61 protein-coding genes (2 of these 61 running past the window's edge) are annotated in these 53,600 nt (G+C 62.8%); 33 read left to right on the top strand and 28 right to left on the bottom strand.

What is annotated here, in order from left to right:
• The 3 genes in view from BLS75_RS16170 to tldD are tightly spaced (at most 58 nt apart) and all read left to right on the top strand, a layout consistent with a single transcriptional unit that may run on beyond the window.
• Positions 1-1,608 carry the 3' end of a YhdP family protein gene (locus tag BLS75_RS16170; RefSeq protein ID WP_072451274.1) on the top strand. Its footprint begins 2,196 nt before the window's first position, so only the last 1,608 of its 3,804 coding nucleotides appear in the window; the start codon falls outside the window, past its left edge; its stop codon occupies positions 1,606-1,608.
• 58 nt (positions 1,609-1,666) lie between these two features.
• Entirely contained in the window at positions 1,667-2,506 is an 840-nt protein-coding gene (locus BLS75_RS16165) for a carbon-nitrogen hydrolase family protein (RefSeq protein WP_011059256.1), read from the top strand.
• 26 nt (positions 2,507-2,532) lie between these two features.
• Positions 2,533-3,975, top strand: a complete 1,443-nt coding sequence (gene tldD, locus BLS75_RS16160; protein WP_072451273.1) for a metalloprotease TldD — start codon at positions 2,533-2,535, stop codon at positions 3,973-3,975.
• Positions 3,976-4,024: 49 nt separating this feature from the next.
• On the opposite strand, the gene yjgA is transcribed toward tldD, so the two are convergent.
• The gene (gene yjgA / locus BLS75_RS16155; RefSeq protein ID WP_011059258.1) at positions 4,025-4,546 is read right to left on the bottom strand and encodes a ribosome biogenesis factor YjgA; all 522 of its coding nucleotides are present in this window, start codon (positions 4,544-4,546) and stop codon (positions 4,025-4,027) included.
• A 108-nt stretch (positions 4,547-4,654) separates the two neighbouring features.
• Between yjgA and pmbA the strand changes: the two genes are divergently transcribed.
• From pmbA to BLS75_RS16125, 6 genes are all read left to right on the top strand, one after another.
• Positions 4,655-6,001: a metalloprotease PmbA gene (gene pmbA / locus BLS75_RS16150; protein WP_011059259.1), complete on the top strand. Its 1,347-nt coding sequence runs from the start codon at positions 4,655-4,657 to the stop codon at positions 5,999-6,001.
• Positions 6,002-6,239: 238 nt separating this feature from the next.
• Positions 6,240-6,635 (top strand): hypothetical protein, encoded by a 396-nt coding sequence (locus BLS75_RS16145; protein WP_011059260.1) that lies wholly within the window; start codon positions 6,240-6,242, stop codon positions 6,633-6,635.
• A complete protein-coding gene (locus BLS75_RS16140; RefSeq protein WP_072451272.1) occupies positions 6,628-8,004 on the top strand; it encodes a class II fumarate hydratase in 1,377 nt (458 codons plus the stop codon). The genes BLS75_RS16145 and BLS75_RS16140 overlap by 8 nt, the downstream gene beginning before the upstream one ends.
• A 28-nt stretch (positions 8,005-8,032) precedes the next feature.
• A complete protein-coding gene (locus tag BLS75_RS16135) occupies positions 8,033-8,482 on the top strand; it encodes a hypothetical protein (protein WP_011059262.1) in 450 nt (149 codons plus the stop codon).
• 1 nt (position 8,483) lies between these two features.
• Positions 8,484-9,095, top strand: a complete 612-nt coding sequence (locus BLS75_RS16130) for a superoxide dismutase (RefSeq protein WP_011059263.1) — start codon at positions 8,484-8,486, stop codon at positions 9,093-9,095.
• Positions 9,096-9,129: 34 nt separating this feature from the next.
• Complete coding sequence (locus BLS75_RS16125) at positions 9,130-10,023, top strand: ZIP family metal transporter (RefSeq protein WP_011059264.1); 894 nt, start codon at positions 9,130-9,132, stop codon at positions 10,021-10,023.
• Positions 10,024-10,052: 29 nt separating this feature from the next.
• Here the strand turns inward: BLS75_RS16125 and BLS75_RS16120 are convergent, their stop codons facing one another.
• The 10 genes from BLS75_RS16120 to BLS75_RS16075 all read right to left on the bottom strand — a co-directional run bounded on the left by BLS75_RS16120 (position 10,053) and on the right by BLS75_RS16075 (position 17,123).
• Positions 10,053-10,325, bottom strand: a complete 273-nt coding sequence (locus BLS75_RS16120) for an HPr family phosphocarrier protein (RefSeq protein WP_011059265.1) — start codon at positions 10,323-10,325, stop codon at positions 10,053-10,055.
• A 16-nt stretch (positions 10,326-10,341) separates the two neighbouring features.
• Positions 10,342-11,199 carry an RNase adapter RapZ gene (gene rapZ / locus BLS75_RS16115; protein ID WP_011059266.1) on the bottom strand — a complete coding sequence of 286 codons (858 nt, stop codon included), beginning with the start codon at positions 11,197-11,199 and terminating at the stop codon, positions 10,342-10,344.
• A gap of 2 nt (positions 11,200-11,201) precedes the next feature.
• Entirely contained in the window at positions 11,202-11,666 is a 465-nt protein-coding gene (gene ptsN / locus BLS75_RS16110; protein WP_011059267.1) for a PTS IIA-like nitrogen regulatory protein PtsN, read from the bottom strand.
• A 12-nt stretch (positions 11,667-11,678) separates the two neighbouring features.
• Positions 11,679-11,984, bottom strand: a complete 306-nt coding sequence (gene raiA / locus BLS75_RS16105) for a ribosome hibernation-promoting factor, HPF/YfiA family (RefSeq protein WP_011059268.1) — start codon at positions 11,982-11,984, stop codon at positions 11,679-11,681.
• A gap of 125 nt (positions 11,985-12,109) precedes the next feature.
• Entirely contained in the window at positions 12,110-13,603 is a 1,494-nt protein-coding gene (locus tag BLS75_RS16100; protein WP_011059269.1) for an RNA polymerase factor sigma-54, read from the bottom strand.
• Between the two features lie 182 nt (positions 13,604-13,785).
• Positions 13,786-14,511 carry an LPS export ABC transporter ATP-binding protein gene (gene lptB, locus BLS75_RS16095; protein WP_072451271.1) on the bottom strand — a complete coding sequence of 242 codons (726 nt, stop codon included), beginning with the start codon at positions 14,509-14,511 and terminating at the stop codon, positions 13,786-13,788.
• On the bottom strand, positions 14,511-15,056 hold the full coding sequence (gene lptA / locus BLS75_RS16090; RefSeq protein ID WP_011059271.1) for a lipopolysaccharide transport periplasmic protein LptA: 546 nt from the start codon (positions 15,054-15,056) through the stop codon (positions 14,511-14,513). The genes lptB and lptA overlap by 1 nt, the downstream gene beginning before the upstream one ends.
• A complete protein-coding gene (gene lptC / locus BLS75_RS16085) occupies positions 15,043-15,615 on the bottom strand; it encodes an LPS export ABC transporter periplasmic protein LptC (RefSeq protein ID WP_072451270.1) in 573 nt (190 codons plus the stop codon). Before lptC ends, lptA begins: the two co-directional genes overlap by 14 nt.
• 9 nt (positions 15,616-15,624) lie before the next feature.
• On the bottom strand, positions 15,625-16,149 hold the full coding sequence (locus BLS75_RS16080; RefSeq protein ID WP_072451269.1) for a KdsC family phosphatase: 525 nt from the start codon (positions 16,147-16,149) through the stop codon (positions 15,625-15,627).
• Positions 16,149-17,123, bottom strand: a complete 975-nt coding sequence (locus tag BLS75_RS16075; RefSeq protein WP_011059274.1) for a KpsF/GutQ family sugar-phosphate isomerase — start codon at positions 17,121-17,123, stop codon at positions 16,149-16,151. Before BLS75_RS16075 ends, BLS75_RS16080 begins: the two co-directional genes overlap by 1 nt.
• A 264-nt stretch (positions 17,124-17,387) precedes the next feature.
• Here BLS75_RS16075 and BLS75_RS16070 point away from each other — a divergent pair, with 264 nt between their 5' ends.
• The 10 genes from BLS75_RS16070 (at position 17,388) to hisC (ending at position 25,378) form a co-directional block, all read left to right on the top strand.
• Complete coding sequence (locus tag BLS75_RS16070) at positions 17,388-18,197, top strand: ATP-binding cassette domain-containing protein (protein WP_011059275.1); 810 nt, start codon at positions 17,388-17,390, stop codon at positions 18,195-18,197.
• The gene (gene mlaE, locus BLS75_RS16065; protein ID WP_011059276.1) at positions 18,197-18,994 is read left to right on the top strand and encodes a lipid asymmetry maintenance ABC transporter permease subunit MlaE; all 798 of its coding nucleotides are present in this window, start codon (positions 18,197-18,199) and stop codon (positions 18,992-18,994) included. Before BLS75_RS16070 ends, mlaE begins: the two co-directional genes overlap by 1 nt.
• On the top strand, positions 18,994-19,461 hold the full coding sequence (mlaD, locus tag BLS75_RS16060) for an outer membrane lipid asymmetry maintenance protein MlaD (RefSeq protein ID WP_011059277.1): 468 nt from the start codon (positions 18,994-18,996) through the stop codon (positions 19,459-19,461). The genes mlaE and mlaD overlap by 1 nt, the downstream gene beginning before the upstream one ends.
• A gap of 11 nt (positions 19,462-19,472) precedes the next feature.
• The gene (locus BLS75_RS16055; protein WP_019093344.1) at positions 19,473-20,126 is read left to right on the top strand and encodes an MlaC/ttg2D family ABC transporter substrate-binding protein; all 654 of its coding nucleotides are present in this window, start codon (positions 19,473-19,475) and stop codon (positions 20,124-20,126) included.
• A complete protein-coding gene (locus BLS75_RS16050; RefSeq protein WP_011059279.1) occupies positions 20,123-20,431 on the top strand; it encodes an STAS domain-containing protein in 309 nt (102 codons plus the stop codon). Before BLS75_RS16055 ends, BLS75_RS16050 begins: the two co-directional genes overlap by 4 nt.
• Positions 20,432-20,547: 116 nt before the next feature.
• On the top strand, positions 20,548-20,787 hold the full coding sequence (locus BLS75_RS16045) for a BolA family protein (protein WP_011059280.1): 240 nt from the start codon (positions 20,548-20,550) through the stop codon (positions 20,785-20,787).
• Between the two features lie 22 nt (positions 20,788-20,809).
• Positions 20,810-22,075: a UDP-N-acetylglucosamine 1-carboxyvinyltransferase gene (gene murA / locus BLS75_RS16040; protein WP_011059281.1), complete on the top strand. Its 1,266-nt coding sequence runs from the start codon at positions 20,810-20,812 to the stop codon at positions 22,073-22,075.
• 129 nt (positions 22,076-22,204) lie between these two features.
• Entirely contained in the window at positions 22,205-22,840 is a 636-nt protein-coding gene (gene hisG, locus BLS75_RS16035) for an ATP phosphoribosyltransferase (RefSeq protein ID WP_011059282.1), read from the top strand.
• Positions 22,841-22,994: 154 nt separating this feature from the next.
• The gene (gene hisD, locus BLS75_RS16030) at positions 22,995-24,323 is read left to right on the top strand and encodes a histidinol dehydrogenase (protein WP_011059283.1); all 1,329 of its coding nucleotides are present in this window, start codon (positions 22,995-22,997) and stop codon (positions 24,321-24,323) included.
• Positions 24,324-24,325: 2 nt separating this feature from the next.
• Positions 24,326-25,378 (top strand): histidinol-phosphate transaminase, encoded by a 1,053-nt coding sequence (hisC, locus tag BLS75_RS16025; protein WP_011059284.1) that lies wholly within the window; start codon positions 24,326-24,328, stop codon positions 25,376-25,378.
• Positions 25,379-25,411: 33 nt separating this feature from the next.
• On the opposite strand, the gene BLS75_RS16020 is transcribed toward hisC, so the two are convergent.
• From BLS75_RS16020 to algW, 3 genes are all read right to left on the bottom strand, one after another.
• On the bottom strand, positions 25,412-26,140 hold the full coding sequence (locus tag BLS75_RS16020; protein WP_072451268.1) for a DUF4198 domain-containing protein: 729 nt from the start codon (positions 26,138-26,140) through the stop codon (positions 25,412-25,414).
• A gap of 12 nt (positions 26,141-26,152) precedes the next feature.
• A complete protein-coding gene (locus tag BLS75_RS16015) occupies positions 26,153-28,258 on the bottom strand; it encodes a TonB-dependent siderophore receptor (protein WP_072451267.1) in 2,106 nt (701 codons plus the stop codon).
• Between the two features lie 85 nt (positions 28,259-28,343).
• On the bottom strand, positions 28,344-29,498 hold the full coding sequence (gene algW, locus BLS75_RS16010) for a Do family serine endopeptidase AlgW (RefSeq protein ID WP_011059287.1): 1,155 nt from the start codon (positions 29,496-29,498) through the stop codon (positions 28,344-28,346).
• Positions 29,499-29,600: 102 nt separating this feature from the next.
• Here algW and BLS75_RS16005 point away from each other — a divergent pair, with 102 nt between their 5' ends.
• The 3 genes from BLS75_RS16005 to cysN all read left to right on the top strand — a co-directional run bounded on the left by BLS75_RS16005 (position 29,601) and on the right by cysN (position 33,409).
• A complete protein-coding gene (locus BLS75_RS16005; protein ID WP_011059288.1) occupies positions 29,601-30,359 on the top strand; it encodes a Nif3-like dinuclear metal center hexameric protein in 759 nt (252 codons plus the stop codon).
• A gap of 224 nt (positions 30,360-30,583) precedes the next feature.
• Entirely contained in the window at positions 30,584-31,501 is a 918-nt protein-coding gene (gene cysD / locus BLS75_RS16000) for a sulfate adenylyltransferase subunit CysD (RefSeq protein ID WP_011059289.1), read from the top strand.
• Positions 31,502-31,510: 9 nt separating this feature from the next.
• Positions 31,511-33,409 (top strand): sulfate adenylyltransferase subunit CysN, encoded by a 1,899-nt coding sequence (gene cysN, locus BLS75_RS15995; RefSeq protein WP_072451266.1) that lies wholly within the window; start codon positions 31,511-31,513, stop codon positions 33,407-33,409.
• Positions 33,410-33,529: 120 nt separating this feature from the next.
• Here the strand turns inward: cysN and BLS75_RS15990 are convergent, their stop codons facing one another.
• The 3 genes from BLS75_RS15990 to BLS75_RS15980 are packed head-to-tail and all read right to left on the bottom strand — an operon-like array spanning position 33,530 to position 36,930.
• Complete coding sequence (locus BLS75_RS15990; protein WP_011059291.1) at positions 33,530-34,435, bottom strand: acyltransferase; 906 nt, start codon at positions 34,433-34,435, stop codon at positions 33,530-33,532.
• The gene (pta, locus tag BLS75_RS15985) at positions 34,436-36,535 is read right to left on the bottom strand and encodes a phosphate acetyltransferase (RefSeq protein WP_019096051.1); all 2,100 of its coding nucleotides are present in this window, start codon (positions 36,533-36,535) and stop codon (positions 34,436-34,438) included.
• A 56-nt stretch (positions 36,536-36,591) separates the two neighbouring features.
• A complete protein-coding gene (locus BLS75_RS15980; protein WP_011059293.1) occupies positions 36,592-36,930 on the bottom strand; it encodes a DUF3565 domain-containing protein in 339 nt (112 codons plus the stop codon).
• Between BLS75_RS15980 and BLS75_RS15975 the strand changes: the two genes are divergently transcribed.
• The 3 genes from BLS75_RS15975 (at position 36,899) to BLS75_RS15965 (ending at position 39,279) form a co-directional block, all read left to right on the top strand.
• On the top strand, positions 36,899-37,384 hold the full coding sequence (locus tag BLS75_RS15975; RefSeq protein ID WP_011059294.1) for an FKBP-type peptidyl-prolyl cis-trans isomerase: 486 nt from the start codon (positions 36,899-36,901) through the stop codon (positions 37,382-37,384). The genes BLS75_RS15980 and BLS75_RS15975 overlap by 32 nt on opposite strands.
• Before the next feature lie 121 nt (positions 37,385-37,505).
• Entirely contained in the window at positions 37,506-37,988 is a 483-nt protein-coding gene (locus BLS75_RS15970; RefSeq protein ID WP_015634175.1) for a glutathione peroxidase, read from the top strand.
• Between the two features lie 187 nt (positions 37,989-38,175).
• Positions 38,176-39,279 (top strand): NADH:flavin oxidoreductase, encoded by a 1,104-nt coding sequence (locus tag BLS75_RS15965; RefSeq protein ID WP_041115990.1) that lies wholly within the window; start codon positions 38,176-38,178, stop codon positions 39,277-39,279.
• Here BLS75_RS15965 and BLS75_RS15960 read toward each other — a convergent pair.
• A complete protein-coding gene (locus BLS75_RS15960; RefSeq protein ID WP_019093349.1) occupies positions 39,276-40,556 on the bottom strand; it encodes a glycosyltransferase family 4 protein in 1,281 nt (426 codons plus the stop codon). The two genes, BLS75_RS15965 and BLS75_RS15960, sit on opposite strands and share 4 nt — an antisense overlap.
• A gap of 44 nt (positions 40,557-40,600) precedes the next feature.
• Entirely contained in the window at positions 40,601-41,350 is a 750-nt protein-coding gene (cysZ, locus tag BLS75_RS15955) for a sulfate transporter CysZ (protein ID WP_072451265.1), read from the bottom strand.
• 310 nt (positions 41,351-41,660) lie between these two features.
• Here cysZ and trxB point away from each other — a divergent pair, with 310 nt between their 5' ends.
• On the top strand, positions 41,661-42,623 hold the full coding sequence (gene trxB / locus BLS75_RS15945; RefSeq protein WP_011059299.1) for a thioredoxin-disulfide reductase: 963 nt from the start codon (positions 41,661-41,663) through the stop codon (positions 42,621-42,623).
• Positions 42,624-42,768: 145 nt separating this feature from the next.
• On the opposite strand, the gene BLS75_RS15940 is transcribed toward trxB, so the two are convergent.
• The 6 genes from BLS75_RS15940 to BLS75_RS15915 all read right to left on the bottom strand — a co-directional run bounded on the left by BLS75_RS15940 (position 42,769) and on the right by BLS75_RS15915 (position 45,881).
• A complete protein-coding gene (locus BLS75_RS15940; protein ID WP_019093350.1) occupies positions 42,769-43,107 on the bottom strand; it encodes a HopJ type III effector protein in 339 nt (112 codons plus the stop codon).
• The gene (locus tag BLS75_RS15935) at positions 43,104-43,415 is read right to left on the bottom strand and encodes a DUF1244 domain-containing protein (protein ID WP_169892840.1); all 312 of its coding nucleotides are present in this window, start codon (positions 43,413-43,415) and stop codon (positions 43,104-43,106) included. The genes BLS75_RS15940 and BLS75_RS15935 overlap by 4 nt, the downstream gene beginning before the upstream one ends.
• A 42-nt stretch (positions 43,416-43,457) precedes the next feature.
• On the bottom strand, positions 43,458-43,838 hold the full coding sequence (gene folX / locus BLS75_RS15930) for a dihydroneopterin triphosphate 2'-epimerase (protein WP_011059302.1): 381 nt from the start codon (positions 43,836-43,838) through the stop codon (positions 43,458-43,460).
• 2 nt (positions 43,839-43,840) lie between these two features.
• Positions 43,841-44,401, bottom strand: coding sequence for a GTP cyclohydrolase I FolE (folE, locus tag BLS75_RS15925; protein ID WP_011059303.1), 561 nt, complete (start codon positions 44,399-44,401; stop codon positions 43,841-43,843).
• A gap of 23 nt (positions 44,402-44,424) precedes the next feature.
• Positions 44,425-45,135, bottom strand: a complete 711-nt coding sequence (folM, locus tag BLS75_RS15920; RefSeq protein ID WP_072451264.1) for a dihydromonapterin reductase — start codon at positions 45,133-45,135, stop codon at positions 44,425-44,427.
• Between the two features lie 176 nt (positions 45,136-45,311).
• Positions 45,312-45,881, bottom strand: a complete 570-nt coding sequence (locus BLS75_RS15915) for an antibiotic biosynthesis monooxygenase (protein ID WP_011059305.1) — start codon at positions 45,879-45,881, stop codon at positions 45,312-45,314.
• A gap of 211 nt (positions 45,882-46,092) precedes the next feature.
• Between BLS75_RS15915 and BLS75_RS15910 the strand changes: the two genes are divergently transcribed.
• Positions 46,093-47,034 (top strand): MerR family transcriptional regulator, encoded by a 942-nt coding sequence (locus BLS75_RS15910; protein ID WP_072451263.1) that lies wholly within the window; start codon positions 46,093-46,095, stop codon positions 47,032-47,034.
• Between the two features lie 11 nt (positions 47,035-47,045).
• Here BLS75_RS15910 and BLS75_RS15905 read toward each other — a convergent pair whose 3' ends face one another.
• The gene (locus BLS75_RS15905) at positions 47,046-47,651 is read right to left on the bottom strand and encodes a hypothetical protein (protein WP_011059307.1); all 606 of its coding nucleotides are present in this window, start codon (positions 47,649-47,651) and stop codon (positions 47,046-47,048) included.
• A 68-nt stretch (positions 47,652-47,719) separates the two neighbouring features.
• Complete coding sequence (locus BLS75_RS15900) at positions 47,720-48,178, bottom strand: PAS domain-containing protein (protein WP_072451262.1); 459 nt, start codon at positions 48,176-48,178, stop codon at positions 47,720-47,722.
• A 154-nt stretch (positions 48,179-48,332) separates the two neighbouring features.
• Between BLS75_RS15900 and BLS75_RS15895 the strand changes: the two genes are divergently transcribed.
• Positions 48,333-48,788: a flavodoxin gene (locus BLS75_RS15895; RefSeq protein WP_015634186.1), complete on the top strand. Its 456-nt coding sequence runs from the start codon at positions 48,333-48,335 to the stop codon at positions 48,786-48,788.
• Here the strand turns inward: BLS75_RS15895 and BLS75_RS15890 are convergent.
• The gene (locus BLS75_RS15890) at positions 48,769-49,665 is read right to left on the bottom strand and encodes a LysR family transcriptional regulator (protein ID WP_072451261.1); all 897 of its coding nucleotides are present in this window, start codon (positions 49,663-49,665) and stop codon (positions 48,769-48,771) included. The two genes, BLS75_RS15895 and BLS75_RS15890, sit on opposite strands and share 20 nt — an antisense overlap.
• A 98-nt stretch (positions 49,666-49,763) precedes the next feature.
• Between BLS75_RS15890 and BLS75_RS15885 the strand changes: the two genes are divergently transcribed.
• From BLS75_RS15885 to BLS75_RS15865, 5 genes are all read left to right on the top strand, one after another.
• Positions 49,764-50,150 carry a CidA/LrgA family protein gene (locus BLS75_RS15885; protein WP_011059311.1) on the top strand — a complete coding sequence of 129 codons (387 nt, stop codon included), beginning with the start codon at positions 49,764-49,766 and terminating at the stop codon, positions 50,148-50,150.
• Positions 50,140-50,826, top strand: coding sequence for an LrgB family protein (locus BLS75_RS15880; protein ID WP_011059312.1), 687 nt, complete (start codon positions 50,140-50,142; stop codon positions 50,824-50,826). Before BLS75_RS15885 ends, BLS75_RS15880 begins: the two co-directional genes overlap by 11 nt.
• Before the next feature lie 143 nt (positions 50,827-50,969).
• The gene (locus BLS75_RS15875) at positions 50,970-51,752 is read left to right on the top strand and encodes a class II aldolase/adducin family protein (protein ID WP_011059313.1); all 783 of its coding nucleotides are present in this window, start codon (positions 50,970-50,972) and stop codon (positions 51,750-51,752) included.
• Positions 51,752-52,654 carry an alpha/beta fold hydrolase gene (locus BLS75_RS15870; protein ID WP_072451260.1) on the top strand — a complete coding sequence of 301 codons (903 nt, stop codon included), beginning with the start codon at positions 51,752-51,754 and terminating at the stop codon, positions 52,652-52,654. The genes BLS75_RS15875 and BLS75_RS15870 overlap by 1 nt, the downstream gene beginning before the upstream one ends.
• Positions 52,655-52,792: 138 nt before the next feature.
• On the top strand, positions 52,793-53,600 hold the 5' portion of the coding sequence (locus tag BLS75_RS15865) for an SDR family oxidoreductase (RefSeq protein WP_011059315.1). 104 nt of this gene lie beyond the right edge of the window; 808 of the gene's 912 nt are visible here — the first part of the coding sequence; its start codon is at positions 52,793-52,795; its stop codon lies beyond the right edge, outside the window.

The raw sequence follows: 53,600 nt of genomic DNA, 5'->3' as shown, positions 1-53,600 counted from the left end.
GAGCGGCCGGTCACGGCGCAGATCTTCGCCGATGGCAAGCCGGGCAAACCCAACACTCGAGTGGTTGCCAAGGGCCAGGTTGCGGTCAAGAAACTTACCGACTGGTTGCAAGTCGGCCAGCCGTTGCCGGTGTCCGGCGAGGTGCCCTACCAGTTGCAACTGAACCTGGACGGAGCCGACAGCCAGCTGATGGTCAGTTCCAGTCTCAAGGGCGTAGCGGTGGACCTGCCGGCGCCGTTCGGCATGGCGGCCAGCACCGGGCGCAACAGTGTATTTCGCATGACTCTGCAAGGGGCCGAGCGGCGCTACTGGTTCAACTACGGCGAACTGGCCGACTTCACCTTTGCGGCGCCCAGCGGCAAGCTCGCCGAGGGGCGAGGCGAGCTGTTCCTCGGTGATGGCGCGGCCTTGCTGCCGCCGGGTAAAGGGCTGCGGATACGAGGGATTCTCTCCGAGCTGGATGTGGAACCCTGGAAAGCCCTGGTGGATCGCTACGCCGGGCAGGACCCGGGAGGCAGCGCCAAACAGTTGCTCAGCAGTGCGGACTTCAAGGTCGGCAAGCTCAGTGCCTTCGGCACCACCCTGGACCAGGTCAACCTGTTGCTGGCGCGCAAGCCCGCTGCCTGGGAGTTGCAGATCGACAGCCAGCAGGCCAAAGGCAAGGTCGGGATTCCCGATGCCAAGGCGGCGCCGATGGCCATCGACATGGCGTACGTGCGCCTGCCGGCTGCCGATCCGGCAGCGCAGGCCGATGAAAATGCGCCCGACCCCCTGGCCTCGGTAGATCCCAAGAGCGTTCCGCCCCTGGATATTTCCATTGCCCAGCTGTTCCAGGGCCAGGACCTGATCGGCCGCTGGGCGCTCAAGGTGCGGCCGACGTCCAGGGGCATGGTCTTCAATGGCCTGGACCTGGGCCTCAAGGGCATGCAGTTGCAGGGCGAGGGCGGCTGGGAAGGCCAGGCCGGTGCCAGCAACAGTTGGTACCGGGGCCGCATTGGCGGCAAGAACCTGGCGGACGTGCTCAAGGGCTGGGGCTTCGCCCCGACCGTGACCAGTGAAGATTTTCACCTGGACGTCGATGGCCGCTGGCCGGGCTCGCCGGCCTGGGTGGGCTTGAAGCGCTTCTCCGGCAGCCTGGACGCTACCCTGCGCAAGGGCCAGTTCGTCGAAGTCGAGGGCGGGGCCCAGGCCTTGCGGGTGTTCGGCCTGCTCAACTTCAACTCCATCGGTCGCCGCCTGCGCCTGGACTTCTCCGACCTGTTCGGCAAGGGCCTGAGCTATGACCGGGTCCGGGGCGTGCTGGCGGCGAGCAATGGCGTTTACGTCACTCGCGAGCCGATCACCCTGACCGGGCCGTCGAGCAACCTGGAGCTCAATGGCACCCTGGACATGGTGGCCGACCAGGTCGACGCCAAGCTGCTGGTGACCCTGCCGGTGACCAATAACCTGCCGATTGCCGCGCTGATTGTCGGTGCGCCGGCGGTGGGCGGGGCGTTGTTCCTGATCGACAAGCTGATCGGTGACCGCGTGGCGCGCTTCGCCAGCGTCAAATACAACGTCAAAGGCCCATGGAAAGAGCCGAAAATCACCTTCGACAAACCGTTTTGAGAATCCTCGATTCGCGCCTATGGAGTAGCATGGCGGCCTACCCTACAAGGAGTTCGCCATGTCTCTTGCGGTGATTCAAATGGTCAGCCAGAGCGATGTCCTGGCCAATCTGCAGCAGGCTCGGAGCCTGCTCGAACAGGCTGCTGCCGGCGGTGCAAAGCTGGCCGTCCTGCCGGAAAACTTCGCCGCCATGGGGCGCCGCGACATGGCGGCCATCGGTCGCGCCGAAGCGCTGGGCGAAGGTCCGATCCTGCCATGGTTGAAACAGGCCGCCCGCGACCTCAGGTTATGGATAGTGGCCGGCACCTTGCCGTTGCCCCCCGTCGATCAGCCCGAGGCCAAGTCCAATGCCTGTTCGTTGCTGGTGGATGACCAGGGGCAGTTCGTGGCGCGCTACGACAAGCTGCACCTGTTCGACGTCGATGTGGCGGACAATCGCGGGCGCTACCGTGAATCCGATGACTATGCTCATGGAGACCGGGTGGTGGTGGCGGATACGCCGGTCGGGAGGGTCGGCCTTACAGTCTGTTATGACCTGCGCTTTCCCGAGCTGTACAGCGAGTTGCGCGCCGCTGGCGCCGAGTTGATCACCGCGCCTTCGGCGTTTACCGCGGTCACCGGTGCGGCCCATTGGGAGGTGCTGATTCGCGCCCGTGCCATCGAGACCCAGTGCTATGTGCTGGCGGCGGCCCAGGGCGGCGTGCATCCCGGCCCACGGGAAACCTACGGCCATGCCGCGATCGTCGACCCCTGGGGGCGGATAGTGGCGCAACAGGATCAAGGTCAAGGCGTGCTGCTGGCCGAGCGCGACAGCAGTGAACAGGCGTCCATCCGGGCGCGGATGCCGGTGTTCAGTCACCGGCGCATTTTCTCGCAAGGCGTGCAACGGCTTGCATAAGTACGACGAATTTAAGGCCAAAACATATGAGCGGGTTGTTGTCCTCTGTCAGTGAACATCTACTAGCCCCGGGCGGCGTGACCATCGAAAGCTTGCAAGGCGTGCTGGGGGATCTGGCCGGCCCGGGCATCGATGCCGCCGATCTGTATTTCCAGGGGCAGATTTCCGAGTCCTGGTCCCTGGAAGACGGAATCGTCAAGGAAGGCAGTTTCAACCTCGACCAGGGGGTTGGGGTGCGTGCGCAATCCGGTGAGAAGACCGGCTTCGCCTACAGCAATGCCATCACCCTGGAGGCCCTGGGCCTCGCCGCCCGGGCGGCGCGCTCGATTTCCCGGGCGGGGCAAAACGGCACCGTGCAGGCGTTTTCGACCCAGGATGTGGCGCAGCTGTATGCGCCGGACAACCCCCTGGAAGTCATCAGCCGGGCCGAGAAGGTCGAGCTGCTCAAGCGCGTTGACGCCGCAACCCGCGCCCTGGATCCGCGCATCCAGCAGGTCAGCGTGAGCATGGCCGGGGTCTGGGAGCGGATCCTGGTGGCCTCTACCGATGGCGGCCTGGCGGCGGATGTGCGGCCGCTGGTGCGTTTCAACGTCAGCGTCATCGTCGAGCAGAACGGTCGCCGCGAGCGCGGTGGCCATGGCGGCGGCGGGCGTACCGACTACCGCTATTTCCTCAGCGAAGATCGGGCCATGGGCTATGCCCGTGAAGCCCTGCGCCAGGCGCTGGTCAATCTGGAAGCGATTCCGGCGCCGGCCGGAACCCTGCCGGTGGTGCTGGGCTCCGGCTGGTCCGGAGTGCTGCTGCACGAAGCCGTGGGCCACGGCCTGGAGGGCGACTTCAACCGCAAGGGCAGTTCGGCCTACAGCGGTCGCATGGGCGAAATGGTGGCTTCCAAGCTCTGCACCATCGTCGACGACGGCACCCTGGCCGGGCGCCGTGGTTCCCTGAGCGTGGACGACGAAGGCACCCCCACCGAATGCACCACGCTGATCGAGAACGGCGTGCTCAAGGGTTACATGCAGGACAAGCTCAATGCCCGGCTGATGGGCGTGGCCCGCACCGGCAACGGTCGCCGCGAGTCTTATGCGCACCTGCCGATGCCGCGCATGACCAACACCTACATGCTGGGTGGCGAAAGCGATCCGGCGGAAATCATCGCTTCGGTGAAGAGGGGCATCTATTGCGCCAACCTCGGTGGCGGCCAGGTGGATATCACCAGCGGCAAGTTCGTGTTCTCCACCAGTGAGGCCTACCTGATCGAGGACGGCAAGATCACCGCCCCGGTCAAGGGCGCGACCTTGATCGGCAACGGTCCGGAAGCCATGAGCCGGGTATCGATGGTGGGTAATGACCTGTCCCTGGACAGTGGCGTCGGCACCTGCGGCAAGGATGGGCAATCGGTGCCAGTGGGCGTCGGCCAGCCGACCCTGAAGATCGATGCGATCACCGTGGGTGGCACTGGGGCATAAGGAGGGAGGGCGTCGGGTGAGCTGCAGGGCAGCTCACCCGTGGCAAGGCTCAGCGCAGACCGCGTTGAGTCTCGTCCAGCTCGCGGATGTACTTGAAAATTTTACGGCTTGAGGCCGGTGCCTTGTTATGCGCCAGCTCATGCTGGGCCTGACGGATCAGGGAGCGCAGTTGCTGGCGATCGGCGTCCGGGTATTCGCCGACGAACTTTTCCAGCACGTCATCGCCGCCGCCGATCAGGCGGTCGCGCCAACGCTCCAGGTTATGGAAGCGTTCGTTGTACTGCCGGGTGGAGGCATCGAGTTGGTCAAGCAGTTGCAGAATCGCGTCGGTGTCCTGGTCCCGCATCAGCTTGCCGATGAACTGCAGGTGGCGCTTTCGGGCGATATGGGCGACGTGCTTGGGTGCATCCGCCAGGGCCCGGCGCAAGGCGTCGGTCAGGGGCAGTTTGTTCAGCAAGTCGGGCTTGAGGGTGGTAAGGCGCTCGCCGAGATCAACCAGAGCATGCAGCTCGCGTTTGACCTGGGATTTGCTTTTCTCCCCATCGAGGGAGTCGTCGTAAGAATCAACCATGGTGGCAGTCCGCAAAGAAACGCCGCCATGATAACCAGTCGAGGGCCGCTTGTCCGGCCCGGTCGCTCGCCGGCCTTAATCGAAAGCAGAATTTGAGTGGAGAACAGCATGAGTGCAGCACAAAGCGTCGGCCCACAGGCTTTGCCGGCCCTGCAGGAGCAAGTCGAGCAGATCATCGCCGAGGCCAAGCGCCAGGGGGCCAGCGCCTGTGAAGTGGCGGTGTCCCTGGAGCAGGGGCTGTCGACTTCGGTGCGCCAGCGGGAAGTGGAAACCGTCGAGTTCAACCGCGACCAGGGCTTTGGCATCACCCTCTACCTGGGCCAGCGCAAGGGTTCGGCCAGTACGTCTGCCAGCGGCCCCGAAGCCATTCGCGAAACCGTGGCGGCGGCTCTGGCGATTGCCAAGCACACCTCCGAAGACGAAGCCTCGGGCCTTGCCGACGCGGCCTTGATGGCCAAGGACCTGCAGGACTTCGATCTGTTCCACGCCTGGGACATCACCCCCGAACAAGCCATCGAGCAGGCTCTGACCTGTGAGGCTGCGGCCTTTGCTGCCGACAGCCGGATCAAGAATGCCGACGGCACCACCCTCAGCACCCACCAGGGCTGTCGGGTGTATGGCAACAGCCACGGCTTCATTGGTGGTTATGCGTCCACCCGCCACAGCCTGAGCTGCGTGATGATTGCCGAGGCGGATGGCCAGATGCAGCGCGACTACTGGTACGACGTCAATCGCCAGGGCCAGTTGCTGGCCGACCCGGTGAGCATTGGCCAGCGTGCCGCCCAGCGCGCCGCCAGCCGGCTAGGTGCCCGTCCAGTGCCGACCTGTGAGGTGCCGGTGCTGTTTTCCGCAGAACTGGCCGGTGGCCTGTTCGGCAGTTTTCTCGGGGCGATTTCCGGTGGCAACCTGTACCGCAAGTCGTCCTTCCTCGAAGGCGCCCTGGGTCAACAACTGTTTCCGCAGTGGATGACCATCGATGAGCGCCCGCACCTGATGCGCGCCATGGGCAGTTCGGCTTTCGACGGCGATGGCCTGGCCACCTACGCCAAGCCGTTCATCCAGGACGGTGAGCTGGTGTCCTATGTACTGGGCACCTATTCCGGACGCAAGCTGGGCATGCCGAGCACCGCCAACGCCGGTGGCGTGCACAACCTGTTCGTCACCCATGGCGACGAAGACCAGGCCGCGCTGCTGCGGCGCATGGGCCGTGGCCTGCTGGTGACCGAGCTGATGGGCCATGGCCTGAACATGGTCACCGGGGACTACTCCCGCGGTGCGGCGGGTTTCTGGGTCGAGAACGGCGAGATTCAGTTCGCGGTGCAGGAAGTGACCATTGCCGGCAACCTGCGGGACATGTTCAAGCAGATCCTCGCAGTGGGTAACGACCTGGAGCTGCGTAGCAACATCCGCACCGGCTCGGTGCTGATCGAACGCATGACCGTCGCCGGCAGCTGACCGCGCCCAGCTTCAACCCCAACGCGCCACCTCCCCGAGGTGGCGCGTTTTTTATGCCCGCCATTTTTGTAGGAGCTGGCTTGCCAGCGAAAGCGTCCTGACATCCGGCACCAGGCTCAAGGGCTCATTCGCCGGTAAGGCGGGCCCTATAAGAGTTGGACAAAAATCATACAAGCCAGATTGATTTGATTCTCAATATCATTTAATAATGAAAATCATTATTCGATGAGCCCAGGTCATGAGTTCTGCCTTGCACGAGCAGCCTTACCTCGAAAGCTGGCGCTGGATGAGCCGCCAGATCCGTTGCGCACTGGAACCGGACGAGCCCCGTCTGATCGAGCATTACCTCGCCGAAGGCCGCTACCTGGCCTGCTGTACCGCGATGTCGGCCTGGACCGTCGCTGAAACTTCCTTCCGTTTATTGATCGATACCGCAACCGATACAGCGCTGCCCTGGCATTGGCGCAGCCAGTGCCTGGACCAGGCCTGGCGGCCGTTGCGCGACATGGAGCGGTTGTCTTTGTGCAATTGCCGGCTCAAGCGCTGGCAGAGCCACGCCTGGCAGTTGGCGACCTGCTCGCTGCTGCCTTCCATTCCCCTGATAGAACTGGTGCAAGGATTTCCCGATGAGTAATACCCGTATCGAACGCGACAGCATGGGCGAACTGCAGGTACCGGAACTGGCCCTGTACGGCGCCCAGACCCAGCGTGCGGTGGACAACTTTCCCATCAGTGGCCAACGCATGCCGGCAGCCTTCATCCGTGCGCTGATCCTGGCCAAGGCAGCTGCGGCCAAGGCCAACGTCGAACTGGGGCAGATCAGCGAAGCCCAGGGCAAGGCCATTGTCGATGCCGCCCAGGGTCTGCTGGAAGGTGATTTCATGCCGCACTTCCCGGTGGACATTTTCCAGACCGGCTCTGGCACCAGTTCCAACATGAACGCCAATGAAGTACTGGCAACCCTGGCCAGCCGCCTGCTGGGTGAACCGGTCAACCCCAATGACCATGTCAACTGCGGCCAGAGCAGCAACGACATCATCCCTACCACCATTCATGTCAGCGCCGCGCTGACCCTGCATGAGCAACTGCTGCCGGCCCTGGTGCATCTGGTGGAGGTCATCGAGCGCAAGGCGGTACAGGTGCACCCCTTCATCAAGACCGGCCGCACTCACCTGATGGACGCGATGCCGGTGCGCATGAGTCAGGTGCTGGAGGGCTGGGCGCAGCAACTCAAGGCCAATATCAGCCACCTGCAGAATCTGCTGCCGAGCCTGCAATCCCTGGCTCAGGGCGGTACCGCTGTGGGTACCGGAATCAATGCGCATCCCGAGTTCGCTGCGCGTTTCAGCCAGCAGTTGAGCAAGCTGACCCAGGTGCAATTCACCCCGGGCAAGAACCTCTTCGCCCTGATCGGCTCCCAGGACACTGCGGTGACGGTATCCGGCCAGCTCAAGGCTACCGCGGTGTCGTTGATGAAGATCGCCAACGACTTGCGCTGGATGAACTCCGGCCCGCTGGCCGGGCTCGGCGAGATCGAGCTGGAAGGTTTGCAGCCCGGTTCGTCGATCATGCCCGGCAAGGTCAACCCGGTGATTCCTGAAGCCACCGCGATGGTCGCCGCCCAGGTCATCGGCAACGACAGCACCATCACTGTGGCCGGGCAATCGGGCAACTTCGAGCTCAACGTGATGCTGCCGATCATTGCCCAGAACCTGCTGAGCAGCATCGAGTTGCTGGCCAACTCCAGCCGCCTGCTGGCGGACAAGGCCATCGCCAGCTTCAAGGTCAACGAACCCAAGCTCAAGGAAGCGCTGTCGCGCAACCCGATCCTGGTCACGGCGCTGAACCCGATCATCGGCTATCAGAAGGCTGCAGAAATCGCCAAGACCGCCTACAAGCAGGGGCGCCCGGTGATCGACGTGGCCCTTGAACATACCGATCTGTCACGCAGCCAGCTGGAGGTCCTGCTGGACCCGGAAAAGCTCACTGCCGGCGGCGTGTAACCCACCGACACCGCTTTGGAGGCTCACCATGGAGCACTGGAAACGCACGATCGAAAGGGCCAATCGCCTCTTTATGCAGGGCGAGCTGGTGGATGCTCGCGAGTTCTACCTGCAGGCGCTGGCCCTGGCCCAGGTGCTGTTCGAGCGCTGGTCGGATGCCGACGAAGCGGTGGCGGCCTGTGTGATTTCCCATCACAACCTGGCAGACCTGCACCTGCGCCTCAATCAGCCGGAGGAGAGCGCGGAATACCTCTGCGCCATCCATCAGCGGTTGCTGCAGACCATGCAGGACAGCCGCTTGCCCACAGCCCTGCGGGAAGCGGCCTTGCGCCAAAGCAGCAAGACCTACGTCGAACTGCTGAATTTCATCGGTGATCACGGCGAATACCCGCGCACTCACCGTTTGCTGGACAGCAACGTCGCGGGCCTGTCAGCCGACAGCCCGCAACCAGACAGCCCCTCTTACGGAGCCCATTGATATGTCCTTTACCTTGCCTGCACTGCCTTACGCCTACGACGCCCTGGAACCGCACATCGATGCGCAAACCATGGAAATCCACTACACCAAGCATCACCAGACCTACATCAACAACCTCAACGCCGCCGTCGAGGGGACCGAATGGGCAGGGTGGGAGGTGGAAAAGCTGGTAGCCAGCGTTCAGCAACTGCCGGAAAAACTGCGTGCTGCGGTGATCAACCAGGGTGGCGGGCATGCCAACCATTCGCTGTTCTGGGCGGTGATGACACCCGCCGGTGGCGGTCATCCCCAAGGCGCCCTGGGGCAAGCCATCGAGCAGCAACTGGGTGGTTTCGAGAGCTTCAAGGAAGCCTTCACCAAGGCCGCACTCACCCGTTTTGGCAGTGGCTGGGCCTGGCTCAGCGTGACACCGGAGAAGAAACTGGTGGTGGAAAGCAGCGGTAACCAGGACAGCCCGCTGATGAACGGCAATACCCCGATCCTCGGTCTGGATGTGTGGGAGCACGCCTACTACCTGCGCTACCAGAACCGCCGCCCGGAATACATCAACGCCTTCTACAACGTCATCAACTGGCCGGAAGTCGCTCAGCGCTACCAGGCCGCGATGGCTTGATACCTTTCCATCAAAACAAGATCTAAGGCCGACTATGGGCACTGAAACACTGGCAATCAGCAGCGGGCGAATGTTTCGTTATGCCTTCGGTTCGCTGTTGCTGTTGGCGGGCACGGCGTTGCTGGTGGCTCAAGGGTTGAGCTGGCTGAACCTGGAGCCGCGCTTGCTGCGCGCCTTGCAGGGCGGTTCGATCTGCGCGCTGGGCACGGCGCTGGGGGCGGTCCCGGTGCTGGTGATCCGGCGGATGCCGGTGGCGGTGAGCGACACCCTGCTGGGCTTTGGTGCCGGAGTGATGCTGGCGGCCACGGCATTTTCGCTGATCGTCCCCGGCATCGCTGCGGCCCAGGACCTGGGCTTGTCTGCCTGGGGCTCCAGCGGTCTGATCTGCGCCGGCATCATGCTCGGGGCCTTTGGCCTGTTCCTGGTGGATCTCAAGGTCTCGGGGGGCAGCCCGGAGGTGCTGGTGGGCACGCCAGAGCATCCGGTGATTGCCCCGCGTATCTGGCTGTTCGTCTTCGCCATCATTGCCCACAACATTCCTGAAGGGATGGCGGTGGGGGTGTCGGCCGGAGGCGGCATGCCGGATGCGGACAGCCTGGCCATGGGCATTGCCCTGCAGGATGTACCGGAAGGCCTGGTGATTGCCCTGGTATTGGCGGGGGCGGGGATGTCGCGGGTCAAGGCATTCCTGATTGGTGCGGCTTCAGGTCTGGTGGAGCCGGTCTTTGCCTTGCTCTGCGCCTGGTTGGTGAGCCTGGCGCAGGTATTGCTGCCCCTGGGCCTGGCCCTGGCGGCGGGGGCGATGCTGCTGGTGGTCACTCATGAAGTGATTCCGGAGTCGCGTCGCAATGGCCATGACAAGCTTGCCAGCCTTGGCCTGTGCATCGGTTTCTGCCTGATGATGGTCATGGATACGGCACTCGCCTGAGAGTCGTATGGTGAGGGGCCCGCCCGGGCCTACTCGCCTTCGTCGAAGAAGTTGTTGATCAGCGCCACCAGCGCATCCATCGCTTCCTGTTCCTGCTCGCCTTCGGTCTTCAGGTGGATCCTGGTGCCCTTGCCGGCGGCCAGCATCATCATGGCCATGATGCTTTTGCCGTCGACCATGGAGTCCGGGGTCCTGCCGGCGCGGATCTGGCAGGGAAACTGCCCGGCCACGCCGACGAACTTGGCCGAGGCACGGGCATGCAGGCCCAGTTTATTGATGATCTCGATTTCCAGAGCTGGCATCGCGGGGTAGATCCTTTCAGCTAAGGTCGCGGTGGCGAACCTGGACGTTCTTCAGGGATTTTTGCAGGACCTGGCCCAGGCGCTCGGTCAGGTACACGGAGCGGTGGTGCCCGCCGGTGCAGCCGATGGCGATGGTCACATAGGCGCGGTTGCTGGCGGCAAAGCGTGGCAGCCATTTGAGCAGGTAGCTGGAGATGTCCTGGAACATTTCCTCGACATCGGGTTGCGCCGCCAGATACTCGGCCACGGGCGCATCCAGGCCTGATTGGGCGCGCAACTCGGGCTTCCAATACGGGTTGGGCAGGCAGCGCACGTCGAACACCAGGTCTGCATCTACCGGCATGCCGCGCTTGAAGCCGAAGGACTCCACCAGGAACGCGGTACCGGGTTCCGGCTGGTTCAACAGTCGCAGCTTGATGGTGTCGCGCAGTTGGTAAAGGTTCAGGTTGGTGGTGTTGACCTTGAGATCGGCCAGGTCGACGATCGGCCCCAGCAGTTGGGTTTCATCGTGGATGGCTTCGGCCAGGGAGCGGTTGGCGCTGCTCAGCGGGTGGCGCCGACGGGTCTCGGAGAAGCGCTTGAGCAGGGTCTCTTCGTCGGCATCCAGGTACAGCACGTCGCACTGGATATGCCGGCTGCGCACTTCTTCCAGCAATTCGGGGAAGCGCGACAGATGACTGGGCAGGTTGCGGGCATCGATGGACACCGCCACCAGCGGTTGCGCCAGTTCGGTGTGGATCAACGCACGTTCAGCCAGTTCCGGCAGCAAGCCGGCTGGCAGGTTGTCGATGCAGTAGTAGCCGTGGTCCTCGAGAACATCGAGGGCGGTGCTTTTACCTGAGCCGGAGCGGCCGCTGACGATGATCAAACGCATGATTACTGACCGTTTTGCTCGTCCAGAACGACCTGATACAAGGCTTCGTTGCTGGTGGCGCTGCGCAGCCGGTCACGGACTTCCTTGCGATCGAGCATGCTGGCGATCTGCCGGAGCAGTTCCAGGTGTGCATCGGTCGCGGCTTCCGGAACCAGCAGGACGAACAGCAGGTCGACCGGTGCGCCATCGATGGCGTCAAAATCGATCGGAGCGTCCAGGTGCATCAGCGCACTGATGGGCGACTCGCAGCCTTTGAGGCGGCAGTGGGGAATGGCGATGCCGTTGCCAAAACCGGTGGAACCGAGTTTTTCACGGGCAATCAGGCTCTCGAAGACATCCTGCATCTCCAGATCAGGCACTTCACGGCTGATCAGGTTGGCAATTTGTTCGAGGGCGCGTTTTTTACTGCCGCCCGGCACGTTCACCAGGGAACGGCCGGGGGTCAGGATGCTTTCAAGTCGGATCATGGGAGGGGAGTGTTAGCGACCCGTGCCTTGGAGAAGGTGGAGTTGCTTTTCCTTATGCTTTTTCAGTTGGCGGTCAAGCTTGTCCGTGAGCAGGTCGATTGCGGCATACATATCGTCATGTTCTGCGTTGGCAACGACCTCCCCACCGTGGATGTGCAGGGTGGCTTCGATTTTCTGCTTCAGCTTCTCGACAGCCATGGTGACCTGCACATTGGTAATCTTGTCGAAGTGCCTCTCCAGCCGGTCGAGTTTTTCGCCGATGTAGACGCGCAGGGGTTCAGTCACTTCGAGTTGGTGTCCACTGATGTTGACTTGCATACAGCTTCTCCTTCGTTGCCAGTGCATAACGCGGCAGGCTGGGTTGCCTGCCACCTAGACTACGTTTGAAAACGGCACCGGGCCCTTTTCAAACACACTCTGAAACGCTGTGGCCAGCCCTGCGGCTACATCAACCGCTTACGTTCGCTGGAAGGCGCGATCCCAAGGGATTCGCGGTACTTGGCGACGGTACGACGGGCTACCTGAATGCCTTGTGCCTCCAGTAAACCAGCGATCTTGCTGTCACTCAACGGCTTTTTCTGATTTTCCGCGGCCACCAATTTTTTGATGATCGCGCGGATCGCCGTGGACGAGCATTCACCGCCTTCCGAAGTGCTGACGTGGCTGGAGAAAAAGTATTTCAGCTCATATATGCCCCGTGGGGTATGCATGAATTTCTGCGTAGTCACCCGGGAAATCGTCGATTCGTGCATGCCCACCGCCTCGGCGATATCGTGCAGAACCAGCGGCTTCATCGCCTCATCGCCATATTCGAGAAAGCCGCGCTGGTGCTCGACGATCTGGGTGGCGACCTTCATCAGGGTTTCATTGCGGCTTTGCAGGCTCTTGATGAACCAGCGGGCTTCCTGCAACTGGTTGCGCATGAAGGTGTTGTCGGCGCTGGTGTCGGCGCGGCGTACAAAACCGGCGTACTGGGCGTTGACCCGCAGGCGCGGCACGGACTCCTGGTTCAGTTCCACCAGCCAGCGTTCGTTGTCCTTGCGCACTATGACGTCCGGGACCACGTATTCGGCTTCACTGGATTCGATCTGTGAACCGGGGCGGGGGTTGAGGCTCTGCACCAGCTCGATGACCTGGCGCAGCTCATCTTCCTTGAGCTTCATGCGGCGCATCAACTGGCTGTAGTCGCGGCTGCCCAGGAGGTCGATGTAGTCACTGACCAGGCGCTGGGCCTCGCCCAGCCAGGGCGTTTTCGCCGGCAACTGGCGCAGTTGCAGCAACAGGCACTCGCCCAGGTTGCGGGCGCCGATGCCCGCGGGTTCGAATTGCTGGATGCGGTGCAGGACGGCTTCTATCTCGTCCAGTTCGATGTCCAGTTCCGGATCGAAGGCTTCGAGGATCTCTTCGAGGGTTTCGTCCAGGTAGCCCTGATTGTTGATGCAGTCGATCAGGGTCACGGCAATCAGGCGGTCGGTGTCCGACATCGGCGCCAGGTTCAGTTGCCAGAGCAGGTGGCTCTGCAGGCTCTCGCCCGCCGAAGTGCGGGTGGTGAAGTCCCACTCGTCGTCATCGCTGCTGGGCAGGCTGCTGGCGCTGGTCTGGTAGACGTCCTCCCAGGCGGTGTCGACCGGCAGTTCGTTGGGGATGCGCTCGTTCCACTCACCGTCCTCGAGGTTGTCCACCGTGGGGGCGGTTTCCTGGTAGGAGGGCTCCTGGATCTCGGTATTGGGTTTGGACTCGGTGTTGTCGGCCAGGGGGTCGCTGTTGTCGAAGTCGTCGCCTTCTTCCTGGCGCTCGAGCATCGGGTTGGACTCCAGGGCTTCCTGGATTTCCTGTTGCAGGTCCAGGGTCGACAATTGGAGCAGGCGGATGGCCTGTTGCAGCTGCGGTGTCATCGTCAGCTGCTGGCCCATTCTAAGGACTAGCGATGGTTTCATGGCAGGGGCTTAACACCTTATTTGCCGGCGCACATGCGCCATCCACTACAGGGCGCCGGAGCGCCAAACATAAGCAAATTATATGCCTGAAACTGAAGTGTTTGCCTAGAGCGCTGTAACAATAAAGTTTGTAGGGTTTTATTGTTCCCGGCGCCCTGGCGTCCAGCCCAACACATCAGCCCTTACAGGCGGAACTCATGGCCCAGATAGACTTCCTTGACCAGTTCGTTGGCCAGGATGGTCTCGGAGTCGCCTTCGGCGATCAGTTGCCCGTCGTTGACGATGTAGGCGGTCTCACAGATGTCCAGGGTTTCCCGGACGTTGTGGTCGGTGATCAGCACCCCGATGCCCTTGGCCTTGAGGTGGTGGATGATCTGCTTGATATCGCCCACCGAGATCGGGTCGACACCGGCGAAGGGTTCGTCCAGCAGGATGAACTTGGGCGCGGTGGCCAGGGCCCGGGCGATTTCCACGCGGCGCCGCTCACCACCGGACAGGCTCATGCCGAGGTTGTCGCGGATGTGGTTGATGTGGAATTCCTGCAGCAGGCTTTCCAGTTCATGGCGACGGCCGGCCTTGTCGAGCTCCTTGCGGGTCTCGAGGATGGCCATGATGTTGTCGGCCACCGACAGCTTGCGAAAGATCGAGGCTTCCTGGGGCAGGTAGCCGATACCGGCGCGTGCGCGGCCGTGCATCGGTTGGTGGCTGACATCCAGGTCGTCGATCAGGACGCGGCCCTGATCGGCCTGGACCAGGCCGACGATCATGTAGAAGCAGGTGGTCTTGCCGGCGCCGTTGGGGCCGAGCAGGCCGACGATCTGACCGCTGTCGATGGACAGGCTGACATCACGCACGACCTGGCGGCTCTTGTAGCTCTTGGCCAGGTGCTGAGCTTTCAGAGTTGCCATTACTGGGCCTTTTGCTCGTCGGTTTTCTTTTTCGGCTGGATGACCATGTCGATCCGCGGACGCGGCGCGGTCACCGAGCTGCCATTGGCGCGACCGGCGTTGGCAACCTGCTTGACGGTGTCGTAGACGATTTTCTCGCCTTCGGTGGTATTGCCGTCGTTGATGACCTTGGCCTTGTCGATCAGCACGATGCGGTTCTGCTGGGCATGGTACTGGATGGTCACGGCGTAGGCCTGGACCGGTTTCGGGTCGGTCTGCTTCTGCAGTTGCTCGAAGTAGGCGAGGTTGCCCACCGAGGTCACCACGTCGATTTCACCGGTCTTGGACCGGGTGATGGTCACGGTGTTGCCGGTGATCTTCATCGAACCCTGGGTGATGATGACATCGCCCTTGTAGGTGGCCACGCCGTTCTTGTCGTCCAGCTGGGCGTCGTCGGCCTGGATGCGGATCGGCTGTTGGCTATCGTTCGGCAGAGCCCAGGCGCTCACGCTTCCCAGTGCTGCGCCCAGACTGAGCAAAATAGGGAGGGTTTTAACGAGCCTCATACTGTCCTCTTACGTTCGATAGCAGGTTCATCCTGCCGTCTTTCAAATACGCTTTCATTCCCTTGGCCGTAGTCACGCCGCCGGCGCCGTCGATTCTAACGGCTTGCTCGGTCTGCGCATATTGCTTCTGCGGGAATACTGTCATGCGGGTCGTGGTGATCAGCAGGTTGCGGTTGCGCTCGTCGGTGCGGGAAACCCGTACCGAATCGATCAGCTCGACTTCGGTGCCGTCCGGGTTGACCTCGCCGCGTTCGCTCTGAACATGCCAGGGGAACGTGGTGCCACGGTACATCTGCAGGTCCGGCTTGGTCAGCAGAGTCACTTCGCTGGCCTTGACGTGCTCGACCTTGTCCGAGGTCATTTCGTACTGCAGTTTGCCGTCGGGCAGGTACTGCACGCTGCGGGCGTTGATCACGTAGTAGTCAATGGCGCTTTCGTCGACCTGGGCCACCGGCTTGTCGAGGAAGCGTTCCGGGCTGATGTTCCAGTAACCGACCGCTGCGAACAGCAGGGCGATGGTCCCGAAGATCAGGATGTTGCGAATCTTTTTGCTCAGCATGGGAAGGCTCTATAGGTAAGCGGCATTGGCTGCTTCAAGGCGGTCCTGGGCACGCAGGATCAGTTCGCAGAACTCGCGGGCGGCACCTTCGCCGCCGCGGGCCAGGGTGACGCCGTGGGCGTGTTCGCGGACAAACGCTGCGGCATTGGCCACCGCCATGCCCAGCCCCACGCGGCGGATCACCGGCAGATCGGGCAAATCGTCGCCCAGATAGGCGACCTGTTCATAGCTTAGGCCCAGTTGGCCAAGAAGCTCGTCCAATACCACCAGCTTGTCTTCGCGGCCCTGGTACAGGTGGGGAATCCCGAGGTTCTTGGCCCGGCGCTCTACCACCGGGGTCTTGCGCCCGCTGATGATCGCCGTCTGCACGCCGGCCGCCATGAGCATCTTGATGCCCTGGCCGTCCAGGGTGTTGAAGGTCTTGAACTCGCTGCCGTCTTCGAGGAAGTACAGGCGCCCGTCAGTCAGCACGCCATCGACATCGAATACCGCCAGCTTGATGTTTTTACCGCGTTGCAGCAGGTCGGCACTCATCACATCACTCCCGCGCGCAGCAGGTCGTGCATGTTCAAGGCGCCGATCGGCCGGTCTTCCTTGTCCACCACCACCAGGGCGCTGATCTTGTGGTCTTCCATGATTTTCAGGGCTTCGGCGGCCAGCATGTCGGCACGTGCGGTCTTGCCATGAGGGGTCATCACCGAATCGATGGTGGCATGGTGTATATCGATGGCCCGATCCAGGGTGCGACGCAGGTCGCCGTCGGTGAAGATCCCGGCCAGGCGGCCGTCGGCCTCCAGGATCACGGTCATGCCCAGGCCCTTGCGGGTCATTTCCATGAGCGCATCCTTGAGCAGGGTGCCGCGTTGCACCTGGGGCAGATCGCTGCCTTCGTGCATGACGTTCTCCACCTTGAGCAGCAGGCGACGGCCCAGGGCGCCACCCGGGTGGGAGAAGGCAAAGTCCTCGGCAGTGAAGCCGCGGGCTTCCAGCAGCGCCACGGCCAGGGCGTCGCCCATGACCAGGGCGGCGGTGGTCGAGGAGGTCGGTGCCAGGTTCAGCGGGCAGGCTTCGTGCTCGACGTGGACGTTGAGGTTGACGTCAGCCGCCTTGGCCAGCGGCGACTCGGGGTTGCCGGTGAGGCTGATCAACTGGATGCCCAGACGCTTGATCAGGGGCAGCAGGGTGACGATTTCGTTGGTGGAGCCGGAGTTGGAGAGGGCCAGGATCACGTCATCGCGGGTAATCATGCCCATGTCGCCATGGCTGGCTTCGGCAGGATGGACGAAGAAGGCCGTGGTCCCGGTGCTGGCCAGGGTAGCGGCAATCTTGTTGCCGACGTGCCCGGACTTGCCCATGCCGACCACCACTACGCGGCCTTTGCTGGCCAGAATCATCTCGCAAGCGCGTACGAAATCTGCGTCGATATGGGGCAGCAAGCCTTCTACTGCCTGTAGTTCGAGGCGGATGGTGCGTTGTGCTGATTGAATCAGGTCGCTGGATTGGCTCATGTCTGAAATCGTATAGCCCGATGAAAAGGCGGCGATTATAGCGGTAATGAACAAATCCCTCACGCAAGTTCGTCAGGCTTTGTCTACCGGGCGCGAGGAAAGTCTGGTTTTTGCCTGTCGTCGACCTGAACGGGGGTGGCGTCGGCCTTGGGGGCTCCGTATCAGCAGTGATATAGTTCGCCGCCAGTTCGGCCTGCCCAGGGGCATGTACTCCCGGCAGGGAGCCAAGCGTCCGAGTGATAGGCTGCATCGCAAGGAGTTTAGATGAGTGCCGATAACGCCTACGCGGTCGAGCTGAAGGGACTGTCCTTCAAGCGCGGTACGCGCAGCATTTTCAATAACGTGGATATCCGTATTCCGCGGGGCAAGGTCACCGGCATCATGGGGCCTTCCGGCTGTGGGAAGACCACCCTGTTGCGCTTGATGGGCATGCAGTTGCGGCCCAGCAGCGGCGAAGTGTGGGTCAATGGCCAGAATCTGCCGAGCCTATCGCGCAGCGATCTGTTCGACGCGCGCAAGCAGATGGGCGTGCTGTTTCAGAGCGGCGCACTGTTCACCGACCTGGACGTGTTCGAGAACGTGGCCTTTCCGCTGCGGGTGCACACCCAACTGCCGGACGAAATGATTCGTGACATCGTCCTGCTCAAGTTGCAGGCGGTGGGCTTGCGCGGCGCGGTCGACCTGATGCCCGACGAGCTGTCCGGCGGCATGAAGCGCCGGGTCGCCCTGGCCCGGGCGATTGCCCTGGATCCGCAGATCCTCATGTACGACGAGCCTTTCGTGGGCCAGGACCCCATTGCCATGGGCGTTCTGGTGCGCCTGATCCGGCTGCTCAACGATGCCCTGGGCATCACCAGCATCCTGGTTTCCCACGACCTGGCGGAAACCGCGAGCATTGCCGACTACCTCTATGTAGTGGGCGATGGCCAGGTGTTGGGCCAGGGAACTCCCGAAGAGCTGATGGACTCCGATAATCCGCGTATCCGTCAGTTCATGAAGGGCGATCCCGACGGCCCGGTGCCGTTTCACTTTCCAGCGACGGACTACCGCGCAGATCTTCTGGGGAAGCGCTGATGCGCAAAATATCGCTAATCGAGAGGGTTCGCCTCTTCGGTCGCTCAGGCATCGATGTCCTGGCGGTACTGGGGCGTTCCACGCTGTTCCTGTTCCATGCGCTGCTGGGCCGCGGTGGCATCGGCGGCAGCTTTGGCCTGCTGGTCAAGCAACTGCACTCAGTGGGCGTGATGTCCCTGGTGATCATTGTCGTGTCCGGGATCTTCATCGGCATGGTGCTGGCGCTACAGGGCTTCAATATCCTTTCCAGCTACGGTTCGGAGCAGGCGGTGGGGCAGATGGTGGCCCTGACCCTGTTGCGGGAGCTTGGGCCGGTAGTGACTGCGCTGCTGTTCGCCGGGCGTGCCGGTTCGGCGCTGACCGCGGAAATCGGCAACATGAAGTCCACCGAGCAGCTCTCCAGCCTGGAGATGATCGGTGTCGACCCGCTCAAGTACATCATTGCGCCGCGCCTGTGGGCCGGCTTCATTTCCTTGCCATTGCTGGCGATGATTTTCAGCGTGGTGGGCATCTGGGGCGGTTCGTGGGTCGCTGTCGACTGGCTGGGAGTCTACGACGGCTCCTACTGGGCGAACATGCAGAACAGCGTGACCTTCAGTGGTGACGTGCTCAACGGTGTGATCAAAAGTATTGTTTTTGCGTTTGTAGTGACCTGGATCGCCGTTTTCCAAGGCTATGACTGTGAGCCCACTTCAGAGGGGATCAGCCGTGCCACTACCAAGACCGTGGTGTATGCCTCGTTGGCCGTACTCGGCTTGGACTTTATTCTGACCGCCTTGATGTTTGGAGATTTCTGATGCAAAACCGCACCCTGGAAATCGGTGTCGGCCTTTTCCTGCTGGCCGGCATCCTGGCTTTGCTGTTGCTTGCCCTGCGAGTCAGTGGCTTGTCTCCAACCGCGAGCACCGATACTTATAAACTTTACGCCTACTTCGACAATATCGCCGGTTTGACGGTCAGAGCCAAAGTGACCATGGCCGGCGTAACCATCGGCAAGGTCACGGCGATCGATCTGGACCGTGACAGCTTCACTGGCCGGGTAACGATGCAATTGGAAAAGCGCGTGGATAATCTGCCGACTGACTCCACTGCATCTATCCTGACTGCTGGCCTGTTGGGTGAGAAATACATCGGTATCAGCGTGGGCGGGGAAGAAGCCTTGCTCAAGGATGGTGGAACCATCCACGACACCCAGTCGTCGCTGGTACTGGAGGACCTGATCGGTAAATTCCTGCTCAATACCGTTAGCAAAGACGCCAAATGAGGAGTTTTTCGATGATCTCTATCTTGCGACGTGGCCTGTTGGTGCTGCTGGCGGCTCTGCCGTTGCTGGCCAACGCGGCAAGCACGCCTTCCGCGCATGATCTGGTGCAGGACACGACCACCCGTCTGCTCGCTGACCTGGCGGCCAATAAAGAGAAGTACAAGCAAAGTCCGAACGACTTCTACAATGCCTTGAACAGCATCGTCGGTCCTGTGGTGGATGCCGATGGCATTTCCCGCAGCATCATGACCGTCAAGTATTCGCGCAAGGCCACGCCGGAGCAGATGGCGCGCTTCCAGGAAAACTTCAAGCGCAGCCTGATGCAGTTCTATGGCAATGCCTTGCTGGAGTACAACAACCAGGGCATCACGGTTTCTCCGGCCAAGGATGAAAGCGGCACCCGCACCAGCGTCGATATGCAGGTCAAGGGCAACAACGGCGCGATCTACCCAGTGTCCTACACCCTGGAAAAGATCAACGACGAGTGGAAAGTGCGTAACGTGATCATCAACGGCATCAATATCGGCAAGCTGTTCCGTGATCAGTTCGCCGACGCGATGCAGCGCAATGGCAACAACCTGGACAAGACCATCGACGGCTGGGCCGGTGAGGTGGCCAAGGCCAAGGAAGTGACCGAAGACGCTGCACAAAAGGCTGCGCAATGAGTGAATCGGCCGTGCGCCTCGGTGACGCCGGGGAACTGTTGATCAGCGGCGTGCTGGATTACCGCAGCGGCCCGGGCCTGCGCAAGCAGGGCCAGGCACTGATCAAGTCGAGCCAGGCACCGGCGCTGGTGCTCGATTGCTCGGCGGTGGAGAAGTCCTCCAGCGTCGGACTCGCGCTGCTGCTGGCCTTCATGCGTGATGGCCAGGCACTGGGCAAGGCGGTGAGCGTTCGTGCGCTGCCCGAGGACATGCGCGAGATCGCCGAGGTCTCCGGAGTCACCGAAATCTTCGCCCATCCCCAATAACCCACATCTCTATATAGAAGCCCCCCGTCAGAGTCCTGCTATGCGGGGTTCGCAGGCGCGGGGCTTTTTTGTATGATGTCCGACCCGCGCGCACAGGGCGCCGATTGAGGTTGAGCATGCAGGCCAACGAAGTGAAGAGCTTTCTTGAGGGAAAGCTGCCCGGAGCTCAGGTAGAAGTTGAGGGCGAAGGCTGCAACTTTCAGCTGAACGTGATTAGCGACGAACTGTCGGCCTTGAGCCCGGTGAAGCGTCAGCAGAGCATCTATGCCCATTTGAATCCATGGATTGCCGATGGCAGCATCCACGCGATCACCATGAAATTTTTCAGCCGCGCGGCCTGGGCCGAGCGCACCTGAGCCCAAGGGCGTCGAGACTGTTATGGATAAATTGATTATTACCGGCGGCGTTCGCCTTGATGGCGAGATCCGCATTTCCGGGGCCAAGAACTCCGCGCTGCCGATTCTGGCGGCAACCCTGCTGTGCGATGGCCCGGTCACCGTGGCCAACCTGCCGCACCTGCACGACATTACCACCATGATCGAGCTGTTCGGTCGCATGGGCATCGAGCCGGTGATCGACGAGAAACTCAGCGTCGAAATCGACCCGCGTACCATCAAGACCCTGGTGGCACCCTACGAGCTGGTGAAAACCATGCGCGCCTCGATCCTGGTACTGGGCCCGATGGTTGCCCGTTTCGGCGAAGCCGAAGTGGCCCTGCCTGGCGGTTGCGCCATCGGCTCGCGTCCGGTAGACCTGCACATCCGCGGCCTGGAAGCCATGGGCGCGGTGATCGACGTCGAAGGCGGCTACATCAAGGCCAAGGCGCCTGAGGGTGGCCTGCGCGGCGCGAATTTCTTCTTCGATACCGTGAGCGTGACCGGTACCGAGAACATCATGATGGCTGCAGCCCTGGCCCGTGGCCGCAGCGTGCTGCAGAACGCCGCTCGCGAACCAGAAGTCGTGGACCTGGCAAACTTCCTGATCGCCATGGGCGCGAAGATTTCCGGCGCCGGCACCGACACCATCACCATCGATGGCGTAGAGCGCCTGCATTCGGCGATCTACAAAGTGATGCCTGACCGTATCGAAACCGGCACCTACCTGGTGGCCGCTGCGGTCACCGGTGGCCGCGTCAAGGTCAAGGACACCGATCCGACCATCCTTGAAGCCGTTCTGGAAAAGCTCAAGGAAGCCGGCGCTGAAGTCACCACCGGCAGCGACTGGATCGAGCTCAACATGCACGGCAAGCGCCCCAAGGCGGTCAACGTGCGTACCGCTCCGTACCCGGCGTTCCCCACCGACATGCAGGCGCAGTTCATTTCCCTGAACGCGATTGCCGAAGGTACTGGCGCGGTGATCGAGACCATCTTCGAAAACCGCTTCATGCACGTCTATGAGCTGCACCGCATGGGCGCCAAGATCCAGGTCGAAGGCAACACCGCCATCGTTACCGGTACCGAAATCCTCAAGGGCGCGCCTGTCATGGCTACCGACCTGCGGGCTTCGGCCAGCCTGGTGATCTCGGCCCTGATGGCCGAAGGCGACACCCTGATCGATCGCATCTACCACATCGACCGTGGTTACGAGTGCATCGAAGAGAAGCTGCAGATGCTCGGCGCCAAGATCCGCCGCGTACCGGGCTAGTTGCATGACGGGCACAGGGAGGTGCCCACAGTCGAACCTGTTTCACGTCGAGCCTGTCTTCAGGCTCGACGCATGTCTGGCGCCGTTTGCGTCCGGGCATCAGTCGCCGCATAAGGACTTACGTTACTCATGTTGACCATCGCACTGTCCAAGGGCCGTATCCTCGACGACACGCTGCCGCTTCTGGCTGAAGCGGGCATCGTGCCAACCGAGAATCCGGACAAGAGCCGCAAACTGATCATCCCCACGACCCAGGACGATGTCCGCCTGCTGATCGTGCGTGCCACTGACGTGCCGACCTATGTCGAGCATGGCGCTGCCGACCTCGGGGTGGCCGGCAAGGACGTCCTGATGGAATACACCGGCCAGGGCCTGTATGAGCCACTGGACCTGCAGATTGCCCAGTGCAAGCTGATGACTGCCGGTGCCATTGGCGCCGCAGAACCCAAGGGCCGCCTGCGCGTGGCCACCAAGTTCGTCAACGTAGCCAAGCGCTACTACGCCGAGCAGGGTCGTCAGGTGGACATCATCAAGCTCTACGGTTCCATGGAGCTGGCACCGCTGATCGGCCTGGCCGACAAGATCATCGACGTGGTCGACACTGGCAATACCCTGCGGGCCAACGGCCTGGAACCCCAGGAACTGATTGCTACCATCAGCTCCCGCCTGGTGGTCAACAAGGCATCGATGAAGATGCAGCACGCCCGTATCCAGGCGTTGATCGATACCCTGCGCAAGGCAGTGGAATCGCGACACCGCGGCTGATTCACATGCGTGGCCTTGAGCCGCGCCCATCTATCCGCGTCATAGCCAGAATGCTCAGGTGCCCACGCGGATGGCTTGGTAGTCTTGCGGCGCCTGAGCTTTGCAAATCCAAGCTTGCCCTTTTGTGCATTCGCCAATCATTGAGGCCTTCGCTATGACCGCTCCGACTGCAATTCGCCGACTCAACGCTGCCGACCCGGATTTCGCCCGTCATCTGGATCATCTGCTGAGCTGGGAAAGTGTCTCTGACGATTCGGTCAATCAGCGGGTGCTGGACATCATCAAGGCCGTGCGCGAGCGCGGCGATGCGGCGCTGGTGGAGTTCACCCAGCGTTTCGACGGCTTGCAAGTGGCCTCCATGGCAGACCTGATCCTGCCGCGCGAGCGCCTGGAGCTGGCCCTGACCCGGATCACCGTGGCCCAGCGCGAAGCCCTGGAAAAGGCCGCGGCGCGGGTGCGCAGCTACCACGAGAAGCAGAAACAGGACTCCTGGACCTACACCGAGGCCGACGGCACGGTGCTGGGCCAGAAGGTCACGCCGCTGGACCGCGCCGGGCTTTACGTACCGGGGGGCAAGGCGTCCTACCCGTCGTCGGTGCTGATGAACGCGATTCCGGCCAAGGTGGCGGGCGTTACCGAGGTGGTGATGGTGGTGCCGACCCCGCGTGGCGAGGTCAACGAACTGGTACTGGCTGCCGCCTGCATCGCCGGGGTCGATCGGGTGTTCACCATCGGCGGCGCCCAGGCCGTGGCCGCGCTGGCCTACGGCACCGAAAGCGTGCCCCAGGTGGACAAGGTTGTCGGCCCGGGCAATATCTATGTGGCCACCGCCAAGCGCCACGTGTTCGGCCAGGTCGGCATCGATATGATCGCCGGCCCGTCGGAGATCCTGGTGGTCTGCGACGGCCAGACCGATCCGGACTGGATCGCCATGGACCTGTTCTCCCAGGCCGAGCACGACGAAGACGCCCAGGCGATCCTGGTCAGCCCGGATGCCGAGTTCCTGGATAAAGTCGCGGCGAGCATCGCCAAGCTGCTGCCAACCATGGAGCGCGCGGAAATCATCAACACCTCGATCAATGGCCGTGGAGCCCTGATCAAGGTCCGCGACATGCAGCAAGCCATTGAAGTGGCCAACCGCATTGCCCCCGAGCACCTGGAGCTGTCCGTGGCCGACCCGCAAGCCTGGCTGCCGCAGATCCGCCACGCCGGGGCGATCTTCATGGGCCGCCACACCAGCGAAGCGCTGGGGGATTACTGCGCCGGGCCGAACCACGTGCTGCCGACTTCCGGCACCGCGCGTTTCTCGTCGCCGCTGGGGGTGTATGACTTCCAGAAACGTTCGTCGATCATCTTCTGCTCCGAGCAGGGCGCCTCTGAACTGGGCCGCACCGCCTCGGTACTGGCCCGTGGCGAGTCGCTGACCGCCCACGCCCGCAGCGCCGAATACCGCATCGTCGACGACCAAGATCAGGGGCAATGAACATGAGCAAATTCTGGAGTCCGTTCGTCAAGAACCTGGTGCCCTACGTGCCGGGCGAACAACCCAAGCTGACCAAGCTGGTCAAGCTCAACACCAATGAAAACCCCTATGGCCCGTCGCCCAGGGCCCTGGCGGCGATGCAGGCCGAACTCAACGACAACCTGCGCCTGTACCCGGACCCCAACAGTGACCTGCTCAAGCAGGCGGTGGCCAGTTACTACGGGGTGCAGGGTAACCAGGTGTTCCTCGGCAACGGTTCCGACGAAGTCCTGGCGCACATTTTCCATGGCCTGCTGCAGCAGGAAAAACCGCTGCTGTTCCCGGACATCAGCTACAGCTTCTACCCGGTGTATTGCGGCCTGTACGGCATCGAGCACGAAGCGGTGCCGCTGGACGAGCAGTTCCAGATCCGCGTGGCCGACTACGCCAGGCCCAACGGCGGGATCATCTTCCCCAACCCGAATGCGCCCACCGGCTGCCTGTTGGCCCTGGATGCGGTGGAGCAGATCCTCAAGGCCAGCCCGGATTCCGTGGTGGTGGTGGATGAGGCCTACATCGACTTCGGCGGCCAGACCGCCATCAGCCTGGTGGATCGCTACCCGAACCTGCTGGTGACCCAGACCCTGTCCAAGTCGCGCTCCCTGGCCGGCTTGCGAGTGGGCCTGGCGGTAGGGCACCCGGATCTGATCGAGGCCCTGGAGCGGGTCAAGAACAGCTTCAACTCCTACCCGCTGGATCGCCTGGCGATCGTCGGAGCGGCGGCGGCCTTCGAGGACCGCGAGTACTTTGCCAAGACCTGCCAGCAAGTGATCGACAGTCGCGAATGGGTGGTGGCGCAGTTGCAGGCCAAGGGCTTCGAAGTGCTGCCGTCGGCGGCCAACTTCATCTTTGCCCGCCACCCGCGGCACGACGCAGCCGGCCTGGCGGCCAAGCTGCGCGAGCAAGGGGTGATAGTGCGCCACTTCAAGCAGCAGCGGATCGCTCAGTTCCTGCGGATCAGCATCGGCACACAGGAACAGAACCAGGCGCTGATCGACGGCCTGGGCGAGCTGTAGTCCAGGCGCCTGGCTTCCGAGGTGGCCGTACCTTTATTCGTGGTGCGGCTCGCCGAGGAAGGTCAGGGAGCTGAACAGGCCGCGTGAGGCCACATCCGGGTTGTCCTTGAGCGCTACCTCCAGCTCTGCGGCAATCACGTTCAAGCCTTCGTTCCTCACCAGCACTTGGGCACGTCCCTGGGCATCGGTCTCGGTGCTCAGGGTGCTCGGTGCATTGCGGTAATCGCCAATCAACTTCACCCCGGCCACCGGCTTCCCATCCAGCAGCACCCGCACCGGCAGGTTCTTGCCCGGGCCGACGGTCAGCGGGTCGACTTCCGGCAGGATCACCAGCTTGAGCTGTTCCAGCTTGGGCAGCTTCGCTCCCGGTTGATAGATCGCCAGGCTGTACTTGTAGGTGTGAGTCGAGGCGATGGCCCCCGGGACCTTGCTGCGACCCTGGTTGACCCAGCGCTTGTCCGCGGTTTGCGACCAGGGGCCGTTGTCCAGTGCCACGGCCAGTACCGCCGGCGGTTTGAGCGGTTGCAGGCGTGCATGGTCCGCCAGGCGTTGCACGCTCACCGGAATCATTCTGGCCGCGCCGTCATAGGCCCAGGCACCGCTGATTTTCTTGGCCTTGAAGGCGTCGTCTTCGGCGCCGTGGCCGTAGATCACTTCGATATTGCCGCGTCGTTGTTCGGTCCACAGGCCGTGGGCCGAGGCCTGGGTGGCGCCCAGTGTGGCGAGCAGGCCCAGCAGGGCGATGGATTTGAGGCTGTGCATGGCGGCTCTCTTCTACAGGTTGAGTGTGAGGCTGAGGGTGAAATTGCGCGGTTCGCCGGGATTGACCCAGTAGTTGCTGTAGGAGCGTTCGTAGTACTTCTCGTCGAACAGGTTGTTCAGGTTCAGGCCCAGGGTCAGGTTGTCGCTGGCCTTGTAGTGGGCCAGCAGGTCCAGGGTGCGGTAGGCGGGCAGCTCGAAGCTGCCTCCGGCCTCGCCCGAGCGGTCGCCGACATAGGTCAGGGCTGCGCCGATGTCCGAGCCCTTGAGCCGGCCGTCCTGGAATTCATAGACCCCCAGCAGGCTGGCGCTGTGCTTGGCCACGCCGAGAATGCGGCTGCCGGCGGGGATTGCCGGGTCGCCCTTGGTGACTTGCGCATCAATCAGCGCATAGGCGCCTATCACGCGCACCGCGTCGGTCAACTGGCCGCTGAACTGCAGGTCGAAGCCCTGGCTGCGGGCCTTGCCCATGGCGCGGCTGGAGTCGGTGCCAGGGTCCAGGGCCAGGACGTTTTCCTTGTCGATATGGAAGGCGGCGAGGGTGGCGCTCAAGCGCTCGTCGAACAGCTCGCTCTTGATCCCCACTTCATAGCCAACGCCTTCCTCGGGCTTGAAGGTCTTGCCGCCCGCATCCAGCCCATTGTTGGGCTTGAACGAGGTGGAGGCGTTGGCGAACAGCCCCACCTGCGGGGTCAGTTGGTAGAGCAGGCCGGCGCGCTGGGTCAGGGCATCGTGGTTCTGGCGGCTGCGCTTGCCGGTGGTGTGGTCGTCGATCTTTTGCTCGAAGTGTTCAAAGCGGGCGCCGACCATGCCTCGCAGGCGATCAGTGAAGATGATCTGGTCCTGCAGGTTGAGGGCCTGGCTTTCGACATGCTCGAAAAAGTCCGTGCCAGAGCGTTTGCCGTTGGGCTTGGCCTGACCGTAGATCGGGTCGTAGATATCGATGGCATAGGCGCCGCCGGCAATGCTGGTGACCCGCTCGTTCTTGCGGTAGATCTCGTATTCGCTGCCGATCAGCAGTTCATGCTGCCAACTGCCGAGGTCGAACAGGCCGCGCAGTTCCAGCTGGGTGATGCTGTCATGCCAGTTGTTGTCCCGCTCGCGGTAGCGCCGGTTGACCGTGTGCCGGTCGGCGTTCAGCGGTCGGGTTTCGGAGGCGAAGCCCCAGAGCTTGCCTTCCTTGTAGTGGCTGGCCAGACGCAGTTTCCAGCTGTCATTGAGGTGGTGTTCCAGGGTGGCCTGGAGCATGTTGTTGTGGTTGTCGATGTTGCCGTCATCGGGTTCGCCGAGGAAGGTCGAGCGGGAGACGCCGCTCCAGCGATTGTTCGGGGCCACGATGCCACGGTCGAAGGTCGAGCTGTGGCGCACCCATTCGCTTTCCAGCAGCAGGCTGGTGTCCGGGTTCAACTGCCAGCTTAAGGAGGGCGCGACGAACACCCGGCGGCTGTCCACGTGGTCGCGAAAGCTGTGGTTGTCCTCCACGGCCAGGTTGACCCGGGACAGCAGGTTACCCTGGGCATCCAGCGGGGTGTTGAGGTCCAGGGCGGTGCGGTAGCGGTCCCAGCTGCCAGCACTGGTCTGCAAGGTCGCGAAGGCTTCGGGCTGGGGTTTCTTGGTGACGATATTCACCGTGCCGCCGGGGTCGCCACGGCCGTAGAGGCTGGCGACCGGCCCCTTGAGCACTTCGATGCGCTCGACAGTGGCGGCGTCCGGGGTGCTGGGGTAGCCGCGGTTGGCGCTGAAGCCGTCCTTGTAGAACTCCGAGGTGGTGAAGCCGCGCACGCTGTATTCATACAGGGTCAGGCCGCCGAAGTTGTTCTGCTTGGAAACCCCGCCGGCAAACTCCAGGGCGCGTTCGACGTTGTTGCTGCCCAGGTCCTTGAGCACGCTGGCGGGGATCACGCTGATGGATTGGGGAATGTCGCGGATCGCCGTATCGGTCTTCGTCGCGCTGGCCGAGCGTGTGGCCCGATAGCCCTTGACCGGGCCCGTGGCGGATTCGTATTCGGTGCTGATACGGGTGGTTTCAAGTTCCAGCGGCTCAGGTTCTTTGGCCAGCAGCGGATCTGCCAGCAGGCCCAGGGTCAGGCCTGCCAAGGGGAGGATTCTTCGGGACGTCATGGGGCTGTTCCAATAGCGATATTGAAACAATATAACATGACTAATGAGAATGTATGCTGTTAGCCCGGCATGGCCGGGCCCAGCTTCACTCTTCTTCTTTGACGGGCGCGGGCGGTGGTCGCAGGCCGATTTCTGCCGTCAGCTTGAGTTCCTTGCCGTTGCGCATGACCAGGATCGAGACTTTGTCCGTCGGTTTGATCCGCGCCACCTGGTTCATCGAACGCCGGCCGTCGCCGGCAGGTTCGCCATCGATACTGAGGATCACGTCACCCAGTTGCATCCCGGCTTTCTGCGCCGGGCCGTCGCGGAAGATCCCCGCCACCACGATTCCCGGGCGCCCGGCCAGGCCGAAGGACTCTGCCAGCTCCTGGGTCAAGGGTTGCACTTCGATCCCCAGCCAGCCGCGGATGACCTGGCCGTGCTCGATGATCGACTTCATCACTTCCATGGCCAGCTTGATCGGGATCGCAAAACCGATGCCCTGGGAGCCACCGGACTTGGAGAAGATCGCAGTGTTGATCCCGGTCAGGTTGCCGTTGGCGTCCACCAGGGCGCCACCGGAGTTGCCCGGGTTGATCGCGGCGTCGGTCTGGATGAAGTCTTCGTAGTTGTTCAGGCCCAGCTGGTTGCGCCCGGTGGCACTGATGATGCCCATGGTCACGGTCTGGCCGACCCCGAACGGGTTGCCGATGGCCAGCGCGACGTCGCCGACGCGGACGTTTTCCGAACGGCCGACGGTGATCGAAGGCAGGTTCTTCAAGTCGATCTTGAGCACCGCCAGGTCGGTTTCCGGATCGCTGCCGATCACCCGGGCCAGGGTCTCGCGGCCGTCCTTGAGGGCCACCACGATCTGCTCGGCACCGGAGGTCACATGGTTGTTGGTCAGCAGGTAGCCCTCGGGGCTCATGATCACCCCCGAGCCCAGGCTCGATTCCATGCGCTGCTGCTTGGGCAGGTTGTCGCCGAAAAAGCGCCTGAACTGCGGGTCTTCAAAGAGCGGGTGAGCCGGCTTGTTGATGACCTTGGTGGTGTACAGGTTGACCACCGCGGGCGCGGCGATCACCACGGCGTCGGCGTAGGACACCGGCCCCTGTTGCGTGCTGGTGGTTTGCGGGGCTTGCTGCAGATTGACGTCGAGGCTGGGCAGGCCCACCCATTGCGGGTAGCGCTGGATAATCAACAACGCGATAAGCACGCCGGCCAGTAGCGGCCAGCCAAAAAAACGCAGAGCCTTGAGCATTGAGCAAGTCCTGGGTGGTTACGAAGGGCTGCGCACGGCCCATAATGTCGCGCATTATACGAGGCCGCGCGTGCCTCTGAACGGGATATTTAGGAGTCTTTTATGGCCGTTGCCCTGAGCACACTGGTGGAAGAAGCGGACCGCTACCTGGGCAGTTCACGTATTGCCGACTACTGCCCCAATGGCCTGCAGGTCGAAGGGCGCCCGCAGGTGATGCGCATCGTCAGTGGCGTGACCGCCAGCCAGGCGTTGCTGGACGCTGCGGTGGAGGCCAAGGCCGACCTGGTGCTGGTGCATCACGGCTACTTCTGGAAGGGCGAGAACCCCTGCATCACCGGCATGAAGCAGCGTAGGCTGAAAACCCTGCTCAAGCACGACATCAGCCTGCTGGCCTATCACCTGCCCCTGGACCTGCACCCGGAAGTGGGCAACAACGTGCAACTGGCCCGTCAGCTGGACATCACCGTGGAAGGCCCGCTGGACCCGGAAAACCCCAAGGTCGTCGGCCTGGTGGGTTCCCTCAGCGAGCCGATGACCGCGCGGGACTTTGCCCGCCGGGTGCAAGAGGCAATGGGGCGAGAGCCGCTGCTGATCGAAGGCAGCGAGATGATCCGTCGGGTCGGCTGGTGCACCGGTGGCGGCCAGGGCTATATCGACCAGGCGGTGCAGGCCGGCGTCGACCTGTACCTCAGTGGCGAAGCCTCGGAGCAGACCTTCCACAGTGCCCGGGAAAACGACATCAGTTTCATTGCCGCCGGCCATCACGCCACCGAGCGTTATGGCGTCCAGGCCCTGGGTGACTACCTGGCTCGGCGCTTCGCCCTGGAGCACCTGTTCATCGACTGCCCCAACCCCATCTGACCCCCGGCAGGAGCCGGCTTGCCGGTCAGCCCGAAGGTGCGCTTGAAAGCGCCTTCGCTGGCAAGCCAGCTCCTGCAGAGCGGCGCCTGGGGCCTAACGGAGCGGTATATTCATATACCGTTTCGTTCTAGTTGGCTCCCTGATTAGAAGCAGGTCGCTGTGCTAGCATGCCCCGCTCGAACACGGCCCGATGGCCGTCCATAAGAAAGCTTTCGTGAGTAGCCATGGTCGACAAACTGACGCATCTGAAACAGCTGGAGGCGGAAAGCATCCACATCATCCGCGAGGTGGCCGCCGAGTTCGACAACCCGGTGATGCTGTACTCCATCGGTAAAGACTCCGCCGTGATGTTGCATCTGGCTCGCAAGGCGTTCTTCCCCGGCAAGCTGCCGTTCCCGGTGATGCACGTCGATACCCAGTGGAAATTCCAGGAAATGTACAAGTTCCGCGACCGCATGGTCGAAGAGCTGGGCCTGGACCTGATCACCCACGTCAACCCGGATGGCGTGGCCCAGGGCATCAACCCTTTCACCCACGGCAGTGCCAAGCACACCGACATCATGAAGACCGAGGGCCTCAAGCAGGCTCTGGACAAACATGGTTTCGACGCCGCGTTCGGCGGTGCCCGCCGCGATGAAGAGAAGTCCCGCGCCAAGGAGCGCGTCTACTCGTTCCGCGACAGCAAGCACCGCTGGGACCCGAAGAACCAGCGCCCCGAGCTGTGGAACGTCTACAACGGCAAGGTCAACAAGGGCGAGTCGATCCGTGTGTTCCCGCTGTCCAACTGGACCGAGCTGGACATCTGGCAGTACATCTACCTCGAAGGCATCCCGATCGTGCCGCTGTACTTCGCCGCCGAGCGTGAAGTGATCGAGAAGAACGGCACCCTGATCATGATCGATGACGAGCGCATCCTCGAGCATCTGTCCGATGAAGAGAAAGCCCGCATCGTCAAAAAGAAAGTACGTTTCCGTACCCTTGGCTGCTACCCGTTGACGGGCGCGGTGGAGTCCGAGGCCGAGAGCCTGACGGACATCATCCAGGAAATGCTCCTGACGCGAACTTCCGAGCGCCAGGGCCGAGTCATCGACCACGATGGCGCCGGCTCAATGGAAGACAAGAAACGTCAAGGTTATTTCTAAGGGGCTGTCATGTCGCATCAATCTGATTTGATCAGCGAGGACATCCTCGCGTACCTGGGCCAGCACGAACGCAAGGAGCTGCTGCGCTTCTTGACCTGCGGTAACGTCGACGACGGCAAGAGCACCCTGATCGGGCGCCTGCTGCACGACTCGAAGATGATCTACGAAGACCATCTGGAAGCCATCACCCGGGACTCGAAGAAGGTCGGCACCACCGGTGACGACATCGACCTGGCGTTGCTGGTCGACGGCCTGCAGGCCGAGCGTGAGCAGGGCATCACCATCGATGTCGCCTACCGCTATTTCTCCACCGCCAAGCGCAAGTTCATCATCGCCGACACCCCCGGCCATGAGCAGTACACCCGCAACATGGCCACTGGTGCATCCACCTGTGACCTGGCGATCATCCTGGTGGACGCCCGCTACGGCGTGCAGACCCAGACCCGTCGCCACAGCTTCATCGCCTCCCTGCTGGGCATCAAGCACATCGTCGTGGCCATCAACAAGATGGACCTCAAGGACTTCGATGAAGGCGTGTTCGAATCGATCAAGGCCGACTACCTGAAGTTCGCCAAGGGCCTGAAGCTGCAGCCCACCAGCCTGCACTTCGTGCCGATGTCGGCGCTCAAGGGCGACAACGTGGTGAACAAGAGCGAGCGCTCGCCCTGGTACACCGGCCAGTCGCTGATGGAAATCCTCGAGACCGTGGAAGTGGCCGGCGACCGCAACTTCACCGACCTGCGTTTCCCGGTGCAGTACGTCAACCGTCCGAACCTGAACTTCCGTGGTTTTGCCGGCACCCTGGCCAGCGGCATCGTGCACAAGGGCGACGAGATCGTCGTATTGCCGTCGGGCAAGAGCAGCCGGGTCAAGTCCATTGTCACCTTCGAAGGTGAACTGGAGCAGGCCGGCCCGGGCCAGGCCGTGACCCTGACCATGGAAGATGAAATCGATATCTCCCGCGGCGACCTGCTGGTGCATGCCGACAACGTGCCGCCGGTCACCGACAGCTTCGAAGCCATGCTGGTATGGATGGCCGAAGAGCCGATGCTGCCGGGCAAGAAGTACGACATCAAGCGCGCCACCAGCTATGTGCCGGGCTCGATTGCCAGCATCCATCACAAGGTCGATGTGAACACCCTGGAAGAGGGCGCGGCCAGCGCGCTGCAACTGAACGAGATCGGCAAGGTCAAGATCAGCCTCGACGCGCCGATTGCCCTGGATGGTTACGAAAGCAATCGCACCACCGGTGCTTTCATCGTCATCGACCGCTTGACCAACGGCACCGTCGGCGCCGGCATGATCATCGCCCGGCCGGTGGCCCATGGCAGCGCCAGCCAACACGGCAAGCTGGCTCATGTAGCCACCGAAGAGCGTGCCCAGCGTTTCGGCCAGCAACCGGCTACCGTGCTGTTCAGCGGCCTGTCGGGCGCGGGCAAGAGCACCCTGGCCTACGCGGTCGAGCGCAAGCTGTTCGACATGGGGCGCGCGGTGTATGTGCTCGATGGCCAGAACCTGCGGCATGACCTGAACAAGGGCCTGCCCCAGGACCGTGCCGGGCGTACCGAGAACTGGCGGCGCGCGGCCCATGTGGCCCGTCAGTTCAACGAAGCCGGGCTGCTGACCCTGGCGGCGTTCGTGGCACCGAGTGCCGAAGGGCGCGAGCAGGCCAAGGACCTGATCGGCAAGGAGCGTCTGCTGACGGTCTACGTCCAGGCATCTCCTGCGGTGTGCGCCGAGCGTGATCCGCAGGGCCTGTACGCGGCCGGCGGGGATAACATCCCGGGCGAGTCCTTCCCCTATGACGTGCCGCTCAATGCCGATCTGGTGATCGACACCCAGTCGCTGTCGCTGGAAGAAAGCGTCAAGCAGGTGCTGGACCTGTTGCGCAGCCGCGGCGCGATCTAAGCCGTAGCAAAAAGCCCGCAGCCGAGTGATCGGCTGCGGGCTTTTTTGTGCGCTTCAGATAGCGTTCGCCGGTAAGTAGGGTGCAGGACCGCAGGAGCTGGCTTGCCAGCGAAAAGGCCCTCAGGGTCTTGCCGGATACTCCCGATGCAGCGTTTCGAGCAGCGCATCCTTGTCCAGCCACTGCTGGTTGATCCAGCCCTGGAATTCCTGGCGATAGGCCGTGTCCTGCTCGTAGTTCTTGCCAAGGAACTGCGCCGGGATCTGCACCTCTTCGAAACGCACCACCACATCCTTGACCCTGCCGCACAGCAGGTCCCAGAAACCGGGGCGGCCCGCCGGGTAGTGGATGGTCACATCGATGATCGACTGCAGTTGCTCGCCCATTGCATCCAGGACAAAGGCGATGCCGCCGGCCTTGGGCTTGAGCAGGTAGCGGAACGGCGATTGCTGCTGGGCGTGCTTGGCGTCGGTAAAGCGCGTGCCCTCGACGAAGTTGAAGATGCCCACCGGGTTGTTGCGAAACTTCGCACAGGTCTTGCGCGTGGTTTCCAGGTCCTTGCCTTTCTTTTCCGGGTGCTTCTCCAGGTACGCCTTGGAGTAGCGCTTCATGAACGGAAAGCCCAGGGCCCACCAGGCCAGACCAATCACCGGCACCCAGATCAGCTCCTGCTTGAGGAAGAACTTCAGCGGGCGGATACGCCGGTTGAGCACGTACTGCAGGACCATGATGTCGACCCAGCTCTGGTGGTTGCTGGTGACCAGGTAGGAGTGCTGGTAATCCAGGCCTTCCAGGCCCTGCACGTGCCAACGGGTACGGCATACCAACTGCATCCAGGCCTTGTTGTTGCTGATCCAGGCTTCGTGGGTGTGGTTCATCAGCCACAGGCTCAAGCGCTGGGTGAGGGCGAACGGCAGGGCCTTGACCAACGCCACGCAGAACAGGAACGAGCACAGCAGGATGGTGTTCAGCGCCAACAGGAGCGAGGCGATGACTCCGCGCACCACGGCAGGTAGGAATTCCAGCATTTAGACATCCATAGGTCGGTTGGCGGCTTGAATCGCGGTAAGGGCGATGGTGTAGACGATGTCGTCCACCTGGGCGCCCCGGGGCAGGTCGTTCACCGGTTTGCGCAGGCCTTGCAGCATCGGCCCCAGGCTCACGCAATCGGCGCTGCGTTGCACCGCCTTGTGGGTGGTGTTGCCGGTGTTGAGGTCAGGGAACACGAAGACCGTGGCCTTGCCCGCGACCTGGCTGTTGGGGGCCAGTTGCCGGGCGACGTTTTCGTTGGCCGCGGCGTCGTATTGCAACGGCCCGTCGATCAGCAGCGAACGCTGGGCTTCGTGGGCCAGCAGAGTGGCTTCGCGAACTTTCTCCACTTCCTCGCCGCTGGCCGAGTCGCCGCTGGAGTAGCTGATCATCGCCACGCGCGGGGTGATACCGAAGGCGGCTGCCGAGTCGGCGCTCTGCAGGGCGATTTCCGCCAGCTCGCTGGCGCTGGGGTGCGGGTTCATCACGCAGTCGCCATACACCAGCACTTCCTCGGGGAACAGCATGAAGAACACCGAGGACACCAGGCTGCAGCCCGGCGCGGTCTTGATCAACTGCAGGGCCGGGCGGATGGTGTTGGCGGTGGAGTGGATGACCCCGGAAACCAGGCCATCGACTTCATCCAGGGCCAGCATCACCGTGCCGATCACCACCGGATCTTCCAGCTGCTGCTCGGCCATGGGAGCGTTGAGGCTCTTGCTCTTGCGCAGGGCCACCATGGGCTCCACATAGCGTTGGCGAATCAGGTCCGGGTCGAGAATCTCCAGGCCTTCGGGCAGTTCGATGCCCTGGGCCCGGGCCACCGCGTGCACGTCCTCGGGCTTGGCCAGCAGCACGCAGCGGGCGATGCCCCGGGCCTGGCAGATGGCGGCGGCCTGCACGGTCAGCGGCTCGCTGCCTTCAGGCAGGACGATACGCTTGTTGGCCTGCTGGGCGCGCTGGATCAACTGATAGCGGAACACTGCCGGCGACAGGCGCATTTCCCGCGGGGTGCCGCAGCGTTGGTGCAGCCAGTTGGCGTCCAGATGACTGGCGACGAAGTCGGTGATGATTTCCGCGCGCTCGCGGTCATCGATGGGAATTTCCTTGTTCAGGCCATTGAGCTGGTTGGCGGTGTCGTAGGACCCGGTGCTCACCGAAAGCACTGGCAGGCCGGCATTCAGGGCGCCCCGGCAGAGCTCCATGATCCGCGGGTCGGGCAGGGTGTCGCTGGTCAGCAGCAGGCCGGCCAGGGGCACGCCGTTGATGGCCGCCAGGCTCACGGCGAGGATGATGTCGTCACGGTCGCCCGGGGTCACCACCAGCACGCCGGGCTTGAGCAGTTCCACGGTGTTGCGCATGGTGCGGGCGCAAATGATGATCTTGGTCATGCGCCGGCTTTCGTAGTCGCCGGCGTTGAGCACCTGGGCGCCCATCAGGTCCGCTACGTCACGGGTGCGCGGCGCGTTCAGTTCCGGTTGGAAGGGAATGCAGCCCAGCAGGCGGAAGTCGCCGCTGCGCAGCAAGGGCGAATGTTCCTTCAAGCGCGCGGAAAACGCCTCCATGCTTTCGTCGGTGCGCACCTTGTTGAGGATCACCCCCAGCACTTTCGGGTCCCGCGGGCCGCCGAACAGCTGGGCCTGCAACTCGACCCGTCCGGACAGCTCGGTGAGCACTTCGTTTTCCGGGGCGGATACCAGGATCACCTCCGCATCCAGGCTTTTTGCCAGGTGCAGGTTGACCCGGGCGGCGTAGCTGGCACTGCGGGTCGGCACCATGCCTTCGACGATCAATACATCCTTGCCGATGGCCGCCTGCTGGTAGAGGGTGATGATTTCTTCCAGCAACTCATCCAGCTGGCCGTCGCCGAGCATCCGCTCCACATGGGCCAGGCCCAGGGGTTGTGGCGGTTTCAGGCCATGGGTGCGCGCCACCAGTTCGGTGGAACGCTCGGGGCCGGTGTCACCGGGGTGAGGTTGGGCTATGGGTTTGAAGAAGCCGACCTTGAGGCCAGCCCGTTCCAGCGTACGCACCAGCCCGAGGCTGATGGAGGTCAGACCCACTCCAAAATCGGTGGGCGCGATGAAAAAAGTTTGCATGCGAATTCTCAGAAGGTGCATGGCAAAGGCGACGGTCTTTGGCCGTCTGCCTGAAGTCAGGCGCTAAGGTTATCGTTATCCGGGGCTTGAGCACACCAGCCGCAGGCAAAGCGCTGGCCTATTTTTTTGGCTCGCAACTGCGGCTCCAGGACCCAGGCCCGGGACTGCCAGGGCGGTTGGTGGCGCAGGTGCTGGGTATGCCCGCAGGACAGTTCAGCCACCCAATGGCCTTCTTCATCCTGATGAAAACCGCAGATTGTCGAGTGATTTTTCACGTTCCGTTGGTCCGGGTTCCGTTCGCTTTCGAGCGATTGCTTCGCTAAACTTGGACGTTCTTCATTCTTATGCAAAAGGTCCCGCCCCATGCTGATCGCCGCCAATAAGGCTGTCTCCATCGACTATACCCTCACCAACGACGCTGGTGAGGTCATCGACAGCTCTGCCGGCGGCGCCCCGCTGGTTTACCTGCAAGGCGCAGGTAACATCATTCCTGGTCTGGAAAAGGCCCTGGAAGGCAAGCAAGTTGGTGACGAACTGAAAGTCTCCGTAGAACCTGAAGATGCCTACGGCGAATACGCTGCCGAACTGGTAAGCACCCTGAGCCGCAGCATGTTCGAAGGCGTCGACGAACTGGAAGTGGGCATGCAGTTCCACGCTTCCGCTCCGGACGGCCAGATGCAGATCGTGACCATCCGTGACCTGGACGGCGACGACGTGACCGTCGACGGCAACCACCCGCTGGCCGGTCAGCGCCTGAATTTCCAGGTCAAGATCGTTGCCATCCGTGACGCCAGCCAGGAAGAAATCGCTCATGGTCACGTCCATGGCGAAGGTGGCCATCACCACTGATTTTCTGCGCTAAGCTCAAGCTTACTGGAGAGGCGCCCGAGGGCGCCTTTTTAGTCCGCGGCTTTTGGCTGTACTGTCGAGAGGCTGTTTTCTGTAAGAACACAGGAATTTGGAGTTCGTCATGAGTGCTTTTCACGACCTTAAATTGAAAGCCCTGGATGGTCAGGAGCTGCCGCTCGCGCCCTTCAAGGGGCACGTCGTGCTGGTGGTCAACGTCGCCTCCAAATGTGGTCTGACACCACAATATGCGGCGCTGGAGAATCTCTACCAGCAATACAAGGCCCAGGGATTCAGCGTGCTGGGGTTGCCTTGCAACCAGTTCGCCGGGCAGGAACCGGGCACCGAGCAGGAGATCCAGGAATTTTGCAGCCTCAACTACGGGGTGACCTTTCCCTTGAGCAGCAAACTGGACGTGAACGGTCCCGAGCGCCATCAGCTGTACCGACTGCTGGCGGGCGAAGGCGCCGAGTTTCCCGGGGACATCACCTGGAACTTCGAGAAATTCCTATTGGGCAAGGACGGCCGGGTACTGGCGCGTTTCTCGCCGCGTACCGCTCCCGATGATCCGACAGTGATCCAGGCGATTGAAAAAGCCTTGAGCTGAACCCGCGCCGGGCCCTTGTTTAACGCCGCTTCAATGCGGCGTTTTTGCATCTAAATCACTCAAATCAATAATGCTGTGCAGCGCATTGAGGGGGGAATATTATCCTCATCATAAGTGCGCCGGGGCCGGTACCCGGCGCAGTCTTGTGCGTCGAATATCGACTCAAGCCTTTTTCTCGGAGCGCAGCATGCCTGTTCAAGCCTTGTTCAAACCCTTTCAACTCGGCGCGCTGGAACTGCCGACCCGCGTGGTGATGGCACCAATGACCCGGTCGTTTTCCCCCGGTGGCGTGCCCAACTCCAAGGTCATCGAGTATTACCGCCGCCGCGCTGCTGCGGGTGTCGGCCTGATCATTACCGAGGGCACCACGGTGGGTCACCAGGCTGCCAATGGTTACCCCAATGTGCCGCAGTTCCATGGCGAGGCGGCCCTGGCCGGCTGGAAGAAGGTGGTGGATGCGGTCCACGCCGAAGGCGGCAAGATCGTCCCGCAACTCTGGCATGTGGGGAATGTGCGGCGCCTGGGCACCGAGCCGGACGCCAGCGTGCCCGGCTACGGCCCGACCGAGAAGCTCAAGGACGGCAAGGTGCTGGTGCACGGCATGACCCACCAGGACATCCAGGAGGTGATCGCAGCCTTCGCCCAGGCCGCCAAGGATGCCCAGAGCATCGGCATGGACGGCGTGGAGATCCATGGCGCCCATGGTTACCTGGTGGACCAGTTCTTCTGGGAAGGCACCAACCAGCGTACCGATGAATACGGTGGCGACCTGGCCCAGCGCTCGCGCTTCGCCATTGAGCTGATCCAGGCCGTACGGGCTGCCGTCGGTCCGGATTTCCCGATCATCCTGCGTTTTTCCCAGTGGAAGCAGCAGGACTACAGCGCGCGCCTGGTGCAGACCCCGGAAGCTCTGGAGGCCTTCCTCAAGCCGCTGGCGGATGCCGGTGTGGATATCTTCCACTGCTCGACCCGCCGCTTCTGGGAGCCGGAGTTCGAAGGTTCCGACCTCAACCTGGCGGGCTGGACTCGCAAACTCACCGGCAAGCCCACCATCACCGTGGGCAGCGTCGGCCTGGACGGCGAGTTCCTGCAGTTCATGGTCAATACCGACAAGGTGGCGCAGCCGGCCAGCCTGGAAAACCTGCTGCAGCGTCTGAACAACGACGAGTTCGATCTGGTGGCCGTGGGCCGCGCACTGCTGGTGGATCCGGATTGGGCGCAGAAAGTCCGTGAAGGTCGCGAGCAGGACATCCTGCCGTTCAGCCGTGACGCGCTGATGACCCTGGTTTAACTGCCGGCTCCGGGCGGCGAGGGGGGCAGCCCCCTTGCCGTGCCGAGTGTCTCCACGGCGCTGCGGGGTTTGACCGTCGCTTCGATAAGCCCTTCGTAATCCTCGGCCGGCCCGTGCTCGCAGGCACTGCGCAGGCGATCTTCAAACTGCTCGATAACCGCGGCCCAGCCCTGGCGGCTGGCATGCTGGCGGGCGTTGAGGCGTACCCGGCGCAAGGTTTCCGGTTCTTCCAGCAGCCAGCTGGCAGCGTCGCAGAAGGCGCTTTCGTCTCCGGGCATGGCCAGCACGCCGTTGTAGCCATGGCGGATATGCTGGGCTGCGGCAGCCTGATCGTAAGCCACCACCGCGAGCCCCGAGGCCAGAGCCTCCAGCACCACGTTGCCGAAGGTTTCGGTGAGGCTGGGAAACAGGAACAGATCCCCGCAGGCGTAGTGGGCGGCCAGGGCTTCGCCCCGCTGGCTGCCACAGAACAGGGCCTCGGGCAGGCTTTTTTCCAGAGCCCCACGTTGCGGGCCGTCACCCACCACGATCAGCTTCATCCTGCGCTGTGGATAAGTCGCCTGCAGGCGTTCGAAGCAGCGCTTGAGCAAGCCCAGGTTCTTCTCCTGCGCCAGGCGCCCAACGTGGATCACCGCCAGGTCATCGGCGCCCAGGCCCCAGTCGGCCCGCAGCGTATCGAGCCGCTTGGCCGGGTGGAAGAGCTGGCTGTCGACGCCCCGGGACAGCAGGGCCAGGCGTTCGAAATGCCGGCGCTCCAGCTCCAGGTGCTGGCTGGCGCTGGGTACCAGGGTCAGTTGCGAGCGGTTGTGGAACCAGCGCAGATAGTGGGTCAGCAGGCGGGTCAGCAAACCCAGGCCATATTGGCTGGAGTACTGCTGGAAGTTGGTGTGAAAGCCGCTGACCACGGAGATTCCCAGGCGCTTGGCGGCCCGCAGCGCAGACAGCCCCAGCGGCCCCTCGGTGGCGATATAGAGCACGTCCGGGCGCTGGCGTTTCCAGCGTCGCAGCAGCTTGTGCATCGACGACTGGCCCCATTGCAGCCCCGGGTAGCCCGGCAGCGGCCAGCCCCGGCACAGCAGCAGGGCTTCGTCGCTGGCCCGGCTCTGGTCGCAACCCTGGCGCGGGCGCACCAGCTCCACCTGATGCCCACGGGCACGCAGGCCCTCGCAGAGGCGGCCAAGGGTATTGGCCACGCCATTGATTTCCGGTGGGAAGGTTTCAGTGATGAGGGTGATATGCAGAGCTGTCGTCATGGCCTCAGTGTCGGCTGAGGCCATGTCGCCATTGTGACCTTGCGATGATGGATTTATGACCCCCGGCCTTATTTGGCCGGCAGGTTCTCCACCCCGCGTTCACGCACCCAGAACAGCGTGGCACCGGCCACGGCGGCCGGCATCATCAGGATATTGACCAGCGGGATCAGCAGCGCCAGGTAGACGATGCCGCCAAAGCCCAGGCTCTGCCAGCGCTTCTGGCGCAGCCAGGCGAGCATGTCCTGCCAGCTCATCTTGTGGTTGTCCGCCGGGTAGTCGATGTACTGGATAGCCATCATCCAGATACCGAACAGCAGCCACAGCGGCGCGGCAATCAGGTTGACCACCGGAATCAGCGAGAGGATGAACAGGCCGATGGCCCGGGGCAGGAAGTAGCCGAGCTTGCGCATTTCCCGCGCCAGGGTGCGGGGGATCATGGCAATCAGTTCGCCCCAGCTGAAGGGCGGGAAATCATCGGAGCCGCGCACCACGGTTTCGACTTTTTCCGAGAGGAAACCGTTGAAGGGGGCGGCGATGATGTTGGCCAGCATGGTGAAGCTGAAAAACACCATGAAGGCCACCAGCACCACGAACAGCGGCCAGATGACATAGCTGAGGAAACTCAGCCAACTGGGCAGGGACGGCATCAGCGCATCGACCCAGAGGCTGAATTGATGGCCGGCGAAATAGATCAATCCGACGAACAGCACCAGGTTGATTGCCAGGGGCAGGAGCACGAACAGGCGCAGGCCGGGGCTGAGGACCAGCTTCAGGCCTTCACGCAGGTATTGCGGGCCGGACAGGACAGGGGCGGGCATAGAGCGCTCCGAGCAGAATGAAAACGCGCCGACCTTACCGGCTTTGTCCTGGGGGCGAAAGCACGGCGAAGCGGTCGACATCAACGGTAACAAAGACCCTTTCAAATAGGCCTCCTGAGGATAGAGACCGCCTATGAGCTGGATTGTTAAACCGTATTTCCTTAATCTTCGCCCCCTCTATACGCTTCACCCATTATTTTTTGGACGGACGAGTTCAAGCCTTCCCCAAGGTTTCGCCGTCCTTTTTTATTCCAGCCGGCAATCCGGCGTTCCGCGCCAGGCTAGCCGGGCCGGTCGATAGGAGTGAGTCATGTCTGAAGTACGCCATTCGCGTGTGATTATTCTCGGTTCCGGCCCTGCCGGTTACAGCGCCGCCGTCTATGCCGCCCGTGCCAACCTGAAGCCGCTGCTGATCACCGGCATGCAGGCCGGTGGCCAGCTGACCACCACTACCGAAGTCGACAACTGGCCCGGTGACGTGCACGGCCTGACCGGCCCGGCCCTGATGGAGCGGATGCGCGAGCACGCTGAGCGTTTCGAGACTGAAATCGTCTTCGATCACATCAATGCCGTGGACTTCGCTGCCAAGCCCTACACCCTGACCGGTGACAGCGCGACCTACACCTGCGACGCCCTGATCATCGCCACCGGTGCCAGCGCTCGCTACCTGGGCCTGCCTTCGGAAGAAGCGTTCATGGGCAAGGGTGTTTCTGCCTGTGCCACCTGCGACGGCTTCTTCTATCGCAACAAGCCGGTGGCAGTGGTCGGCGGCGGCAACACCGCGGTCGAGGAAGCCCTGTACCTGGCCAACATCGCCAGCACCGTGACCCTGATCCACCGTCGCGAAACCTTCCGCGCCGAGAAGATCCTGATCGACAAGCTCAACGCCCGGGTGGCCGAAGGCAAGATCATCCTCAAGCTCAATGCCAACCTGGACGAAGTCCTGGGTGACAACATGGGCGTGACCGGTGCCCGCCTGAAGAACAACGACGGCAGCTTCGACGAGTTGAAGGTCGACGGCGTGTTCATCGCCATCGGCCACACCCCGAACACCTCGCTGTTCGAAGGCCAGCTGACCCTCAAGGACGGTTACCTGGTCGTGCAGGGCGGCCGTGACGGCAATGCCACCGCCACCAGCGTCGAGGGCATCTTCGCTGCCGGCGACGTGGCCGACCACGTTTACCGCCAGGCCATCACCTCGGCCGGCGCCGGTTGCATGGCGGCACTGGACACCGAGCGTTACCTGGACGGCCTGCAGAACGCTTCGTTCTGATTTGCCACCCATAAAAAAACCGGCGCAAGCCGGTTTTTTTATGGGTGTTGCACGGTAGCAGCCGGCTTGCCGGCGAACAGGCCCTCGAGCCTTGCGCCGCTGTGCTGACGCCTTCGCTGGCGAGCCAGCTCCTACAGAATGCGGATCAGCGGCGGGTCAGCGGCTGGGCGGAGAACTTGACCCCGGCCAGGCCGTGAACGATCAGGGCGCGGATATTGCCGTGGTCAGTGCCTTCGGGGGTGGCCAGTACCGAGCGGTAGTGTTCGCCGAAGGCCAGCAGGGCCTCTTCGTCGCTCAGGCCTTCCAGCAGGGCCAGGCCCAAGGTCTTGCACGAACCTTCGTTCTGCCCGGCGGCGTTTTCCACGCCGCCGTTGTTGAAGGCCTGGGGCTGGTAGTCATAGCCGGCGGCGACAAAGGCCAGGGTGTCGGCAAAAGCGTGTTCACCGCTGTTCAGGCTGGCACGCAGGGTGTTCAGGTCAGTCATTGGGGTTTTCCTTTGGCGAACGCCGCTTGCTGCTCGGCGCTGGCTTCTTTCTGGTAGAGATTTTTCCATTCGGCGTAGGGCATGCCATACACCACTTCACGAGCGTCATCGAGGCTGACCTCGATCTGGCGTTCGTCGGCCTCGGCCTTGTACCACTTGGACAGGCAGTTGCGGCAGAACCCGGCGAGGTTCATCAGGTCGATGTTCTGCACGTCCTTGCGGCTGTCCAGGTGGGCCACCAGGCGGCGAAAGGCCGCGGCTTCCAGTTCCAGGCGTTGTTGTTCAGTCATGGGGTTTCTCCGGGACAGGGGCAAGCGCCCAGGCGGGCACTTACCACTTGTGGCAGTTTTCTAGGCGCTGGCGCGGCTGGCCGCGAGGGTGATGGACACCGACTCGGCAAAACGCAGGGCGTGGGGTTTGTCGACTTCGACTTCGGCGTACTGCACCGAGGCGTTGCTCATCACCAGGTCCAGCAGCTCCTGGGTCAGGCGCTCCAGCAGGGCAAAGCGGTTGCCCTCGACATGGGCAATGATCGCCTTGGTGATGGTGCGATAGTTCAGTGCGTGGTCGATGTCGTTGTCCCGCACCGCGTCCTGGGCCGCGTAGAGGATGGTCAGGTTGATCAGCACATCCTGCTTGTTGAGGATCTCTTCCTCGTTGATTCCGATGTAGGTCCGCAGGAGCAGGTCCTTGACTCGGATACGAGCCATTCCTGGCTGAAGTTGTGGCATTGCTACTTGCTCCGTCCAATCAATTGCAGGAATTCCTGGCGAGTGGTGCTCGAATCGCGGAAGGCGCCGAGCATCACCGAGGTGTGCATGGTGGAATTCTGTTTCTCGACGCCGCGCATCATCATGCACATGTGCTTGGCCTCGATCACCACCGCGACGCCGGCGGCCTGAGTCACGCTCTGTACCGCGTCGGCGATTTCCCGAGTGAGATTTTCCTGGATCTGCAGGCGCCTGGCGAACATGTCGACGATCCGCGCGATCTTCGACAGCCCCAGGACCTTGCCGGTAGGAATATAAGCCACATGGGCCTTGCCGATGAAGGGCAGCAGGTGATGTTCGCACAGGGAATACAGCTCGATGTCGGCGACTATCACCATTTCATCGCTGTCGGAAGCAAACAGCGCGCCGTTGACGATGTCCTCCAGCGACTGGCCGTAGCCGTGACACAGGTACTGCATGGCCTTGGCCGCGCGCTTGGGGGTATCGAGCAGGCCTTCGCGCTCGGGGTCTTCGCCCAGGTCCTTGAGGATCTCGCGATAGTGCTGGGGCAGGGAAAGGGTCATGCAAGGTCCTCACAGGGGCTGGCTTACTTGAGGTGCCGCCCGCCGTTGACGGTCAGGGTGGTGCCGGTGACATAGGGGTTGTCCAGCAGATAGCGCAGGCTCTGGTAAATCACTTCGCTGCCGGGTTCGATGCCCAGCGCGGATTTGGCCAGGGTCTTGGCGCGGTACGCCGCGTCGTCGTCGGGGTTGAACAATAGCAGGGCCGGGGCAATGCCGTTGACCTTGATTGTCGGGGCGTATTTCGCTGCGAAGGACAGGGTCAGGCTGTCCAGGCCGGCTTTGCTGGCGCAGTAGGCGATGTGCTTGCTGCTGCCCTTGCGAGTCACGTCGTCGCTGATGTGGATGATGTCTGCCGGGCTCGAGCGCTGCAGCAACTCGGCGCAATGCAGGTTGATCAGGTAGGGCGCCAGCATGTGCACGCCGAACATCCGGGCAAAGGCCGCTGCTTCGTCGCCAGGGCTCTCCTCCAGCCATTCCGAGGCGTTGTGGACGATGGCCCGAAGGCTCTGGGTACGGTTTTTCAGCTCGGTGATCAGGGCCATGATCCCGGCTTCGCTGGAGAGATCGGCGAACAGCAGGGTCGCGCCCTTTTCCCGCAGGGCCTCAAGGCCCGGGCGCTGGCTGCGGTAGGTGACGATCACCGGCTGCCCGTCTTGGAGCAGGCGCAGGGCGCAATGCAGGCCGACTCGCTGGCTGGCGCCGGTGATCAGGATCGGGGCAGGAGAGGTGTTCATGAAGGGCTCGCGTCGCGGGTAGAGGGAAAACTATACCAGCGAGGGAAGACCCTGTGCCTGCAGGCAACGGGCTTGCCGGCGAATGCGATCTTGCGGGGTTTTTTCGTTGGCAAGCCAGCTTCTACGGTAGGCGCAAGTATTGCGCGAGGTGTGGTAGGAGCCGGCTTGCCGGCGAATCACGGATTCTGCGTCGAGGGGGTGGCCGGCAGCGGTCGGGCCGGTGTGCTGTTGAGCCAGTTGGCCAGCAGCCGGGTGGACAGCGGAATGAAGAAATAGACCATCAGCGGGGTCAGGGCCAGGGTGCTGACAAATACCCGAGGCAGCAGGCTCAGGTCGCCGAGCAACGGGCCCAGGACAAAGTTGAACAGCAGCGACACCGGGAAGAATGCCAGCCAGATGGCCACGGCCTGCTTCCAGCGCGGCGGGCGATGGCCGGCGGCGCCGAACCAGCCGTCGATACCGCTGACCCGGTGCTCCGAAGGGTGGGCGAACAGGTCGCTGCCCCGGGCCAGCCAGGCCGTACGCGAGGCGGAGTGTTCCCAGGTATGCAGGGTGGATTCGTCGGCGAAGCGGAAGATGATCTGGAATTCGTCATCGTTGGGTGGCGGCGCAAGAACGCCGGAACCCAGGTAGCCGGGAAAGTCGGTGGCCAGTTGTTCGCCTTCGCGCAGCCAGGCGATCAGGTCCTGGTAACGGCCGTCGGCAACGCGCCGGGCAACCATCAGGGTGACGGGTGAGGTAGACATTATGTATCTCCGTAAAACCAATGCGCTGCCTGGGTAAGGCAGTCGCTTGACGAGGCACCGGGGTGGCGGGCCGCGCCTGAAGCAAGCAAGGATTATTCCTGATTACTGCCCAGGCACCAATGACGGCGGTCGGTTTTTCTCGTGCTTGAAGCATCGCCACCTGAGGGGAGTAGAATGATCGCCACTTTGTTTCCCGGTGTTTTCTTCCCAGATGCCCGTCATGACTGAACTTGCCCCCGTCCCTCACGCCCCCGAAGCCGTTCGTCAGGACGAGTTGTTTCCGATCCGTGAGGTGGCGCGCCTGACCGGAATCAACCCGGTGACCCTGAGGGCCTGGGAACGACGCTACGGTCTGATTCAGCCGACACGCACCGAAAGTGGGCATCGCCTGTACTCCATGCACGATGTTGAGGCGGTGCGTGAGATTCTCGGGTGGATCGAACGCGGCGTGGCGGTGAGCAAAGTGGGCAAGATCCTGGCCAAGGGCCGGGCTGCCCAGGCCCAGCTCAAGGCTCCGGTGGATGGCGGCTTGCAGGGCGAATACGGCCAGTGGCGCGATCAATTGAAGCTGGCGGTCAGCGCGTTCGATGAGGAGCAGCTTGAGCGCCTCTACGGGCAGATCTTCTCCAGCTATGCCTTGCCGGTGGTGTTCCAGGACATCTTCCTGCCGTTCTGGAAGCAGTTGCTGCTGGCGCGCGAGGCTTTTGGCCAGACCAGCGAATGGCTGTTCCTGGATGGCTTCCTGCGGGCGCGGATTACCCAGCGCCTGCTGTTGCAACGCGCCACCCAGAGCCGCTATCTGCTGCTGACGGCGCTCAACGAGCAATGCCGCGAACTGGAGCTGCTGGTGGCGGCGCTGATGCTCGGGCAGGACCCGATCGGTGTGCGCCTTCTAGGCCCGGGTGTGCCGCTGGAGGAACTGACCCTGGTCTGCGAAAAGATCGCGCCGGTAGCCCTGGTGGTGTTTTCCAATCACGCACCCTCGGCCGAGTTGCCCAAGCGCCTCAAGCGCCTGGCACTGACCCTGGATTGCCCATTGCTGCTGGCCGGGGACGCGGCGGACCTGGCCCAGGACAGCCTGGTCGGTTCGCCGGTGGCTTGCCTGGGTAACGAGGGGCGCTTGATGCAGCAGCGCCTGCGCGGGTTCCTTTGAGGCGCTAGCCTTCAGGCGTGCAGTGCCGGATGGCTGTGGCGGTGCTGCTGGAGGATGAACTGGCGCAGGCGCTCGGTTTCCTCCAGGTCGCTCTGATCCAGGCGGTAGGCGTAGAAACCGGCTTCGGTCTGGCGCTCGAAGCGCCCGTGCAGGGCAATCCGTTCATAGCCCGAGGGGCTGAACCACTGGGCGAACTGCCGCGGTGGCCGGGTACCGTTGCGGATCTCCACCAATATTCCCTTGAACGAGACCTCCCGAACCCACAGGCGGCCAGGCTGGCCCCTGGCATTTTCCAGGGCCACCGGCTGCTCCAGGGCCAGGCGCCAGGGGCGCACCATGGGCCCATCCTCGAAGATGCTCGGCACCCCCAGCCGCAGGTGCAGGGCATGGAATTCGTCTTCCACCAGCTGCAGCGGGAAGGTCATCTGCTGATTGTCGAAACGGGCCTGGATGGTGACCTTTTCATTGGCCGCCAGGCGCGTCAGCAGGTCACGGATCTGCGCGCCGCCATTGACCATCAGGCTCGAGGTGGTATCACGCACATTGAGCTGCGGGTTGTGCTGCATGGTCTGGATGAAGTCCAGTTCATCCTGGGTGAGGAGGGCGTCACGCTGCATGATGTTGCTCGGAGGGTGGAGGACAGATCGGCGGGGAATATCCCTACGACCACGAATTCCGCGATTTATTAGTGGCCGCTGGTCGCCTTGAGGGCGGCCAGTTCAGCTTGCACTTCGGCCAGTTGCTGCTCCAGCTGGAGCAAGCGTTGCTGGGCCTTGACCTGGACGCTGACGTCTTTTTGCACGCCGATGAAATAGGTCAGCTGATCACTGTCATTGAATACCGGGGTGATCGACAGCTCATTCCAGAAGTGAGTGCCGTCCTTGCGGTAGTTGCGCAGCACCTCGCGGCACGGCCGGCCTTGTCGCAGGGCCTGGCGGATCACTTCCAGGCCTGGCTGGTCACGGTCCCCGGATTGCAGGAAGCGGCAATCCTGGTACAGCACTTCGTCGGCGCTGTAGCCGGTCAGCCGCTCGAAGGCCGGGTTCACATAGATCACGATGTTGTCTTCGCCTTCCTGCTCGGCGACCACAATCCCGTCGTTGGAGGCGTTGATCATCCGTTGCAGCAGATGAGCGTTGATCATCCTGAAGTTCCGCTTTCGATCAGCAAGTGCTGGAGTGTAAGAGAGGCTGGCCCGCTGTCCACCAGCGCTTTGCAGCAGAGGTGGCGGCACAGGCGGGATTTTACTCCGTAGCTGTTAATATCCCAGCCTTTTAGTCAGCTTCAGGATCAGATTGATGAAAGTCGCCATCCTTTCCGGCTCGGTGTACGGCACGGCTGAAGAAGTCGCCCGGCATGCCGCCAAACTCCTCAACGCCGCAGGTTTCGAGGCCTGGCACAACCCGCGCGCCACTCTGGCCGAGCTTCAGGCCTTCGCCCCGCAGGCGTTTCTGGCCGTGACCTCCACCACCGGCATGGGCGAGTTGCCGGACAACCTGCTGCCGCTGTATTCGAGTATTCGCGATCAGTTGCCTGCCGCCTGGCGCGGGTTGCCCGGAGCGGTCATCGGCCTGGGGGATTCCAGCTACGGCGATACCTTCTGTGGCGGTGGCGAGCAGATGCGCGAGCTGTTCGCCGAGCTGGGCGTGCAGGAAGTGCTGCCGATGCTGCGCCTGGACGCCAGCGAGAGCGTGACCCCGGAAACCGACGCCGAGCCCTGGCTGGCCGAGCTGATCAGCGCCCTGCGGGGCTGACCGGCTGTTCCCGCAGCAGCGCCAGCCAGGCTTGCGCTGCCTTGGACAGATAAGCGCCCTGGCGCCAGATGAAGGCGATATCCCATCGCAGGTAGTCCGGCGCCTTCAAGGTCAGGCGCACCACCCCAGGCCGCACCAGGCCACGGGCCACCACACTGGGCAACAGCACCACGCCCTGGCCGGCGGCCACCAGCGCCGCCAGGAAGTCCGCCTGGCCGCTGCGCCCGCCTTCCCTGGGGGTGAAACCCACCTGCTGGCAGGCCTGCAACAGCCGGTCGTTGAGCACGAAACTGCGCTGGTACAGGAGGAACGGCGTGTCCGCCAGTTCTTCCAGGCGTACCTGGGCGTTCATCGCCAAGGGGTGATCGGCGGGCAGCAAGGCATCCAGCGGTTCATCGCAGAAGGGCTGGTAGGCGAACGCCGGGTCCTTGGGGGTCAGGCTGCCCCCCAGTTCCAGTTCGCCGTTGCGCACCGCCTGTTCGACATTCAGGCTGCCGCCTTCGAGCAACTGCACCTGGATATTCGGATAGCGCCGGCGGTATTCGGCAAAACGGCTGGCGAACAGCGCGTCACTGCCTAGCAGCGGCAGCCCCAGGCGCAGTTCCCCCCGTGCCAGCTGGCTGAGGTCGTCCAGTTCGCTGAGCAGTTCGTGGCGCAGGCGCAACATGCCTTCGGCCCGTTGCAGTACCACGTTGCCGGCGGCGGTGAGGTGGATGTGCGAACCCTGGCGCTCCAGCAAGGGCGTGCCGAGGCTCTGTTCCAGCTGGGCGATCTGCTTGCTGACCGCCGACTGGCTGATGTGCAAGGTCTTCGCCGCCTGGGTGAAGCCGCCCTGGCGGATCACCTCGACAAAGCTGCGCAGTTGTTTGAAATCCATGGCGGTGATTCCAGATTGGAATGGCTTCCAGTCTAACAATTCGCTTCGGTAATGATGGGGCTTTTCATAAAATAAGCCCCTGAGAGGACCGAACCACCATGAACATTTCCACCTGCAAACGCCTGGGCCGCTTGATTCTTGAACTGGCGGTGCTGCTGGCCATCTATTTTCTCGGCTGCCAACTGGCCAGCTGGCTGCCCTGGCCGATTCCTGGCGGGGTCATGGGCCTTGCGCTGTTGCTACTGGCCTTCGCCCTGGGCTGGGTCAAGCCGGCGGCCCTGCAGCTGGGGGCCGGCCTGTTGATGGCCGAGATGCTGCTGTTCTTCATTCCCGCACTGATGAGCCTGCTGGACTACGGCGGCCTGCTGCGCCAGGACGGCTGGCGGATTCTGCTGGTAATAGGCGTCAGCACCCTGCTGGTGATGCTGGTGACAGCCTTGACCGTGGAACTGGTGTGCCGCTGGAGGATGCGCCATGAAGCTTGAAGCCATGCCGGTGTTCTGGCTGGCCCTGACCCTGGGCGCCTACCTGTTCAGCCGCTGGATCTACCGGCGCACCGGGCGCTACCTGCTGTCACCGCTGATTCTGGTGCCGGCCCTGCTGCTGGCGGTCGCCGTGCCGCTGCACACCGCCTACGCCGAATACGCCGCCAATACCCACTGGCTGATGCTGGTACTGGGGCCGGTGACCGTGGCCTTCGCCATTCCCATCTGGCAGCAACGGCAACTGCTGATGCGCCACTGGTCGGCATTGCTGCTGGGCATGCTGGCGGGCAGCGCGGCTTCCATTGGCAGCTCGTTCGGCCTGGCCAAGGCCCTGGCCCTGGACAGCTCGGTGACCCTGTCCCTGGTGCCGCGCTCCATCACCACGCCGTTCGCCATGCCCCTGGCCCATGACCTGGGCGGCGTACCCGAGCTGACCGCGGTATTCGTGATGTTCACCGGGGTGTTCGGGGCCATGCTCGGCGGTGTGCTGCTGCGCTGGCTGCCGCTGCGCAGCGCCCTGGCCCGCGGTGCCCTGTTTGGCGTCGGGGCCCATGGTGCAGGGGTCAGCCGGGCCCATGAAGTGGGGGGAGAAGAAGGTTCGGTGGCAGGGCTGGTGATGGTCCTGACCGGGCTTCTGAACCTGTTCGCCGCCCCTTTGCTGGCGTCGTTGCTTTGACGCGCAAGCCCCGGGCCAGGGCCTGATTCCCGGCTGACCCGCACGGCCATCAAGCTGGCTGCCAATGCAACTCCGCCAGCGGCGTGAGCTGTCTAGACTCTGGAGGTCCTCTTCCTATAAGAACCATCACCGAGGTCCTTGCCGTGAGCCTAGCCCCCGTTCAATCGACACCGAGTGTAAAAAACCAGGTCAGCGCCATCGAGTGGCAAACCCGCGTGGACCTGGCCGCCTGCTACCGCCTGGTGGCGATGCATGGCTGGGATGACCTGATTTTCACCCACATATCCGCCAAGGTGCCGGGCACCGAAGATTTCCTGATCAACCCGTTTGGCCTGATGTTCCACGAGATCACCGCGTCGAGCCTGGTGAAGGTCGACCAGGCGGGCAACAAGCTGATGGACAGCCCCTACGAGATCAACCCGGCGGGCTACACCATTCACAGCGCGGTGCATGCGGTGCGTCACGATGTGGTTTGCGTGCTGCACACCCATACCGCGGCCGGGGTTGCGGTGTCGGCGCAGAAGCAGGGCGTGTTGCCCATCAGCCAGCAGTCGCTGTTCGTGTTGTCGAGCCTGGGTTACCACCCCTATGAAGGTGTGGCCCTGAACCCCGAGGAGAAGGTCCGGCTGCAGGCCGACCTGGGGGACAACAGTTTCCTGATGCTGCACAACCATGGCCTGCTCACCTGCGGCGCGACCATCGCCGACACCTTCCTGATGATGTTCACCTTCCAGCGCGCCTGCGAGATCCAGGTGTTGGCGCAGAACGGCGGCGCCGAGTTGATTGCCATCCCTGCGCCGATCCTGGCCGGGGCCAGGGCGATGATCGCCGGTGTCACCCGCAGCGCTCAGGGCATGGGCGGCGCTCTGGCCTGGCCGGCCCTGCTGCGCAAACTCGATCAACTCGACCCGGGTTACACACTCTGATGCCTATTGCCGAGATCCCGCTGTGCGTGTGGCGTACACGCGGACATGACCTGCTCTTTCGCGGCCAGCGCATCCGTTACTGGGTAGCCGGGCAGGGCGAGCCGCTGCTGCTGATCCATGGCTTTCCCACCGCCAGCTGGGACTGGCACTACCTGTGGCAGCCCCTGGCCCGGCATCATCAGGTGATCGCCTGCGACATGCTGGGCTTCGGCGATTCGGCCAAGCCCCTGGAGCATGACTACAGCCTGCTGGAGCAGGCTGACCTGCAGCAGGCGCTGCTGGCCCATCTGGGTATCGCCGAGCCGGTGCATCTGCTGGCCCACGACTACGGCGACAGCGTTGCCCAGGAGTTGCTGGCCCGGCACTACGAAGAGCGGATCGATATCGCCAGTTGCGTGTTTCTCAACGGCGGCCTGTTCCCGGAAACCCATCGCCCGGTGCTGACCCAGAAGCTGCTGCTCAGCCCGCTGGGCTGGATGCTCGGGCGCACGTTCAGCCGCCAGGGCCTGGCCAAGAGTTTCCGGCAGATATTCGGCCCCCAGAACCGCCCCAGCGAGTCGGTGCTGGATGATTTCTGGAGCCTGGTGCAGAGCAACGATGGCCCGCGAATCCTGCACAAGCTGATCGGCTATATCCCTGAACGCCGGGCCCGGCGTGAACGTTGGGTCAGTGCCATGCAGCGCGGCGAGGTGCCCCTGCGGGTGATCGATGGTGCCCTGGACCCGATTTCCGGGGCACACATGGTGGAGCGCTATCGGCAATTGATCCCACGGGCCGACACGGTGCTGCTGCCGAGCATCGGGCATTACCCGCAGATCGAGGCGCCCCTGGCGGTGCTCAAGCATTACCTGGAGTTTCGCGGCAATCTGCTGTCGCCATCATCACGGTTGGCGTGTTCCTGAACCCCGCGGCCTTGAGCGGGCAAGGCGATTATCCCGCTGCCTTATTGCGCACCATTCAGGTCAAAACGTTTTTATTGTGACCAAAGGCTGGCTGCCTGACACTCGAAGCATTGTCCATTGGCCCTGCTGGAGTTCGGTATGAGTGAGTCTGTGCGCTTGGAAGATAAAGTGGTGATCGTCACCGGGGCCGGCGGTGGCCTGGGCCGGGCCCATGCACTGCTGTTCGCCCGGCACGGCGCCAAGGTGCTGGTCAACGACCTCGGCGGCTCGGCCCAGGGCGAAGGCGCCAGCGCTTCGGCCGCCGACCGCGTGGTGGCGCAGATCCGCGAGGCCGGCGGTATCGCCGAAGCCAGCCATGACTCGGTCACCGACGGTGAAAAGATCGTGCAGAACGCCCTGGATGTGTTTGGCCGGGTCGATGTGGTGGTCAACAACGCCGGGATCCTGCGGGACAAGACCTTCCACAAGATGGAGGACGCCGATTGGGACCTGGTGTATCGGGTGCATGTCGAGGGGGCCTACAAGGTCACCCGCGCCGCCTGGCCACACCTGCGCGACCAGGGGTATGGCCGGGTGATCTTCACCGCTTCCACCTCGGGCATCTATGGCAACTTCGGCCAGTCCAACTACGGCATGGCCAAGCTCGGCCTGTACGGCCTGACCCGGACCCTGGCCATCGAAGGGCGCAAGAACAACATCCTGGTCAACGCCATCGCGCCCACCGGCGGTACGCGGATGACCGAGGGGCTGATTCCGCCCCAGGTGTTCGAGCAGCTCAAGCCCGAACTGGTCAGCCCGCTGGTGGTGTACCTGGGCAGCGAGCAGTGCCAGGAAACCTCCGGCCTGTTCGAAGTGGGCGGCGGCTGGATCGGCAAGGTGCGCTGGGAGCGCAGCCTGGGCGCCGGCTTCGACCCTCGCCAGGGCTTTTCCCCGGAAGACGTGGCGG

It is taken from the genome of Pseudomonas sp. NFPP12 (assembly GCF_900103205.1).
GTDB classification, from domain to species: Bacteria; Pseudomonadota; Gammaproteobacteria; order Pseudomonadales; family Pseudomonadaceae; genus Aquipseudomonas; species Aquipseudomonas protegens.
The sequence above is the reverse complement of the archived record's forward strand: the minus strand, read 5'-3'. Positions and strand labels throughout refer to the sequence as shown.

What these genes read in the sequence shown, in the direction of transcription:
- BLS75_RS16070 (WP_011059275.1), top strand. Translation starts at nt 17,388, where the DNA reads ATGAGTGCCGATAACGCCTACGCGGTCGAGCTGAAGGGACTGTCCTTC.
- BLS75_RS16125 (WP_011059264.1), top strand. Translation starts at nt 9,130, where the DNA reads ATGGGCACTGAAACACTGGCAATCAGCAGCGGGCGAATGTTTCGTTAT.
- BLS75_RS15970 (WP_015634175.1), top strand. Translation starts at nt 37,506, where the DNA reads ATGAGTGCTTTTCACGACCTTAAATTGAAAGCCCTGGATGGTCAGGAG.
- raiA (WP_011059268.1), bottom strand. Translation starts at nt 11,984, where the DNA reads ATGCAAGTCAACATCAGTGGACACCAACTCGAAGTGACTGAACCCCTG.
- hisG (WP_011059282.1), top strand. Translation starts at nt 22,205, where the DNA reads ATGTTGACCATCGCACTGTCCAAGGGCCGTATCCTCGACGACACGCTG.
- pta (WP_019096051.1), bottom strand. Translation starts at nt 36,535, where the DNA reads ATGCAAACTTTTTTCATCGCGCCCACCGATTTTGGAGTGGGTCTGACC.
- BLS75_RS16055 (WP_019093344.1), top strand. Translation starts at nt 19,473, where the DNA reads ATGATCTCTATCTTGCGACGTGGCCTGTTGGTGCTGCTGGCGGCTCTG.
- trxB (WP_011059299.1), top strand. Translation starts at nt 41,661, where the DNA reads ATGTCTGAAGTACGCCATTCGCGTGTGATTATTCTCGGTTCCGGCCCT.
- BLS75_RS15990 (WP_011059291.1), bottom strand. Translation starts at nt 34,435, where the DNA reads ATGCTGGAATTCCTACCTGCCGTGGTGCGCGGAGTCATCGCCTCGCTC.
- cysZ (WP_072451265.1), bottom strand. Translation starts at nt 41,350, where the DNA reads ATGCCCGCCCCTGTCCTGTCCGGCCCGCAATACCTGCGTGAAGGCCTG.
- pmbA (WP_011059259.1), top strand. Translation starts at nt 4,655, where the DNA reads ATGAGTGCAGCACAAAGCGTCGGCCCACAGGCTTTGCCGGCCCTGCAG.
- algW (WP_011059287.1), bottom strand. Translation starts at nt 29,498, where the DNA reads ATGCTCAAGGCTCTGCGTTTTTTTGGCTGGCCGCTACTGGCCGGCGTG.
- BLS75_RS16100 (WP_011059269.1), bottom strand. Translation starts at nt 13,603, where the DNA reads ATGAAACCATCGCTAGTCCTTAGAATGGGCCAGCAGCTGACGATGACA.
- BLS75_RS16020 (WP_072451268.1), bottom strand. Translation starts at nt 26,140, where the DNA reads ATGCACAGCCTCAAATCCATCGCCCTGCTGGGCCTGCTCGCCACACTG.
- lptA (WP_011059271.1), bottom strand. Translation starts at nt 15,056, where the DNA reads ATGAGGCTCGTTAAAACCCTCCCTATTTTGCTCAGTCTGGGCGCAGCA.
- tldD (WP_072451273.1), top strand. Translation starts at nt 2,533, where the DNA reads ATGAGCGGGTTGTTGTCCTCTGTCAGTGAACATCTACTAGCCCCGGGC.
- BLS75_RS15870 (WP_072451260.1), top strand. Translation starts at nt 51,752, where the DNA reads ATGCCTATTGCCGAGATCCCGCTGTGCGTGTGGCGTACACGCGGACAT.
- BLS75_RS15905 (WP_011059307.1), bottom strand. Translation starts at nt 47,651, where the DNA reads ATGCAGCGTGACGCCCTCCTCACCCAGGATGAACTGGACTTCATCCAG.
- BLS75_RS15890 (WP_072451261.1), bottom strand. Translation starts at nt 49,665, where the DNA reads ATGGATTTCAAACAACTGCGCAGCTTTGTCGAGGTGATCCGCCAGGGC.
- BLS75_RS16120 (WP_011059265.1), bottom strand. Translation starts at nt 10,325, where the DNA reads ATGCCAGCTCTGGAAATCGAGATCATCAATAAACTGGGCCTGCATGCC.
- BLS75_RS16130 (WP_011059263.1), top strand. Translation starts at nt 8,484, where the DNA reads ATGTCCTTTACCTTGCCTGCACTGCCTTACGCCTACGACGCCCTGGAA.
- ptsN (WP_011059267.1), bottom strand. Translation starts at nt 11,666, where the DNA reads ATGATCCGACTTGAAAGCATCCTGACCCCCGGCCGTTCCCTGGTGAAC.
- BLS75_RS16080 (WP_072451269.1), bottom strand. Translation starts at nt 16,149, where the DNA reads ATGAGTGCCGACCTGCTGCAACGCGGTAAAAACATCAAGCTGGCGGTA.
- BLS75_RS16045 (WP_011059280.1), top strand. Translation starts at nt 20,548, where the DNA reads ATGCAGGCCAACGAAGTGAAGAGCTTTCTTGAGGGAAAGCTGCCCGGA.
- BLS75_RS15940 (WP_019093350.1), bottom strand. Translation starts at nt 43,107, where the DNA reads ATGACTGACCTGAACACCCTGCGTGCCAGCCTGAACAGCGGTGAACAC.
- mlaD (WP_011059277.1), top strand. Translation starts at nt 18,994, where the DNA reads ATGCAAAACCGCACCCTGGAAATCGGTGTCGGCCTTTTCCTGCTGGCC.
- cysN (WP_072451266.1), top strand. Translation starts at nt 31,511, where the DNA reads ATGTCGCATCAATCTGATTTGATCAGCGAGGACATCCTCGCGTACCTG.
- BLS75_RS15960 (WP_019093349.1), bottom strand. Translation starts at nt 40,556, where the DNA reads ATGGCCTCAGCCGACACTGAGGCCATGACGACAGCTCTGCATATCACC.
- BLS75_RS15885 (WP_011059311.1), top strand. Translation starts at nt 49,764, where the DNA reads ATGAACATTTCCACCTGCAAACGCCTGGGCCGCTTGATTCTTGAACTG.
- murA (WP_011059281.1), top strand. Translation starts at nt 20,810, where the DNA reads ATGGATAAATTGATTATTACCGGCGGCGTTCGCCTTGATGGCGAGATC.
- BLS75_RS15975 (WP_011059294.1), top strand. Translation starts at nt 36,899, where the DNA reads ATGCTGATCGCCGCCAATAAGGCTGTCTCCATCGACTATACCCTCACC.
- BLS75_RS15915 (WP_011059305.1), bottom strand. Translation starts at nt 45,881, where the DNA reads ATGTCTACCTCACCCGTCACCCTGATGGTTGCCCGGCGCGTTGCCGAC.
- BLS75_RS15880 (WP_011059312.1), top strand. Translation starts at nt 50,140, where the DNA reads ATGAAGCTTGAAGCCATGCCGGTGTTCTGGCTGGCCCTGACCCTGGGC.
- folX (WP_011059302.1), bottom strand. Translation starts at nt 43,838, where the DNA reads ATGCCACAACTTCAGCCAGGAATGGCTCGTATCCGAGTCAAGGACCTG.
- BLS75_RS15980 (WP_011059293.1), bottom strand. Translation starts at nt 36,930, where the DNA reads ATGGAGACAGCCTTATTGGCGGCGATCAGCATGGGGCGGGACCTTTTG.
- BLS75_RS15910 (WP_072451263.1), top strand. Translation starts at nt 46,093, where the DNA reads ATGCCCGTCATGACTGAACTTGCCCCCGTCCCTCACGCCCCCGAAGCC.
- folE (WP_011059303.1), bottom strand. Translation starts at nt 44,401, where the DNA reads ATGACCCTTTCCCTGCCCCAGCACTATCGCGAGATCCTCAAGGACCTG.
- BLS75_RS16165 (WP_011059256.1), top strand. Translation starts at nt 1,667, where the DNA reads ATGTCTCTTGCGGTGATTCAAATGGTCAGCCAGAGCGATGTCCTGGCC.
- hisD (WP_011059283.1), top strand. Translation starts at nt 22,995, where the DNA reads ATGACCGCTCCGACTGCAATTCGCCGACTCAACGCTGCCGACCCGGAT.
- BLS75_RS16145 (WP_011059260.1), top strand. Translation starts at nt 6,240, where the DNA reads ATGAGTTCTGCCTTGCACGAGCAGCCTTACCTCGAAAGCTGGCGCTGG.
- BLS75_RS16140 (WP_072451272.1), top strand. Translation starts at nt 6,628, where the DNA reads ATGAGTAATACCCGTATCGAACGCGACAGCATGGGCGAACTGCAGGTA.
- BLS75_RS15900 (WP_072451262.1), bottom strand. Translation starts at nt 48,178, where the DNA reads ATGATCAACGCTCATCTGCTGCAACGGATGATCAACGCCTCCAACGAC.
- yjgA (WP_011059258.1), bottom strand. Translation starts at nt 4,546, where the DNA reads ATGGTTGATTCTTACGACGACTCCCTCGATGGGGAGAAAAGCAAATCC.
- BLS75_RS16005 (WP_011059288.1), top strand. Translation starts at nt 29,601, where the DNA reads ATGGCCGTTGCCCTGAGCACACTGGTGGAAGAAGCGGACCGCTACCTG.
- BLS75_RS15895 (WP_015634186.1), top strand. Translation starts at nt 48,333, where the DNA reads ATGAAAGTCGCCATCCTTTCCGGCTCGGTGTACGGCACGGCTGAAGAA.
- BLS75_RS16015 (WP_072451267.1), bottom strand. Translation starts at nt 28,258, where the DNA reads ATGACGTCCCGAAGAATCCTCCCCTTGGCAGGCCTGACCCTGGGCCTG.
- lptB (WP_072451271.1), bottom strand. Translation starts at nt 14,511, where the DNA reads ATGGCAACTCTGAAAGCTCAGCACCTGGCCAAGAGCTACAAGAGCCGC.
- cysD (WP_011059289.1), top strand. Translation starts at nt 30,584, where the DNA reads ATGGTCGACAAACTGACGCATCTGAAACAGCTGGAGGCGGAAAGCATC.
- BLS75_RS16050 (WP_011059279.1), top strand. Translation starts at nt 20,123, where the DNA reads ATGAGTGAATCGGCCGTGCGCCTCGGTGACGCCGGGGAACTGTTGATC.
- BLS75_RS16135 (WP_011059262.1), top strand. Translation starts at nt 8,033, where the DNA reads ATGGAGCACTGGAAACGCACGATCGAAAGGGCCAATCGCCTCTTTATG.
- lptC (WP_072451270.1), bottom strand. Translation starts at nt 15,615, where the DNA reads ATGCTGAGCAAAAAGATTCGCAACATCCTGATCTTCGGGACCATCGCC.
- folM (WP_072451264.1), bottom strand. Translation starts at nt 45,135, where the DNA reads ATGAACACCTCTCCTGCCCCGATCCTGATCACCGGCGCCAGCCAGCGA.
- rapZ (WP_011059266.1), bottom strand. Translation starts at nt 11,199, where the DNA reads ATGCGTTTGATCATCGTCAGCGGCCGCTCCGGCTCAGGTAAAAGCACC.
- BLS75_RS15965 (WP_041115990.1), top strand. Translation starts at nt 38,176, where the DNA reads ATGCCTGTTCAAGCCTTGTTCAAACCCTTTCAACTCGGCGCGCTGGAA.
- mlaE (WP_011059276.1), top strand. Translation starts at nt 18,197, where the DNA reads ATGCGCAAAATATCGCTAATCGAGAGGGTTCGCCTCTTCGGTCGCTCA.
- BLS75_RS16075 (WP_011059274.1), bottom strand. Translation starts at nt 17,123, where the DNA reads ATGAGCCAATCCAGCGACCTGATTCAATCAGCACAACGCACCATCCGC.
- hisC (WP_011059284.1), top strand. Translation starts at nt 24,326, where the DNA reads ATGAGCAAATTCTGGAGTCCGTTCGTCAAGAACCTGGTGCCCTACGTG.